Raw genomic sequence first — 57,671 nt, 5'->3', positions numbered from 1 at the left:
GCTGCGCGGGCTCGGCCTGCTCGCCGCCGCCTGGTTCTGCCTCGGTCTGCTGGGCGGGCCGGACACCGCGGACAACCCGACCGCCGGCGCGCTCTACGTGCTGCTCTGGGTCGGGCTGGCCCCGCTGTCGCTGCTGCTGGGCCCGATCTGGCGGGTGGTCAACCCGCTGCGTACGGTGCACCTGCTCGCGGCGCTGGCGGTGCGGCGCGACCCGAACCGTGGGCTCCGTGAGCTGCCCGACAGCGTCGGTTGGTGGCCGGCCGCCGCCACCCTGTTCGGGTTCGTCTGGCTGGAACTGGTCGCCCCCGACCGGGCCACCCTGCCGGTCATCACCGCCTGGCTGGCCGGGTACGCGGTTGTCCTGCTGGCCGGCGCGGTGCTGTTCGGCGCCGGCTGGTTCGACCACGCCGACCCGTTCGAGGCGTACAGCACAGTGATCGGTCAGCTCGCCCCGCTCGGCCGGGCCGCCGACGGCGTGCTGGTCTGGCGCAACCCGCTCGACGGGATCGCCGGCCTGCGACCCCGCCCCGGGCTGGTCGCCGTGGTGATCGTGCTGCTCGGCTCGACCATGTACGACAGCCTCTCCAACGCGCCGGGCTGGTTGCGCTTCAGCCAGGAGAACGGCCTGCACCCGGCGGTCACCGGCAGCGCCGGTCTGAGCCTCGTCATCGCCGCCGTCGCGGTGGCGTACCTCGCCGCCACCGGTGCCGCGGCGCGCATCGGTCGCGCCGACGGGGCCGAAGCCCGTGGGCTGCCGGGCGAGATCGCCCACTCCATCGTGCCGATCGCGGTGGGGTACGTGGTCGCGCACTACTACTCGCTGCTGATCCTGGAGGGCCAGCGCACCGTCGCGTTGCTCTCCGACCCCCTGGGCACCGGCGCCAACTGGTTCGGCACCGCCGACTGGGAACCCCAGACCGCGCTGATCACGCCCTCCGGGGTGGCGACCCTCCAGATCACCGTCATCATCCTCGGGCACCTGCTCGGTACGCTGCTGGCCCACGACCGCGCCCTGTACCTGTTCCCCCGGGCCCGGGCGGTGGCCGGCCAACTACCCCTGCTGGCGCTGATGGTCGCCTACACCGTCGCCGGTCTGCTGCTGCTCTACGCGGGGTAGCCCCGCCCGGGTGCTGACCCGTGCGTCATGATGGCCCGTGGACTCCGATCTTCAGCGCTACCTCGATGACCTCGTCAGCACCGCCCGCGACGTGCTCGGCGCCGAACTGGTCGGCGCGTACGCGGCCGGCTCGGTGGGGCTCGGGGCGTACCAGCCCGGCCGCAGCGACGTGGACGTGGCGCTGCTCAGCGTCGGACCGCTCACCGACGCCGCCAAGCAGACGTTGGTCGCCCGGCTGCGGCACGAGGCGCTGCCCTGCCCCGCGCGCGGACTGGAGTTGGTCGTCTACGACCGGGCGGTGGCCGCCTCCGGCACCCCGGAGCCCGGCTTCGAGGTCGAACTGAACACCGGGGCCGGCATGCCGTTCCGGCGCACCCTCGACCCCGCCGACCGCCCGGCCGCCGACGGCCGATTCTGGTACGGCCTCGACCGCAGCATCCTGCACCAGGGTGGACTCCCGCTGCTCGGCCCACCGGCGGGGGAGGCCTTCGCCGACCTCGCCCCGGCCGACCTGCGCCGGTTGCTCATCGACGCGCTGTCCTGGTGGTTGGCCCTGCCCACACCGCCGGGCGACCAACCCGCGCCCGGCACCGAGGACGCCGTACTCGGCGCCTGCCGATCGCTGGTGCGCCACCGCGACGGCGTCTGGTTGGCAAAGGTGGCCGCCGGTCAGCGGCTGATCGACGCCGGCGACCGGGCCGAGGTGATCCGTCAGGCGGTCGCCGCACGAAACGGCGGGCCGCCGCCCACCGGGGCGCAGGCCCGCGCCTTCCAACAACGGGTACGCGACGAGATCGCCGGGTAGCCCCGTTGCGCGGTTGCCGGGTGGGCCTCGCGGCGCTCAGCCAACCGCTTTTGGGACAAGGTCCAGGACGAGAAGGTCCATGGGCGGACCCCACGGCAGGACTGATGTGCCGACCTGCCGCCACCCGTTGCGCGCGTAGACCTTCCGTGCCCGGGAGCGGGGATCCGAGGCGAGAGTCGCGTACCGCTCCGAGCGGTCGGCGAGCAGCCGGCGCATCAGCTCCGCGCCGACGCCCTCGCCGCGGCGGTGCGGGTGGACGATCCACTCCATCACAGCCAGTTTCGCCGCCGCACGAATCTCGGCGGGCGGGTCGGCGTCGGCCCGGGACCACCAGTCGCCGGCCGACATGGTCCACCCGTAGGCGGCACCGACCAGTGACGCGTCCACGGCGACGGTGACGAGGGTGAAACCCGGCCGGTCGGCCTCCCCGGGCAGGCGGTCGCGGAAACGGGCCACCTGGTCGGGGCCTTCCTCGTACGGCGGCTCGGCGTACACACACTCGTACAAGTCGACAAGCGGTCCGAAGAAGCGGGCCGCGTCCCGGCCGTGGCTGGTGGTGTAGATCAAGCCCATGCCCGGATGCTAGACGCGTACCCGCTCTACCAACTCGCCGTAAACCGGCCGGTGTCGCTCGGCGTCGGGAACGGCGGCGGCAACCTGCCGGGCTACCGCCCGTACGAGTTCGTTGTGCTGTTCGGCGGGTAGCTGGTCGAGCAGGTCCGCGGCGAGGCGTAACCCGTCGGGGATGTACCCGTTGCGGCACAATGCCGCCGCCTGGTGCAGCTGCACCTGCGTTCGTAGCCGCTGCTGCGACGGCGGGTACAGCTCCAGGGCGCGGTGCTGTGCGGCCTCGGCGGCGTGCTGGTCACCGGCGTGGGCATACACCCACGACTCGGTGTGCCGAAGCCGGTGCTCTGGCCATCCCCACAGCGACTCCACGTCGGCGGTCACCGTGGCGGGCAGCTCCTCCACCCGGTCGGCGAGGGCGCGCACGCAGGCCACCGCCTCGGCGTGCCGGCCGCCAAGCGATAGTGCCTGCGCCCGGCCCGCGAGCAGCCCGCACGTCGCCGCCGAAGGCGTACCGTCGGTCAGCGGCAGCACCTGGTCGGCCAGCGCTATCACCGTGGTCGGTGCCCGACCGTCGTAGCAGCCGTTCACTACGTCCCACGCCCGGGTGAGCACCCGCGTGTCCGCGTCGCCGGATTCGTCGGCGATACGCTTCGCGCTGGCCCGCCACCTGCCGGCCAGCACGGTCTGCCCGCACGCGTTCAGGCTGAGCGCCACGATGACCGACAGGTGGCCAGCGGCGCGTAGCAGCAATGGACGATGGTGCTCGTCGGCGGCGGCGATCTGGTGCTGCAACACGGCCAGGTCCCGCCCGAGTTGGGCCATGAGTTGGTCGTGCGGTTGGCGGTAGTAGCCGCGTCCGTAGTCCGCGACTATCTCGGTCCACTCATCGAAGTCGACATCGACGGCGGCGCCGATCCCATGCCGCAAGGCCTCCCATCCCACCAGACGGTCCACTGCAGGCACCGCGGCGAGCGCGCCCATTGCCTGGAGTACCGACCGTCTGCGCACGTCCTTGTCGCCTGCCTGCTTGCTTCCGTACGCCTTCTCCAATGCACCACCAGCCGACAACGCGCGGTCGTAGGCGGCCACCACCGCCGGGTTGGTGGGGCGGTCGCCGCGTTCGATCTGTCCGAGATAGCCGAAGTCGTACGCCGTCAGCTCGGCGAACTTCCGCAGCGACCAGCCGGCGGCTTTGCGGTGCTGTCTGAGTGTGTCCCCGAAACCGTCCATCTCACCCCCGGCGTGTGGGCTCCCGTGTGGGCCCACTGCTCACGGCTGCCACACCCCGCAGCGTAGCGGCCACGCTACCCATGTCGGTCGATCTCGGGCGGCGTGAATAGGCGCGGCGGATCGCTGCCGGACGGCGTGGTCTGTCGTAGCCGCTGGATGTGGTGGCCGACCGCTATCTCGCTCTAGTCGGCCACCACACACAAGCCCTGGGGGCGGACATCATGAACTGGATTGGGAGAGCGGCGGCAAGGGATGCCGACGTGGAGGTGCCCGCCGGAACCAAGCTGTTCCTCCTGGCCGGGGAGTGGCTGTGCGAGCCCACCGTGCCAGCCCGACGAGACGAGGTGGTGATCGTCGTGGCCATCCGTCCGGGGCCGACCAGCGGCTGGGTCTGGGTGAGAGGGCACGTGTGCCGCCGCCATGACCCTCCGGACTGCGGCACCGGGTCCTGCTTCGAGCACCAGGTGCTCGCCTCGGCGATCCGCCTGAACCTGGCCGGCCAGCGGTGAGCGCGGATCAGCCCCTGGAGGTTGACACGGAGCGGCACGGACTCACGGCCCACCCGGTGCGCGACGGCGAGACACACACCCCGCTACGCCCGGTGTGGCGTTGCCGAGTGGACGACCAGCAGTGGCCCTGCCACGACGCAAAGCTGCTGCTCAGGGCGGAGTTCGATGACAACCCGTCGGGACTGACGATCTACCTGGCAGGCATGTTCTATGAGGCCACCCAGGATCTTCACCACCTCAACCCCTACGACGGACCCAGCCCGCGCGAGTTGTACGACCGCTTCGTGGCCTGGGGTCGGCGGGCCTCGCGGCGCTCAACGGACCGGGCTGGACTCCAGCGAGGCGAAGAGCAGGTTGAGACCCTCGGTCATGGTCGGGTGGGTGATGACCGCGTCCCGCAGTGCGGTCCACGGCATCCCGGCGAGCATGGCCAGCTGCACCGAGGTGATCACCTCACCGGCCTCGGCGCCGAGCAACGCCGCACCGAGGATCCGGTCGGTGCTGGTGTCGATGACCGCCTTCCACATGCCCTGGGTCTGGCGCAGGGTGCGCGCCCGGGGGATGGCGGCGACCGGCAGGTGGGCGACCTGGATGTCGTACCCGGCGCGGCGCGCCTCGGTCTCGGTCAGCCCGACCCGCGCCAGTTCCGGAGTGGTGAAGACCGTGTACGGGATCAGCCGGTCGGCGGTGCTGCGCTGGCCTCCGGCGAGGTTCGCCCGGATGATCCGGTAGTCGTCCAGCGAGACGTGGGTGAACTGTGGGCTGCCGGCGACGTCCCCGGCCGCCCAGGTGCGCTCGGCGCTGGTGCGCAGGTGTTCGTCGACCTCCACGAAGCCCCGCTCGCTGAGCCGTACGCCGGCCACGTCCAGGCCGAGCCCGTCGGTGACCGGTTCCCGGCCGGCCGCCACCAGCACGTCGTCCCCGATCACCACGCTGCCGTCGTCCAGCGTCACCCGCAGCGAGCCGTCGGCCTCCCGGTCGACCCGCGCGACCGCGACACCCACCCGTACGTCGATGCCATCATCGAGGAAGACGCGCATCACCGCGTCGCTGATGTCCGGGTCCTCGCGGGTGAGCAGCCGTGGACCACCCTCGACCAGTGTCACCGCGCTGCCGAACAGCGCGAACATCTGCGCGAACTCCACCCCGACGGTGCCGCCGCCGAGCACCACCAGGCGGGCCGGCAGCCGGTCCAGGTGCAGCAACTCGTCGCTGGTGAGCACCCCGGCCTCGGCCATCCCGGGCACCGACGGCAGATGGGGGCGGGTGCCCGTGTTGATCACCACGTCGCTGCCGCGCAGCAGTCGCGCGCCGCCGTCGGCGAGTGCCACCCGTACGGTTCGTGGGCCGACGAACTGGGCCTCGCCGATCACCAGGTGCAGGCCGGAGTCGAGGAACTGCTGCCGGTTGGCGGCGACCATCCCCTCGACCACGTCCTGCTTGTGCGCGCGCAACAGGTCGATGTCGACCCGGCCGCCCTCCACCGTCAGGCCGAGCGCCGACGCGTCCCGCAGCTGACGGGCGGCCCGGGCGCTGGTCACCAGCGCCTTCGTCGGGATGCACGCGACGTTGATGCAGCTGCCGCCGATCATGCCGCGCTCGACCATGGCGACCCGCTGACCGGAACGGGCGACGTCCATGCTCAACGTCTTGCCGGCCTTGCCGCCACCGACGACGAGCAGGTCGAACTCCTCCGGTTGGTCGGTCACCGGGCGCTCCTCTCGGTCACCGGCCAAGCCGGCGGCCACCGCTGGTGCGCGGCGGCCAACCCAGCCTGCCAGCCCAACCGGCTACGGCAACCCGGTTCCACGCAGAATCGCCCGCACCTTGATCGGTTCATGAGAAGTAGATCGCCGTGCCGCCGTGGCGAGCCCGGTGAGGGATCATTGCTGGATGCCTGAACTCCCGCTGCGGTTCCGTGCACGGGTCCGCCATGAGCCTGATCGCTCGTACGCAGTGCTGGTGGAAGGACCCGAGGGGGAGGTGCTGGTCGGCGTCACCGGCAGCCTGAGGGAGGTGAGCACTGTGGCACGCGAGGGTGCCGCCCGCCTGTTCGGTGTGCCGACGGAACGAATCGCCGAGGATCACCTGGACGTGGCGATCCCTCAGCCGCCGTATGGGCGCGACGGGCAGTGGGTGCGAATCGTCTCGGCAGGTGAGTCCGCCGCGCCGGACGACGCCGTCGACGTCGGTATGGCCGGACAGGCGCACTGGTTCGGCCACGAGGGCGCCTGGTTCGTCACGGTGGCCGGCTCCGGCACAGCCGTCCATCCCAGCGAGCACCTGGACTTCGCGCCCGTCCTCACCGACGAGGAGATCGCCGAGCTGCGGAAGTACCTCGATCAGTCAGCCCAGTCGCCCTCTTGAGTGGCCTGGTCATCGACCGACGACCGGCCGCCCGGCCCGGGCCCGTGCGGATCCGCTCCGGGCCCGGGTGCAACCGCGGCTGGGGTCAGTGCCGGGCGGCGCCGTTCTCGCTGACCGGCTGCCCGAAGGCCAGGAACGGTACGGGCGTCGGTGCGTCCGTGCCGATGTGCCGAGGGAAGGTCCGCTCGGCGTCGTCGGCGCCAACCTCCCGGGCCGCCGTACGTTCGGACGTTGTCGGCTCGTCCGCCACCGCCGGTGCGTCCGCACGCTCGTCGTTCGCCTGCTCCGCCGGGGACCGGTCACCATTGGCCTGTTCCACCGGGGTCAGGTCGGCGTAGCCGTTCTCGACCGGGCTCCGGTCGGCAGGTGCGGCGTTGAGCGGGGCGCGGTCGGTGGTGGCGCGATCGGCGTCCGCGTCGTCCACGATGGGTCGCTCCGCGGGGTGCCGGTCGACGCCGGCGCGGTCGACGTTGAGCCGCTCGACCCCTACCCGCTCCGGGGCGGGCCGGTCGGCGCTGGAGCGGGAACCCACCATCGGGTACTCAGCGGTCTCCGTACCGCCGGCTGCCGCGGCCATGACCGCGGCGGCGGCTAGGTCGGCCACCCGCTTTGCCTCCCGCTGTACGCGGGCGCGGACCTCCTTGGCGTGCCGCTCGGCGGAGTCGCCGGCCCGCCGGGCCTCGTCCAACCGGGCACTTTCGGCGGTCAGGTCCCGACGGACCTCACTGAGTCGCTGTTGCATCCGGGACAGCTCGTTCTCCAGCGTCTCGCCCTCCTGGCGAATCTCGGCGAGCTGCTGGCGGCCGGTGTCCAGCTCGGCGTTCAGCTCGGCGGCCTCCTGCCGGCGCTCCTCAAGCTCCTTCTGCAGGACGGCGAGCTGCTGCTGGTGGCTGGCGGCCTGCTCGTCGGCGCGGTTGCGCAGCTCGGTCACGTGCTGCTGCGCCTCGGCCAGCAGCGCGGCGATCTGCTGCTCGGTCGCGCTGCGCTCCTCGGCCAGTTCCTGCTCGGCGGCGGCCTGCTGTTCGGCGATGTCCTGCTCGGCGGCGGTACGCCGTTCGTTGACCTCTCGCTCCACGTTGGCCTGCCACTGGGCCATCTCCTGCTGGTGCTTGGAGCGGGCCGACTGGAGTTCCTGCTGGATCTGGGTACGGGCCGACTTCATCAGCGCGTCGGCGGCGACCCGGGTCTGGTTGAGCTGCTGCGCGCTCTGCTCGGTGATCCGCTTGGCCTCGTGCTGGGCGCGCTCGTGCGCGGCCTCACCGTCGGCCCGCAGCTGTTCGGCGTGCTCGCGGATCGCTGTCAATTCGGCCTCGGCCAGGGTGCGCCGTTCCTCGTGCGCCTGCTCCTGCTCGGCCCGCCGGGCGGCCAGCTCCTCGGCCAGATCCTGACGTGCCTGCGCGGCCCGCTCACGGGTGTCGGCGAGGATCCGCTCGGACTCGCTGCGCAGCTCGTTGGCCCGGTCGGTGGCCGACTCGGTGATGATGCCGGCCTGCTTCTCGGCGAGCGCCATGATCTCGCCGACCATCGGGCCCAGATCATGGAACGAAGCGCGGTCCACCTGCACGGGTTGCTCCTGAAGCTCGGCCAGCTCGGCACGCAGCCGCTGCACTTCGGCGGTCAGTTCACGGACGCGGACGGCGGAGCGCCCGTGCTCCCCGCTCAGCATCGCGATCTGGCCGTCCAGCTGCTCCAGGTGCCGGTCCACCTGGCGTTTGTCGTATCCGCGCAGGGCGAGCTCGAAGCTCGGCCGGGAGGCCGCATCGTCGCGTGCTGCGTGCGGCTCAGCGCCGATGGACATGCACCATCCTCCGTACGATCGGGGCGTCAGGGTCGGCGGTCGCCTGCCCCACGGGCCGTCAGTGTGGCGCAACGCTACCGCCGAGCGGACCTCATGCGAAGTCCTGCCCCACCACCTCTCACGTTGCCGTCCCGCGTTGCCCCGATCCCGCGCCGATCATGGACTCCTGGTGCCGGAAAGGTGGTGCTCCACCACCTTTGTCATCCACCACCACTCCATGATCGACGCAGGCCAACGTGGGATCCGTAGGGCGACGTGGTCGCGCGAGGTCAGCGTCGGCGGGCGACCAGGACCGCGTCGTGGTGGGTGATGTCCTCGCCGTTGGGGTTGGTGGCGAGACGGGAGCGTTCCTCCGCCGTCAGCACCTCCCAGTGGGCCGGCTCCAGATCGGCGGCCACGTCCTGCGCGGTGTACATCGCGTCCGGCATGTGCATCCGGTGCGCCGACCCCCACAGATCGGATGGGTGGTGCCCGACGATCAGCAGGACGCCGCCGGGTGCCACCGCCGCGGCCAGCCGGCCGAACAACTCCCGCCGCGCCGCCGGTGGCAGGTGCATGAACTGCGCGGACACCAGGTCGTACGCCTCCTCGGTGGGTGGCTTGTCCCGTAGGTCGGCGTGGGTGAACTCGATCCGGTCGCCCACGCCGGCGGCCTCGGCGTGCGCGGCGGCCCGGCTCAACGCCGTGGTGGAGATGTCCACCGCCGTCACCTGCCAGCCGCGCTCGGCCAACCACACCGCGTCGGCGCCCTCGCCGCTGCCCACGTCCAGGGCGCGCCCCGGGGCCAGGTCGGTGACCTCGGCGACCAGCTGCGGGTTCGGCCGGCCACTCCAGACCGAGGGGCGGGACTGGTAACGCTCCTCCCACGCCGGTTCCTCGAACGTCGTGGCCACCATCTGCCGGTACGCGGACACCGCGCCGCGGGTCTCCTCGGCGATGAGATCGGCGTTGATCGCCGCCGCCGCGTTCAGGCCGGCCGCGGCGGACGTGATCACCTGACCGCGGATGTCGGCCACGTTGCCCGCCACCCAGACACCACTGACGGTCGTCGCGCCGGTGGCGTCGGTCGGGATCTGGGCACCGATGACGTGCTCACCCATCGTCACCTCCTCCGGGGCCAGACCCAACCCCACCAGCATGTCGGCGCGGGGAGTCAGCCGCGTCGCCACCACGATCGCGTCGAGCGCCACCACCCGGCCGTCGGCGAGCCGTACGCCGGTCAGCGCGTCGTCGGTCACCTCCACCGAGGCGACCGGGCCGGGCACCACAGCGATGCTGCGGGCGGCGAGCCGCTCGGCGGTCTCCGCGTCCGGCGCCGGGGAGTCGTGCAGCAGGAGCAGCACGCTGGGGCTCCACTGTCGCCACATCTCGGCCTGGTGCACGCTCAGCGGGCTGGTCGCCAGGACGCCGATCCGGCGGTCCCGAACCTCCCACCCGTGGCAGTACGGGCAGTGCAGCACGTCGCGACCCCACCGCTGGGCCAGGCCGGGCACGTCGGGCAGCTCGTCGGTCAGACCGGTGGTCACCAGCAGCCGGCGGGCCCGCACCGATTCCCCGCCGTCGAGGCTCAGCCGGAACCCGTCGTCGTCCCGGGTCGCGGCCTGCACCCGCCCGGTGCGGAACTGCCCGCCGTACCCGGCGACCTCCGCCCGGCCGATCGCGAGCAACTCGCCCGGCGGCGTCCCCTCCCGGCCCAGGTAGTTGTGGATCCGGTCAGCCGGCGCATTGCGCGGCTCACCGGAGTCGATCACCAGCACCGACCGTCGGGCCCGGCTCAGCGCCAGGGCTCCGCTGAGTCCTGCGGCACCGCCACCCACCACCACCACGTCATATGTCTCGTCCACCGCTATATCTCCCTCTTGCTCTGTCGGCTGCGCCCACCATCCGTCGCCGTCGGCAAGGTGGCAACTATCCTTGCCGTTATGGCAAACGAGGACAGCGCCGCGCTGGCGGCCGTCGGCCCCCGGCTGCGTGCCCTGCGTCACCAACGCGGGACCACGCTGACCCAGCTCGCCGACCTGACCGGCATCTCGGTGAGCACCCTGTCCCGGCTGGAGTCCGGTAGCCGCCGGCCCACCCTGGAGCTGCTACTTCCGCTGGCGAGGGCCTACCAGGTGGCGCTGGACGAACTGGTCGACGCCCCCGCCACCGGCGACCCCCGGGTACGCCCCAAACCGATCATCATCCACGGCGTGACGTACCTGCCGCTGACCCGCCGACCGGGCGGTGTCCAGGCGTTCAAGCAGATCTTCCCGCCGGACCCGTCCGCCGGGGGCCGAATCCCGCAGGCCCACGAGGGGTACGAGTGGCTCTACGTGCTCTCCGGCCGGCTACGCCTGCTGCTCGGTGACCGTGATCTGACGCTGACCCCGGGGGAGGTGGCCGAGTTCGACACCCGCATTCCGCACCTCTTCTTCAACCCCGGCCCCGGCACCGCCGAAGCCATCAGTCTCTTCGGGCCGCAGGGGGAGCGGTTGCACGTCCGCGCCCGCCCCGCCACGCCAGACAAGCAGCAGTGATCATCTCGGCTTCCGTGACGGGTACGGCGGGGTCGTCGGTGCGAAGATGGCCTGATGATCGATGCGGCATCCCGAGGTTGGACCGACCGGGTCGAGCACCGCGACATCGTCGTCAGCGAGGTCCCGGGCTTCCGCCCGCTGACGTTGGACCTTGCCGTGCCGGCCGGGGCCGCCACACCAGCCCCGGTCCTGGTGTGGATCCACGGTGGCGCGTGGTTGTTCGGCTCGCCCAAGCACCCGGCGGACTGGCTCATGGAAGTCGATCCCTTCACCGCCGCCATCCGCGCCGGATTCGCTGTCGCCTCCGCGCAGTACCGACTCAGCGGCGAGGCGCACTTCCCCGCTCAACTCGACGACGTCACGGCGGCGGTGCGCTGGCTGCGCCGACACGGCGACACGGTGGGCGTGGACCGCGAGCGGATCGGGGTGTGGGGTGAGTCGGCCGGTGGGCACCTGGCCTCGATGCTCGCGCTGACCGGGGACGACCAGGACGACAGCGGCGTCCGGGCGGCGGTCTGCTGGTACGCGCCGTCGAACCTGTTGACCATGCAGTCGCAGGCACACCCGTCCGGAACGATCGACCACGACGCGGCAGACTCGCCCGAGTCACTGCTGATCGGCGCCCCGTTGGCCGAGAACCCGGGGCTGGGCCGGGCGGCCAGTCCGATCACCTACGTCACCGACCAGGCCCCACCCATGCTGCTGATCCACGGCGACCAGGACCTGGTCGTACCGGTGGGGCAGAGCGAAGAACTCGCCGCAGCGTTGACCGCGGCGGGTGCCGAGGTCGAGCTGTCGGTGGTGCAGGGCGCCGACCACTGTTTCGCCGGAGTGCCGCTGGAACCGCTGATCCGCGACACCCTGGCGTTCTTCACCCGGGTCCTCGCCCCCGGGACCGGGGTGCTGCCGCCTCACTAGGGTGACCCGGTGACCGCCTACGACGTCGCCGCCAAACTTCCCGACATCGACCTGCTGCGGCAGCGCTGCAAGGCGCTGGCCGTGCTCGAACGCATCATCGACGGTGGGGATCCCTACTACGGCTACACCTCGAACTGGGGCACGGACGAGGCGGCGCTGATGAGCAACGGCAGCGGCGATGAGTGGACCGTCGTGTTCACCGCCGACGGCGCCTTCATCCGACTCTTCGATCATGAGTCGGCGATGTCGCCGTACTGTCATCCGGACCACGAGCTGTGGCCGGGCCTGATCGACGGTGTACCGGAGGTGCTGCGTCCACAGGTGACGGAACCCGCCTTCTGCGACGAGGACGGGCAACTCGTCGCGACGACAGTGCTGTGGCGACTGGCGGGGGACGATCGCTGGCACGCCGGGAACGGCATCGCCTTCCCACCCCCGAGCGGGCCCTACGACGACAACGGCCCGGACGGGTCCGGGCTGCTCGACATCCTGTTCGACGACATCGTCGACCGCTTCGTCGAGTTCGCCGGCGACTACTACGAGATGACTGTGGACCGGGCGGCAGTCGAGCACGTCGTCGCCCATCGACCGCTCACCGACACCGTGACAAGGGCCCTGAATCCGCAGCTCACCGTCGCCGACCTGCGGGTGGACCTCACCGAGATCGGCTACCCGATCGCCGGGGACGGCGCCGCGACGGTAGAGGTCGGACCCCATGGCGCGTTCTCCGCGAACAGCGTGGGACTGGACCGCGCGCCCTTCCCGTTGAGCTTCAGCGTTCGCGAGACAGGCGGCTCCTGGATGGTGACCGCGACCGCGGCGCAGGCCGCCGAGCTGGCCGACGTGCTCATGCTCGCCGGGAACGACACCATCATGGTTGTCGGCCTGGAGACCAACAGCTTCCTGGATGAGGAGTATCAGCAGTGGCGGCCGTCGCGGATCGCGGCGGAGCAGGGCGTCAGCTTCGAGGTGCACCAGGTCGCTGCGCTGGCGGCCGGGGTCGTCGGCCTGAGCGAAGAGGCAGTGCTGATCCGCCGGGAGCAGCTGCCCCGGTTCCTGGCCGGCTGGTACCCCTACAACCTGACACTCGTCGACGTGCCGGCCACGCCTTCCGCCGCCCAGGTCGACGAGATGATCGTCGTCATCGGAACGGCCACGTACGACGAGCCGGTCCTACCCGCGCTGGCAGGCTCACGCGTGTTGTTCTCCGGGCACGACGACTGCTACGTGGCTGTCGAGACGACGGACCGCGCGGTGCCTGCGGCGGTCCTCGGCCGGCTCCTGGCCCTGCTTGTCGGCTCGGCGCTTGTCGATACCACGATGGTGGAGGTGACGGCGCCCGACGTCGAGACCGTGCAGAGGCTGATCGAGGAGAGCCGGCATTGGATCGGCGAGTTGGGCACCGCGACGCCGGGCTCGGTGACTGTCGATCTGCACGCCACATCCGAATCGTGGCGGCTCGGCCAGTCGGTCCCGAAGAAGGTCGACCGCAGGATGGTCTACGACGTCGCGAGCAGGGCCTGGCGGCTGACCGAGGTGGTTGCGCCACTGCCGAATCAGTGACGTCGACCGTCGTGACGTGGTCGTGACGTGCCGCGAGGGCCGGACCGGTTCCCCTCCGGTCCGACCCCCGCGCTAGGCGCGGATCCTGCGCTGCCGGACGACCAGCAGCAGCGCCGCGCCCAGGAGCACCGCCAGCACGCCGGCACCCATCCAGAGCCCGGCCGGGAACGACGAACCGGTCACCGGGAGCTTGCCCTTCACCGGGATGGTGATGGTGGACTCGGGTGAGACCGGCGCCGGGCCGTCCGGCGGAGTGCCGGTCGCCGTCGCGGTGTTGCGCAGCGACCCGTGGTGGTAGTCGGCCTTGCTGACCGTGTACGTCGCCGTGCAGGTCACGGTGGCGCCGGCCGCGAGGGTGACGGCGCCGTTCGGGGTCCGCTCCGGACCGCAGGTGATCGGGCCGAGGTTGGCCGCCGAGGCCGGCGCGGTCAGGGCGTCGGTGATCGTCACGCCGGTCAGCGGCACCTGACCGGTGTTGGTGACCACGAACTGGAACGGCACGTGCTGCCCCGGTCGGACGATCTTGTCGGTGCTGCTCGACTTCACCACAGTGATCGCCGCGCCCCGGGTGGCCGTGACCTCGGCCGAGGCCGGCGCGGAGCGTACCGGTGCGGGTGGGTCCTGCCCGGGGATGGTCGGTGGCGTGCCGGCCGCGATGGCCGAGTTGGTGATCCGACCGGCCTCGATGTCCGCAGCGGTGACCGCGTAGGTCGATGTGCAGGTGGTGCTCGTCCCGGCGGCCAGGGTGACCGCGCCGCTGGCGACCGGCGGGGTGCCGCAGGTGATCGTCCCGGGCGTTCCGGTGCCGGAGAAGTCGGTCTCGTCGACAGTCACCGCGCTGAGCGCTGTGGTGCCGGTGTTGCTCACCACGAACCGGTACGTGACCACGTCACCGGCGGCGGACACCACTGTGGGCGTCACCGACTTGGTGATGGTGATCGCCGGGTGCGGGATCGGGATGTCCACCGGCGACGGTGGTGAGACCGGCGGCGGCCCGAACGGGGGCGTACCGGTGGCCGTGGCGACGTTGCGCAGCGACGAGCCGGTGAAGTCCTCCGCGGTCACCGTGTAGGTCGCCCGACACTGGATGGACGCGCCTGGCGACAGCGTCACCTCACCGTTCGGGGTGTCCTGCGGACCGCAGGTGATTTCGCCGAGTTCGCCGCGCGGGGACGGCGGCAGCACGGTGTCGTTGACGGTCACGTTCGTGAGGGTGAAGCCGCCGGTGTTGACGACCAGGAAGGTGTAGGGCACCTGCTGGCCGGGTGCGGTGATCGTGACAGTGGTCGACGACTTGATCACGTCGATGCCAGCGACGAGCCCGCCCTCCGGAATGGTCAGCGTCGAGGGCGGCGAACTCACCGGCGTCTGGCTACCCGGCGGTGTGCCGTGTGCGGTGGCCGTGTCGGTGACCCCGTCGTTGTCCAGGTCCGCCTGGGTGACGGTGTAGGTGGCGGTGCACGCCGTGGACTCACCCGGTGCGAGTGTGGCGGTGGCGCAGGTGATCGGGCCGAGGTTCGCGTTCGACGAGGGCGGTGCCTGCACGTCGGTGACGTTGACGTTGGTCAGGGTGAGTCCCCCGGTGTTGACCACGTGGAACCGGTAGGGCACCTGCTGCCCGACCGCACCGATCGAGGTGACCTCGGAGACCTTGACCACTGAGATCGCGGCGACCAGCCCAGACTCCGGGATCGTCAGCGTGGACGGCGGTGAGTCGACCGGCGTCTCACTGTCCGGAGGTGTGCCGTGTGCGGTGGCGACGTCGGTAACCGCGTTGTTGTCGAGGTCGGCCTGAGTGACGGTGTAGGTGGCGGTGCAGGCTGTCGCCTGGCCGGGCGCGAGGGTGGTCTGTGGGCAGGTGATCGGGCCGAGGTTCGCGTTCGACGAGGGCGGGGTCTGTGCGTCGGTGACGTTGACGTTGACGTTGGTCAGCGTCACGCCGCCGTTGTTGACGACGAGGAACTGGTAGGGCACCGGCTGCCCGGCCGAGGTGATGGATGTGGTGGTGGACGATTTCACCACCGAGATCGACGGTGTGACGTCGGCCGCCGGAATGGTCAGCACGACCTGGTCCGAGTCCACCGGCTCCTCGGTCCCCGTCGGGGTGCCGTGCGCGGTGGCGATGTCGGTCAGCTCGTCATGGTCCAGGTCGGCCTGGGTGACGGTGTACGTCGCGGCGCAGACGGTGGTCGCACCGGGCGCGAGGGTGGTCTGTGGGCAGGTGATCGGGCCGAGGTTCGCGTTCGACGACGGCGGGTCCTGTACGTCGGTGATGTTGACGTTGTTCAGGGTGACGCCGCCGGTGTTGGCGACCAGGAAGCTGTAGGGCACCTGTTGGCCCACCGAGCTGATGGCCGCGGTGGTGGACGACTTGATCAGTGAGATGGCCGGGAAGACGTCACCGCTCGGGATCGTCAACGTCGACGGCCCCGATTGGACGGGCGTTCCGCCACCGGGCGGGGTGCCCTGCGCGGTCGCGGTGTCGCGTACGAAGCCGATGTCCAGGTCGGCCTGGCTGACCGTGTAGGTGGCGGTGCACGCCGTCTGCGCGCCGGGCGCGAGGGTGGTGGCGGCGCAGGTGATCGGGCCGAGGTTCGCGTTCGACGAGGGCGGTGCCTGCACGTCGGTGACGCCGACGTTGGTCAGGGTCAGCCCGCCGTTGTTGACGACGTGGAACGAGTACGGCACCTGCTGCCCGACGGTGCTGATCACATTGGTCGTGGAGGTCTTCACGACCGCGATCGAGGCGACCAGGCCGGTTTCCGGCAGCATCAGGGTCGAGGGCGGCGAGTTCACCGGGGCGCCACCGCCGGGCGGGGTGCCGTGTGCGGTGGCGGTGTTGGTGACCCCGTCGTTGTCGAGGTCGGCCTGGGTGACGGTGTAGGTGGCGGTGCACGCGGTGCGTGCGCCGGGCGCGAGGGTGGTGGCGGCGCAGGTGATCGGGCCGAGGTTCGCGTTCGACGAGGGCGGTGCCTGCACGTCGGTGACGTTGATGGCGGTCAGGGTGAGCCCGCCGTTGTTGACGACGTGGAACGAGTACGGCACCTGCTGCCCAACTGCGGTGATGGACGCGGTGGTGGAGGTCTTCGTCACCGCGATCGATGGGGTCAGCCCGGCTGCGGGGACGGTAAGCGTCGACGGCGGCGAGGTGACCGGCGTACCGCCGCCGGGCGGGGTGCCCCGCGCGGTGGCGACGTTGGTGACGCCGTCGTTGTCCAGGTCGGCCTGGGTGACCGTGTAGGTGGCGGTGCAGATGGTGGTCGCGCCTGGCGCGAGGGTGGTGGCCGCGCAGGTGATCGGGCCGAGGTTGGCGTTCGACGACGGCGGGGTCTGCACGTCGGTGACGGCCACGTTGCTCAGGGTCAAACCGCCGGTGTTGGCGAGCAGGAACCGGTACGGCACCTGCTGCCCGACCGACGTGATCGACGTGGTGGTGGACGACTTCACCACCGTGACGGCGGCGGCGAGCCCCTGGGCCGGGATGGTCAGGGTGCTCGGTTCGGAGACGACAGGTGGACCCGTGGGTGGGTTGCCCTGTGCGGTGGCGACGTTGGTGACGCCGTTGTTGTCGAGGTCGGCCTGGGTGACGGTGTAGGTGGCCGTGCAGGCGGTCTGTGCCCCGGGAGCGAGGGTGGTGGCGGCGCAGGTGATCGGGCCGAGGTTGGCGTTCGACGACGGCGGGGTCTGCACGTCGGTGACCGAGATGGTGGTCAGTGGGACGCCCCCGGTGTTGACCACGTGGAACGAGTACGGCACCTGCTGACCGACGCTGGTGATCAGCGTGGTGGTGGACGACTTGACCAGGGCGATGTCGGCCGGGGTGGCGCCCGCGCAGGACAGGGTGGTGCTGAACGGGAAGTAGTGGATCTCGCCGCCGCGGTGGTCCAGCGTACGGGTGATGACGCTGCCCTCGGTGTTGCTGGAGGAGAGGTCGGTGAGGCTGGCGTTGGGGGCGTAGATGGTGCCCTCGACGGTGGCGGCGTTCGGGGTGAGGGTGAGCGCGGTGGCGGTCGGGAAGTTGAACAGGATGTAGCGCGCCTGCGGTCCGCCGATCCCGGCGAAGTTCGGGGCGGTCCAGGCGAAGGTGTTGCCCACGCCGCTGGTGTCCACGTTGACCAGCAGCGGGGTGTCGGCGGTCGGCTGGCCGGCGAAGGTCAGGATCTGGATGTTGGCCAGGTCGGCGGCGGTCAGGTTGAGCACGTTCGTCACGCCCGGGGTCAACGTGACGACGGCGTTGCTGCCCGGTGGGATCGGTCGGGGCAGCACGTCACCGTTCGGCGTCCGCAGCACCACCGTGTTGTCGCAGGTGGCCAGGCCGGCGGTGGTATCCCGGAAGGCGGCGAACGCACCGGCGAAGTTGATCGGCGAGGTCGGCCCGACGCTGGGTACCGGCTGCCGGGTGACCAGCTCCACCCGGGGTGAAGCGTCGTAGTCGTTCGTCGGCAGGATCCGGGTGTTGACCTGGGCGCCGTTGTTGTCGGTGTTACGGACGAAGGTGCCGGTCAGGTTGCCGACCTTGGCGTAGCCGTTGGAGAGCACTTGGAGGCGGGTGCCGCCGACGCTGCCGGCGAAGTTGACCCGTCCACCCACGACCAGGGCGCTGGGGTTGGCGTCGCCGGGCACCACGAACGATCCGGCGGTCGCCCCGGCGAGCTGGTAGTTGCCGAAGGTGAGATCACCGCCGACGGCGAGGGTTCCCTCGTTCTCGTCGTTGTTCACCGTGGCGTTGCCCTCGGTCATCACGCCGAAGCTCAGCGCCTCGGCGACCGGGTCGACCGGTCCGATGGCCTCGTCGACGGCGACAAGCGTCGGCCTGATCGGGGCGGGCGCGGTAGGCGCCGGCACCAGCAGACCGTTTACCGCCAGCACGCCCGCGACGGCGGACAGCGCCGCCGCCCGTGACCTGCGGCTACCCCACCACGAAATCCTCATCACGCCCCCGTTGGTTCGAATGTGCCAGGGGAGCGTACCGAGCCATTTGTTAGGTTCTGACGCTTTTGTCCGTTTGCCCGATGGTCCACCGGCGACGCCGCTGACTCGCACCTCGACGGTGCGCCGACCCGCAGCCGGAACGGTAGGAGCCGTCCGTGCCGACCGTCAGCGGCTCTGCCCCGAGTGGAGCGGGACGCCGCTGCCGGGCGAGGGGTCGGCGGCCAGGCCACCGGTGATGGGGGAGGGCCGGAAGCCCCTGACGACCAGCCAGATGCCCAGCGACAACTCCCACAGGGCGATCGGCATGGTCAGCAGGGCCGACGCAGGCGACACCTGTGCCCAGAAACCGAACATCGTGGCGACGAAGGTGACGGTGAGCAGGAGGGCTCCGACGAACCCGAGCACGGGAAGGACCCGCGGCACGAGGCGGGACTGGTACAGCAGTGGGCCCAGGAGGAGAGCGTTCACCGCCGGCAGGAAACCCTGCCCGGTCAGGAACGTCCAGTCGTGCAGGGCGATCAGGGCCTCACCGGTGGCCTGCGCCTCCGGGTCAGGTCCGGCCTGCCGCACGGTCACGAGCGACATCATGAGGACGATGCCGCCGATGATGGTGGCCGCCTCCAGGACCCGGACGCCGGCGAAGCCCAACGCCAGTGCCTCGTTCTGCCGTTTGACGACCGGGTACAGCACGACCGCGGTCCCGATGCAGGCGAGGGCCACCACCATCTCCAGGACACCGCCCCAGGCCACACCCGTCTCGGATCCCGGGCCGACGACGGACTCGGGATCGAGCACTGTCGCGTACAGACCGAGGATCGGGATCGAGACAAAGGTGAGGAGGTGCAGCAGGCCTGCTGTGAGCGCGGTCTTGCGTAGCGGGCTCATCACGAGCCCCCGCGTCCCGCCCCGGGGTGTGCGAGCGCCGAAGGCGTCTGCCGGCCGACAATCGCCGGTGCCTCGTGAACGAGCTCGTCGTCGCTGAGAGCGTCGACCATGAACAGGGCGAAGTCCACTCGACGGGTGCGGTTGCTCTCAAGGATGGGGTCGCCCACGTGCCTACTCCAGACCGGGAGACCCTGGCTGTCGCCCTCTTCCAGGTCGCTGCCTCGGACGACGGTCCATCGGGTGTCGCTGTCGAACACGCGACGGCAGGCATCCACCTGATCGTCGAGGTCCGCGAAACGAGCGAGTTTCGCCAGTGGCCCGGCCACCTTCACGAGCGCCCTCAGCTTCCAGGAGTACACGTCTCGGCCGTCCTGGGTGATGTGCCATCCGCAGGAGAACACGAGGCGTGCTCCGGGACGTGCGTGGTCGAGCACGGCCTGGGCTGTGCCAGCCGAATAGTGGTTGACCCCGCGCGGCACCAGCACGGTCAACACCCCGTCGCACCCGGCAACCGCGCGGCCGATGACGTCGCGGTCGTTTGTCGCTCCCGGAATGACGGTGATGCGGCCCTTGAACGCGTCGAGCTTTCCCACGCTGCCCTCTCGGCATACGCCGACGACCTCGTAGTCGCGGTCAAGCGCGTGCCGCACCATGTACCGCCCGAGCTTTCCAGAGGCACCGACAATGCAGATCTTCGGCTTGGTGGGTTGTCCGGCGCCATTGCCTACCTGTGCGGTTTCCATGGCTCTTCTCTTCTTCTTGCCTACTGGATCGGCGAATGACGAAAAGGCACAAACTGGAGCCGCGTGAAGGGATTCTGGCCAGGTCAAGCGGATTAGCGGTACGGCTGGCCACTCGATCTGGACCGTACGCGCAAAGCGGTGGAACAGCAACGGCGGAATGGTCGGTGCTAACTGGATGCAGACAAGAAAACGCCGATTCCGTCCTGATTTCCGAACGTCGGCCGCCGGGCTGCGGAGCAGTGTCGAGGACCGGCCCAGCATCCCGCACCGCCCAGCCCGGCCAGTCGGTCCCCGCCCGAGCACCAGATTACTTCGAACTGTGCGCACCGAACTTCCGTGTTTATGATCGACAACCCCCTGACCGGGGACCGACACGGCCGATCGATTCGGCCCGGAGCAGAGCTGAGGTGCGCGACGGTGATCCGCGAGGCGTACGCCTGCTGGGTGCGCGAACCCGGCGTGGCCGAGATCCAGCCGGTGTCGCTGACCGCCCCGGGCCCCGACGAGGTGCTGGTCCGGGCCCGCTACTCCGGGGTCAGCCGGGGCACCGAGACGCTGGTGTTCGCCGGCCGGGTGCCCGCCGACCAGTACGCCTCGATGCGCGCGCCGTTTCAGGAGGGCGAGTTCCCCGGCCCGGTGAAGTACGGCTACCTCAGCGTCGGCGTGGTCGAGCAGGGCCCGCCGGAACTGCTCGGGCGGACGGTGTTCTGCCTGCACCCGCACCAGAGCGCGTACATCGTGCCGGTGAGTGCGGTGGTACCGGTGCCGGAGGGGGTGCCGGCCGCTCGAGCGGTGCTCGCCGGCACTGTGGAGACCGCCGTCAACGCGCTGTGGGACGCGGCTCCGCTGGTCGGTGACCGGGTCACCGTGATCGGCGCGGGCATGGTGGGCTGCTGCGTCGCGGCGCTGCTGGCCCGGTTCCCCGGCGTGCACGTCGAGTTGGTCGACACCGACTCGCGCAGGGCTGGCGTGGCCGGGGCCCTCGGCGTCGACTTCGCCAACCCGGCCGACGCCCGCGGTGACCGGGACCTGGTCGTGCACGCCAGCGCCACCGCCGCCGGCCTGCAACAGTCGCTGGACCTGCTCGCCCCGGAGGGCACAGTCATCGAGCTGAGCTGGTACGGCGACCGCCCGGTGCAGGTGTCACTGGGCGGCGCGTTCCACTCCGGTCGACTCAGCGTGCGCAGCAGCCAGGTCGGCATGGTGGCACCCGCCCGACGGGGACGGCGCAGTTACGCCGACCGGCTGGCGCTCGCCCTGGACCTGCTCGACGACCCGGCCTTCGACGCGTTGATCACTGGCGCGTCGCGCTTCGCGGAGCTGCCCGACGTGCTCGCCAGACTGACCTCGGGCGACCTGCCCGCGCTCTGCCACCTCATCACCTACGAAGACGGAGAGTGACCGTGTTCAGCGTGACCGTTCGGGACCACATGATGATCGCCCACAGTTTCCGAGGCGAGGTGTTCGGGCCCGCCCAACGGCTGCACGGCGCGACGTTCGTGGTGGACGCGACGTTCCGCCGGCCCGACCTGGACGCCGACGGGATCGTGGTGGACATCGGCCTGGCCACCGAGCAGCTGCGGGCCGTGCTGAGCGAGCTGACCTACCGCAACCTCGACGACGAGGCGGCCTTCGCCGGGGTGAACACCACCACGGAGGTGCTGGCCCGTACGGTCGCGGACCGGCTGGTCGAGCGGGTGCACGTCGGTGAGCTGGGCGCGGGGGCGCGCGACCTGGCCGGCATCACCGTCACCCTGCACGAGTCGCACATCGCCTGGGCGAGCTACGAGCGGTCGTTGTGACCGATGCGGGCCGGGCGGTGCACGTCGTCCTGCCCGGTGACATCGACGATCCGGCCACGCCCAGCGGCGGCAACTCCTACGACCGGCGGATCTGCGCGGGGCTGGGCGAGCGCGGCTGGTCGGTGCACGAGCATCCGGTGCCCGGCGCGTGGCCGCACCCCGACCCGGCCGACCGGGCGGCGCTGGGTGGGGTGCTCGCCGCCGCGCCCGACGGCGCCGTGGTGCTGGTCGACGGCCTGATCGCCTCGACCGTGCCGGACCTGCTCGTCCCGCACGCCCGTCGGCTGCGCCTGGTAGTCCTGGTGCACATGCCGCTGGACGACGAGGCGGAAGGCCGGGCGTTGGCCGCCGCTCGGGCCGTCGTCACCACCAGCGAGTGGACCCGTCGCCGCCTGCTGCTGCGCCACCCGCTGCGTCCCGACCGCGTCCGGGTCGCGCAACCGGGGGTGACGCCCGCGCCGCCGATACCCCCCGGATCGGCCACCGGCGGCCGGCTGCTCTGCGTGGCCGCGGTCACCCGCCACAAGGGTCATGACGTGCTGGTCGACGCGTTGACGGTGCTGCCCGAGGCGCCGTGGACGCTGGTCTGCGTCGGCACGCTGGCTCGGGAGCCCGAGCTGGTGCACCGGCTGCGCGACCGGCTCGCCGGCGCGGGCCTCGCCGACCGGGTCCGGCTGGCCGGGCCGCTGACCGGTGCGGCGCTCGACGCCGCGTACGCCGACGCCGACCTGCTCGTGCTGCCGTCCAGAGGCGAGACGTACGGCATGGTCGTCACCGAGGCGCTGGCGCGCGGCCTGCCGGTGCTGGCCACCAGGGTGGGCGGCGTGCCGGAGGCGCTCGGGCGTACCCCCGATGGTGACCTGCCAGGGTTGCTCGTTCCACCGGACGACCCGGCCGCCCTGGCCGGCGCGCTGAGCTGGTGGTTGGGCGACGACCACCTGCGGGACCAACTGCGGCGTGCCGCTCTCGCCCGGCGCGACACCCTGACCGACTGGCCGGTGACCACCGCGTTGCTGGCCGGCGTGCTGAAGGAGGTGGCGGAATGACCGCCGAGGAGACCCTGCCGTTCGCCGACTGGCTGCGGTTGCGTGAGCCGGCCGACGCGGCGGCGCGCGCCGAGGACCTGCTGGATGCCGTCCGGGCCCGGCTGACCGGGGACGCCCCGACGGTGATCCACGACCTGGGTAGCGGCACCGGCTCGATGAGTCGTTGGCTGGCCGCCCGGCTAGCCGGACCACAGCACTGGGTGCTGCACGATCGGGACGCCGACCTGCTGGCCCGGGCCGCCGACGGCATGAGGGGTGTGACCGCCGCCGACGGCGCCCCGGTCACCGTCCACACCCGCTGCGGCGACCTCACCCGGCTGACCGCCGCCGACCTCGCCGACGGTTCCCTGGTCACCGCGTCCGCGCTGCTGGACATGCTCACCGTGGAGGAGGTCGAACGGGTGGCGGCCGCCTGCGTCGGCCGACCAGCCCTGTTCGCCATCTCGGTGACCGGGCGGGTCCGGTTCAGCCCGGCCGACCCGCTCGACGAGGCGGTCGAGGCCGCGTTCAACGACCACCAGCGGCGTACCGTCGAGGGTCGGCGGCTGCTCGGCCCGGATGCCGTCGCCGCCACCGCCGCCGCGTTCGCCCGGCGCGGCGTCGACGTGCGGGAACGGCCCAGCCCGTGGCGTCTCGGCCCGGAGCAGGCCGAGCTGACCGCCGAATGGTTCCGAGGATGGCTCGGGGCCGCCTGCGAGCAGCGCCCGGACCTGGCCGGGCCCACCCAGGCGTACGCCCGCCGCCGGTTGGCCGACGCGGCGGCCGGCCGACTCACCGTGCTGGTCGAACACACTGACCTCCTCGCCGGTGGATGAACCGTTCACGCCCTGGGTACGTGCACTAGGGCAAGTGGACGATCTTCAAAGGGGAGGCCGGCGCCGATGTTCTGGGCCTGGGCACGAGTGGTCGGCGGGGTGGGTCTGCTCGCCGTCCTGCTGTGGCAGGTGGGCAGCGGCCCGTTCCTCGCCGGAGTACGACTGATCGACGCGTCAGCGTTGGCTGCGGCGCTGGCCATCGGGGTGCTCACCACGGTCTGCGCGGCGTGGCGGTGGAGCCTGGTGGCCGGCGGACTCGGCGTACGCCTGCCGCTGGCGACCGCGGTGGCGCACTGCTACCGGGCCGTGTTCCTCAACGCCACACTGCCCGGCGGGGTGCTCGGCGACGTGCACCGGGCGGTACGTCACGGCCGCGACGCCGGTGACGTGAGCCGGGGCATCCGCGCGGTGGTCTGGGAGCGTGCCGCCGGCCAGGTGGTCCTGGTCGGGGTTGCGCTGGTGGTGCTCGCCGCCTTCCCGTCCCCGGTACGGCCGTACCTGCCGGTCGCCGCCGCGATCCTCGTCGCCGGCGGGCTGGTCATCGTGTTGTTGGCCCGGGTCCTCCCGAACGGTGGCGGGTCGCGCTGGGCGACGGCACTGCGTACGGCCGTGGCGGACGTACGGTCGGGGCTGCTGGCGCGGCGCACCTGGTTCGGTGTGCTGGTCGCCTCGGCCGTGATGGTCGCCGGCCACCTGGCCACCTTCCTGGTGGCGGCGCGCACCGCCGGATCGGACGCCCCGCTGTCCCGACTGCTGCCGTTGACGCTGCTCGCCCTGCTCGCCATGGGCCTACCGTTGAACGTGGCCGGCTTCGGGCCGCGTGAGGGGGTGGCGGCGTGGGTGTTCGGCGCGGCCGGTCTCAGCGCGGCCGAGGGTGTCGCCACCGCCACCGTCTACGGTGCACTGGTGTTGGTGGCCAGCCTGCCCGGCGCCGCCGTGTTGCTGGCCCGTCGGCGTCGAATTCCGGTCGCCGCCCGGGAAGCGACCTCCGGCGGCGGCTGTTGAAGTCGGTTGTGAGACGGTACGCGTCGCCGGAGGGCGGTGGCGCCGGACAAAGGAGTCCCATGCCCGAAGCATTGCCGGTTGCCACGATCCGCACGCAGGTCACGGTGCCGCTGGCGTTCCCAGACGGCTACACCACGACCGCCCGGGTGTTCACCTTCAAGGGCCTGGTGGACGGTCGGGAGCACCTGGCCCTCGGCCTCGGCGACTGGGCCGGCGCCCTGGACCGGCTCGCCGTCGGGGGAGAAGCCCCGCTGGTTCGTCCGCACAGCGAGTGCCTGACCGGCGACGTGTTCGGCAGCGAACGCTGCGACTGCGGCCCGCAACTGCGCGAGGCGGTGCAGCGGATCGCCGAGACCGGTGGTTTCCTGCTCTACCTGCGGCAGGAGGGCCGTGGCATCGGCCTGTACGCCAAGCTGGACGCGTACGCGTTGCAGGACGCCGGGTTGGACACCTACCAGGCCAACGTCGCGTTGGGCCGCGGCGAGGACGAGCGGGACTACACCGCCGCCGCGCAGATGCTGGCCACGTTGGGCGTGCCGCGGGTCCGACTGCTGAGCAGCAACCCGGACAAGGCCGAGCAGTTGACCCGGCTGGGTGTGGACGTGGCCGAACGGGTGCTCACCAGCGTCTTCCTTTCGCCGGCCAACGCCGACTACCTGGCGGCGAAGGCGGCCAAGGCGGCGGAGGTCGAGGCGGCCGAGGCGGCGGATGCGCTCGCGGGCCGTGCTCCTGAGCGGCCCGTCTCCCGATGAGCTGGCGGCCGGGGCCGACGCGGCCGTACGTGCTGCTGAGTTGTGCCGCCTCCATCGACGGGTACATCGACGACGCCTCCGAGCAGCGGTTACTGCTGTCCAACGAGGAGGACCTGGACCGCGTGGACGCGGTCCGGGCCAGCTGCGATGCCATTCTGGTCGGCGCCGGCACCGTCCGACGGGACGACCCTCGGCTGCTGGTGCGCTCCCCGAGCCGCCGGGCCGAGCGGGTGGCGGCCGGTCGGGCGGCGTCGCCCACCAAGGTCACCCTGACCGCCCAGGGCGACCTCGACCCGACCGCCCGCTTCTTCACCGCCGGTGATTCGGCCCGGCTCGTCTACTGCGCCACCGGCGCGCTGGAGAAGACCGAGGAGCGGGTCGGCCGACTGGCCACCGTGATCGACGCGGGTGAGCCCGTCGACCCGGGGTGGCTGCTGACCGACCTGGCCGCCCGGGGCGTACAGCGGCTGATGGTGGAGGGCGGCGGGAGGGTGCACGCCCAGTTCCTCGCCGCCGGTCTCGCCGACGAACTGCACCTGGTGGTCGCCCCGTTCTTCGTCGGTGACGGCCGGGCGCCCCGCTTCGTCGGCGAGGGTCGCTTCCCCTGGCACCCGGGTCGCCGAGCCCGCCTGGCCGAGGCCCGCCAGATCGGCGACGTGGTCCTGCTCCGCTACGCCCTCTCCGACCTCTGCCCCACCGACCCCGCCCGCAGCTAACGGTTGATCATGAGGTTGGCGGGTGATTCGATCTCCGCAGAACCCGCCAACCTCATGATCACCCCGACCGGGTGGGTGGGTGGGGTTATTTCGTGGACGGCGGGGGTTGGGTCGGACAGGATTTCCGGATGTCCGTACCGAGCCTGGCTTTGCTGCGCTGGCAGTTCGACCTGACGTGGTCGCTGTTCGAGTACCACCTTGAGCGACTCGAACCCGGGGATTTCCTCTGGGAGCCGGCCGACCACTGCTGGTCGGTGCGGCAGAGCACCGACGGCACCTGGATCCCGGACTGGGCCGACACCGAACCCGACCCGGTCCCGGTGCCGACGATCGGCTGGCTCACCTGGCACGTCGGCTGGTGGTGGACCGTGGCGATGGACCATCTCCGGGGTGGATCAGCGCGGCAGCGCACGGCCGTCGTCTGGCCGGGTGCGGGCGAGCCCAGCGTCGCCTGGCTGCGGGGCCTGCGCACCGAATGGCTGGGTCTGCTCGACCAGCTCGGCGACAGTGACCTCGACCGCATCGCGACGTTCCCCTGGCCGGACGGGACCGACCACACCGTCACGCACACGATCGGTTGGGTCAACTCGGAGCTGATGAAGAACGTCGCGGAGATCGGTCAGCTCCGGCTGCTCCGCGCCGCAGGGGCCGATCGATACGGCCCGGCCTGACGCCGGGGCGCCAGAGGAGGGATGGCGGGGTCTCGGGCGGAGCAGAAGCCAATGGCGCAAAAGTGGTAAGTCCTCGCTAGACACGAGACGTGGGACCTTCCCGATGACTGATTCCTTGCGTACATCTGACATCTTCGGTGCTGTCTTCCTCGATTTCAGCGCCGCTGGCTCTGCAAAACTACGCTGAGTCATTTCTTCCCGCTGCTTGGTCCTTGCTTAGATCGCCTCCGACATGATAGAAATTCGTGCATGGAGATGCGTAATGCATCGCCTGCTTTGTTGCACAGCCCGTTGTCCATTTCTAAATCGGGGAGACTGTCTTGCGAGTTCGAAGTGTCTTAACTGCTCTGGCCATGATGATTACTGTTTCAGTGATCGGCGCGGCGCCCGCTCATGCCGAGTCAAGCAGCAAATTAGATGGTAACTCATTCGCAAACCAGGCACGGGCTGGAAAACTCTCTGAACGGCAGGCGGAAACTCTCCAGGAGAAGGTTGACGCGTACCTTCAGAAGACTGGCGGGAAGCAAATCTCGCTCAACGAGATCGAGATCGATAATGGCGTGCTCAAGGTCGCTGTCCCCGGCGAGGCGCACCCGAGAGATTTTGTCAACGCCCCGACCAGTGTGGCCCTTGCCAGTCGGTGCTTAGATGGTCAGTACAATGGCTGGTTCTGCGCGTTCCGTTCCACTGGTTTCTCCGGCGACACGCTTGAATGGTACAACTGCGGAACCTACAATATGCCTTGGACTGGTTACGGCTCCTGGCGTAACAATCAAACCAGAGGCACGGTTGCCAAATTCATCAATGCTTCCGGTGGCGTGATTTACTCGACGCCTGGCGCCTACTCCAGCAGCACCAGTTACAACTGGACGCCCGTCTACAAGGTCAAGCCCTGCTGAACGGGTCGGCCTTGCTCTAGCTGATACAGCGCTGCTACCGCTTACCTTCCAAGGGTGAGCGGTAGTCGTGCTTGTCTGGATGAGCCTTTGCGCAACCTCAGTACGTCGTCCTTGACTGATGAGAAACGAAAGCTCGCCGTGTCTCTGTCAAACAGCACCGCTGTGCAGGTCCGTCGGCTCCCGGGTGGGCGGAGGCGACTGCGCCGACGCGGAGCAGATCTCTGCGGCTGGGCGGGATTCATGCCCCCGATCCTGTCGCCGCCGGTCGGGCACGTGCAGTACTTTCCACACGGAGTGCCGTGACGAAGCCGGAGGCGGCGTGCTCAGTGCCCGGTGTGTCGAGTGCGAGGCGGACCTGCCCGTCGGCGCCGGCCGGGGGCGCCCGCGCCGCTACTGCTCCCGACGCTGCCAGGCTCGCGCGTACCGCAGGCGTCGCGAGCACGGCCCCACCAGCACCCCGCGTCGGATTCGGGACCTGCCCGCGCCGACCGGCGGCGACCCGCGCCACCGGTTGGTCGCCCTCGCGGTCGACCTGGCGGACGCCGGGGGGCTGGACGCCGTCTCCCTGCGGGTCCTCGCCCAACGCGGCGGCCTGCCCGCCCACGCCGTGTACCGGCACGTCCGGAACCGGGCCGACCTCCTCGCCGCGATGGCCGAGCAGGTCACCGCCACCAGCCCGACCGCCACCAGCCCGACCGGCACCGCGCCACAACCGCGTGATCCGCGCCAACGGCTCGAACGGTTGGCCGGGGACGAGTGGGCGATGTACCGCCGCCATCCCTGGCTGCTGGCCATCCTCGCCACCGACCGGCCGCCGACCGGGCCGGCGGTACTCGCCATGGTCGACCGGGTGGTCGCGGCGTTCACCAGCGCCGGGTACGACCCGGCCGAGGCGTTCCGCGCCTATCTGGCGCTCAGCGGCTACATCCAGGGGATGGCCCTGCTCATCCGGCGTGACCCCGGGGACACCACCTACCACGCCTGGTGGTCGGCGACCCGCACCCGGCTGGAGCGGACCGGCCGTACCCGGGACCGACAGTGGCTGGCCGCTGCCGGGCAGACCAGACCCGACACCGACCTGGACACCTGGTTCCAGTTCGGCCTGCGCGGGCTGCTCGACGGCCTGTTGCGCAGACCCGCTCGGTAGGGTGTTCGGCGTGCCGCGACTGGTGAAAGTCACTCAGGACAATGTGGAGGCCGCGTGCCGGGTGAGCGTGCGGCCCGACCAGGAGAAGTTCTCGTCTCCGGTCGCCTGGTCCCTCGCCGAGGCGTACGCGCAGCCCGAGATCGCGTGGCCGCGTCTGCTCGTCGAGGATGACGAGATCGTCGGCTTCCTGATGGGCTTCTTCGACATCGTGTGGGATCCGGCCCAACCGGACGACAGGCGCTCGGGGCTGTGGCGGCTGAACATCGCCGCCGAGCACCAGGGCCGGGGGTACGGCCGCTTCGCGGTACAGGCCGTCCGCGACGAGGCCCGCCGACGGGGGCACGACCGCGTCTACACGACGTGGAAGCCGGGGCCGGACGGCCCGGAGCAGTTCTACCTGAAACTCGGGTTCCAGCTGACCGGGGAGACCAGCGAGGACGAGGTGGTGGGCGTCCACTCCACCCACTGACCGGACGCCACCGACCACCCCGGACCGAGTGATCAGCAGTGCGGCGGGGCCTGCGTACGATGCGGGGTCGAGTTCCCCTCGTCGCGGCGGAGGTACCGAACAATGGCAGGCCAGCACGAGGGTTTCGCTCTCGGCATCGACCTCGGTACGTCCAACACGGTCGCGGTGCTGCGCTGGCCGGACGGGCGGACCCGTCCGCTGCTGATGGACGGTCAACCGCTCAGTCCGTCCGCCGTCTACGCCGACCCGGACGGCACCCTGCACACCGGCTGGGACGCCCGCCGGTTGGCGCAGGCCGACCCCGCCCGGTTCGAGGCGAACCCGAAGCGTCGGGTGGACGAGCCGACCGTGCAGCTCGGTGACCGTGCGTACCCGCCGGCCGACCTGCTCGCCGCGGTACTGGCGGCGGTAGGCCGGGCGGCGGTGGGCGCTGTGGGTTTCCTGCCGCCGGCCGTGGTCACCTGCCCGGCCGCCTGGGACGCGACGCGGCGGCAGGTCCTCGCCGACGCGCTGCTGAGGGCGGGCTGGCCGCAGGCGGTCGAGCACACTCTCGCCGGGCCGACGCCGCCAGGCACCCGGCTGCTGCGGGAGCCGGTGGCCGCCGCCCGCTACTACACGCAGGTGCTGCACCGTCCGGTGCCGGTCGGTGGGGCGATCGCGGTCTTCGACTTCGGTGGCGGGACGCTCGACGTCGCGGTGCTGCGCAACGAGGGTGCGGACCCCTGGGGTGACTCCGGCTTCAGCGTGGTCGCCGACGGTGGCCTGCCCGACCTGGGCGGTCTGGACCTCGACGCCGCGCTGGTGCGGCGGGTCGGCGAGTTGGTCGGTGAGCGGCACGCCGCGCAGTGGGCCCGGCTCACCCGACCGGCGGATCCGGCCCAGCGCCGCGACCAGGTCCGGCTCTGGGACGAGGTACGAGGTGCGAAGGAGACCCTGTCCCGGTCTGCGGTCGCCCCGGTCGCGGTGCCGGGAGTGGCCGAGACGATCCAGCTGACCCGGGCGGACGTCGAGCGGGTGGCCACGCCGCTGCTGCGACGGGCGGTGCAGCGGGCCCGGGAGGTCATCGCCGCCGCCGGGCTGCGCCCCGACCAGCTCGACGGGCTGTTCCTGGTGGGCGGGTCGTCACGAATCCCGCTGGTGGCCCGCATGCTGCACGCCGAGCTGGGGATCGCGCCGACGGTGCTGGATCAGCCGGAGTTGCCGGTGGCCGAGGGTGCCCTGACCGACCTGCCGCTGCGCAAGCCGCTGCCCGCCCCGGCGTACGCGGGAGCGCCGCTCGCACCACCCGCGCCGGCTCCGGTGAGCCCACCCGCCCCAGCCGGAGCCCCCGCGCCGGTCGTACCGTCGCAGCCCTGGCCGGGATCCACCCCGCCGGCGGGCCCGCCCCCCGGGCCGGGCCTGGCCGGCGTCAGCCCGACCCCGCCGGACGGCGCGACAGGCTGGCGGCGGGCGCGCTGGGTGGTGCTCGGCGCGGTGCTGGCCCTGGCCGGGGTGGCCACCGCGGCGACGCTCTACCTGACCCGGGACCGCTACCCGGATCTGAAGTTCGACTCGCTGCGCGAGCTGTCCCGGCCGTCGGCCGGCGCCGAACGGCCGGTCGACATGTGGACGGCGGTGCTCGACGACCGGGCCTACCTCGCGTTCCCGCTGCCGGACGACCGCCTGGAGGTGGTGGCCGTCGACGCCAGCACCGGCGACACGCTGTGGCGCAAACAGACCGACGTGCGGGCCGACGACTGGGAAGCGATCATCGCCATCCCCGGTGGGGTCGCGGTCCTCGCCGACGCACCGGGCGACAGCACCCCCCGACCGCTTGCCGTCCTCGACGGCCGTAACGGCGAGCAGCGCTGGCAGCGTGTTCTCCGTGGTAACGACGACGTCTACTTCGCCGACGACACAGCGGTGCTGGTGGACCGGGCCGCTGACGAACTGGTCGGCCTGCGCCTGACCAACGGCTCGGCGAAGTGGAGGCAGCCCAACCCCCGCGGCCAGTACGCCGGTGGCCGTACCGTGGTCCGGCCGGTCGGCACCGACGCGGCGGCGGGCGGACCGGCCTTCCTCGACGGCACGCCCCGCAACCCGTGGACGAGCAAGGGGCGGCGACTCGTCCAGGTGGGTGCGGACCGGTCGGTGCGGCTGATCGACATGGCATCCGGCGCGGTGCTGCGCCAGTGGGGGAGCGTCGCCGACCTCGACGACCTGGTGGTCGCCCACGAGGACCGCCTGTACGTGGCCGCCAACGAGGGTGGCTACCAGCTGCTCGCGTACGACCTGGGTTCCGACGCCGAGCCGGTGGTGCTGCACCGGTCCGGGAACGACGAGTACCGCCCGAAGGAGCTCATCGCCTGCGGTGAGCGGCGGGCCTGCCTGTTGCAGGTGCCGAACAATGACGTCGCGCGCACCGAGGTGGTGGCGGCCACCGAGGGTGAGCGCATGATCAGCTGGTCGGCGCCGGGCGTGACCGGCCTGGTTGCGTTGGGTGAGCAGGTGCTCGCCCAGCGGGAGTTCCCGGAGCCGATCGTCACCGTCTTCGACGCCGCCGGCAAGCCGGTGCTGCGCGACCGGGGCGGGGTGGCGGTCCGTCTCGACGCGGGCAACCTGCTGGTCTTCGCCAAGGCACCCAGCGTGGTCGCGGACAACCGGGTGGTGGCCGGGGTGTGGGCCGAGTCCGGGGAGGTCGACGAGTTGGGTGAGCTGAAGGACGTGCGCAGCTCGTCCTGCTCGTGGAACACCCACGTGATCGCCTGTGGCGCGGACAAGGACTTCGTGCTGTACCGCTTCACCGACGACTGACGTCAACGGTCCACCGGTCGGCTCGTACGATGCTCCGGTGAATCTTCGAGGCACGGTCCGCGCCGATCGTCCGTTGGTGGTCCTTGCCGTGGGGGAGGAGGCCCGCTACCTGCCGCCCGAGCTGCCGGTCCTGCTCACCGGCATGGGCAAGGTGAACGCCGCCAGCGCGGTGGCCGCGGTGCTGGCCGCCGGGCCGCGCCCCGCCCTGCTGCTCAACCTGGGTACGGCGGGCGCGTTGCGCCCCGGGTGGGCCGGCATCCACGAGGTCGCCACAGTTCTCCAGCACGACCTGGACACCGACCTGCTGCGCACGCTCACCGGCGAGACCTACGGTGCGCCGCTGTCGCTGGCCGCCGAGGGCGCGGTGCTGGCCACCGGTGACACCTTCGTGGCCGACGACGTGGAGCGGGACCGGTTGGCGCAGCGCGCCGACCTGGTCGACATGGAGGGGTACGCGGTGGCCTGGGCCGCCGCGCAGGCCGGCGTGCCGTGCCGGCTGGTCAAGCAGGTCAGCGACGAGGCGGGGGAGGGCGCGGCCCGGACCTGGCAGGAGTCGGTGGACGCGTGCGCCCGCGACCTCGCCGAGTGGGCCGCTCGACACTTCGCCTGAACAGGCAGGGGTCAGTCGTCTGGTTGCCGCAGCCGCAGGCCCGGTGTGGTCTCCCGGGCCGCTCCGGGAATCAGGATGTGCGCCGCCAGCGTGAGCGCCACGACCGTGGTGACCAGCAGCGGCGGCCAGCGGCCGGCCCACGGCAGCGTCAGCAGCGGCAGGGGGAGGCAGAGCATTCGCCGCCACGGCACGAGCATGGACACCAGCAGGGTGAACAGGGCGCGGCCGATCACGAACAGCGCGGGACCGCCCAGGATCAGTAACAGCCACCCCACCGGCGTGGTGCCGGTCGGCCGGCTGACGACCCTGTCGAACGAGGCCGCCGTGGCGACCACCCCGACCAGCATCACCAGGTGGGTGTATGGAGCCACCCGCGCCGGCCGGCCCGACTTCGGCCCGGCCGCAGCCTCCAGCAGCTCGCCGGCCCGGAAGACGTAGGCCTGCCAGAGCAGCAGCATGATGGCGAACGCGCAGAACAGCGCGGCGACCCGGAGCCCGGCCAGCGGGCCCCGGCTGACCTGCAGCGTGGGCACCAGGATGATGTCGCCGAGAGCCAGAATGACGAACTGCTGGTACCGCTCGCCCAGATGCGCGGTGGTCCGCTCGTACTGGTCGAAGGGCACCCGGCCCAGCCAGGGCGTGGGGTAGCGGGCCGCGGCGGAAAGCAGGTCGATCGTGATGGCGATGGTCCAGAGGGCCCAGTTCACCGTGCCGGACACCGCGCCGGTGATCCAGAAGACGCCGGACACCACGAACCAGAAGAAGAACCGGGCGGCCCGGACCATGGCCGCCCGATGTCGCTGCCGGTACAACGTCGTGACCAGGATGATGCCGCGGATCACGTGCGTGGCGACGTAGGAGATCGCGAAAACCATCGCGTGCCCGTCGGAGACCATCGGCAACGACGCCGCCATCCCCACCGAACCGACCATGGCGACCATCAGGATGGTCTGGATGGGGCGCTGCTGCGGGTCGTAGAACTCGGTGGTGGTGGAGGTGACCGACCAGGTCCACCAGATCGCCGTCAGCATCAGCAGGACCATCGCGGCGCCGGACCAGTTGTGGACTTCCGCGAGCAGGGTCGAGGTCAGCGCGAGCGAGGCCACGAAGACCACGTCGAAGAGCAACTCCAGCAGTGTGGCTCGCGTCGAACCGTCCGGCCGGCGTACCAGTGCCGCGGTGCCTCCGGTGGTCATGCGCGGCCTCCCGCCGTGTCTCCGAGGATTATCGGCGGTGCCGGCGCGGCCCGTCCCCGGATCGGCGATTCCCGCCGATCGGGGAAGCGCGGCGGCCGGAGGTTGCCACGGCGAGCGCGGGTCAGTCGTCGGGTTGGCGCAGCCGCAGGCCCGGCGTGGTCTCCCGGGCCGCTCCGGGAAACAGGATGTGACCGGCCAACCCGAGCGCCACGATCGTGGCTACCAGCACCGGCGGCCAACCGCCGGCCCACGGCAGCACCAGCAGCGGCAAGAGCTGCCAGGCAATTCGCCGCCACGGCACGACCCACGACACCGCCATGGTGAAGAGGACGCGGCCGAGCACGAACAGCGTCGGGCCGGTGATGATCAGCACGAGCCACGGCACCGGCGTCGTTCCGGTCGGCCTGGTGACGATCAGGTCGAAGGCGGCGGCGGTGCTGGCCACGCCGGCCAGCATGACCAGATGGGTGAACGGGGCCAGTCGCGTTGCCCGGCTCCCCTTGGACCCGGCCGCCACCAACAACTCGCCGGCGCGGAAGACGTAGATCTGCCAGAGCAGCAGCATGGTGGCAAAGGCGCAGAGCAGGGAGGCGAGCCGGAGGTGATCGAGATGTCCCCGGCTGACCTGCAGCGTCGGCAACAGGATGATGTCGCCGAGGGCCAGGATGATGAACTGTTGGTACCGCTCGCCCAGGTGCTCGGTGGTCCGTCCGTACTGGGGGAGCGGTACCCGGCCCAGCCAGGGTGTGGGATAGCGGGCCGCCCCGGCGACCAGGTCGATCGTTATGGCGATCGTCCAGAGCCCCCAGTTCGGAGTCTCTGACAGCGCGCCGAGGACCCAGAAGACGCCGGACACCGTGAACCAGAAGAGAAACCGGGTGGCCCGCTCCCTGGCCGTCCGGTGCCCCTGCCGGTGCAGGGCGGTGACCAGGATGATGCAGCGAATCACGTGCGTGCCGACGTACGAGATCACGAAGAGCATCAGGTGCGCGATGCTGACCATCGGCAGCGATGCCGCCATCCCCACCGAACCGACCATGGTGATCATCAGGATGGCCTGGATCGGTCGTTGCTGCGGATCGTAGAACTCGGTCGTTGTCGTGGTGACCGACCACGTCCACCAGACGGCGGTCAGCATCAGCAGCAGCTTGGCGCCGCCGGACCAGGAGAGCTCTTCGGACAGCAGTTTCGATGTCAGTGCGAGGGCGGCCACGAAGACCACGTCGAAGAGCAACTCCAGCAGTGTTGCCCGGGTCGACTGGTCCAGCCGGCGTACCAGCGCCGCATTCCCTTTGGTGGTCATGCCTGGCCTCCCGCCGCGTCTCCCGAGGAATTATCGGCGGCCCCGACACGGGCCGTCCCCGGATCGGCGATTCCCGCCGGCCGGGGAAGAGGGCGGCTGGAGGTTGCCACGGCGTCGGGCGCCGGGCGATGCTTTATCGCATCCATCAATCTCGATCTCTTCGGAGGTTCGGATGCGCCGCTCCCCGCTGGTCGCCCTCGTCCTGACCGCCCTGCTGCTCGTCGCGCCCGGCGCGGCGCAGGCCGCCGTCCCCGACCGGGCCGCCGCGCCCGCCGCCGACCCGGCGGCCACGCTGACCGGGGTACGCACCGCGGGCACCGCCTGGGGTCTCGACCCCGCCACCGGCCGGATGACCCTCACCGTCGACGACACAGTGGCCCCCAGCGAACTGGCCGCACTGCGGGCGGTGACCGACCGGGTCGGCGTGCTGCTGCGCCGCGAACCCGGAACGCTGCGCCCCCTGATCGCCGGCGGGCAGGGCATCTACGGCGGCGGTGGCGCGCGCTGCTCGCTCGGCGCGAACGCGCGCAGCGGCAGCACCTATTACGTGATCACCGCCGGGCACTGCACCACCGCCGCCGCCACCTGGTACGCCGACAGCGCCCGGACCACAGTGCTCGGCACCCGCACCGCCACCAGCTACCCCACCAACGACTACGGGCTGATCCGCTACACCGGCCGGATCGCCCACCCGAGCGCGGTCTACACCTACCCCGGCCTGCTGACCATCAACGGCCCCGGCAACGCGTACATCGGTCAGGCGGTGTGCCGCAGCGGCAGCACCACCGGCGTGCGCTGCGGCACCGTCACCGGTCTCAACCAGACCGTCAACTACGCCACCGGCGTGATCTACGGCCTGATCCGCACCAACATCTGCGCCGAGCCGGGGGACAGCGGCGGACCGCTCTACGTGGCCGCCACCGGCACCATCCTCGGCATCCTCTCCGGCGGCACCGGCAACTGCACCGCCGGCGGCACCACCTACTACCAGCCGATCGCGGAGGTGCTGGCCGCGTACGGGTTGACGTTGCCCTGAGCGTCGAGGTGTGACGCGCGACAGGTTGCCCGCCCCGCGCGGGACACCTAGGCTCGGCGACGCCCAGCACCCCCGCCGCGAGGACGTGTGCCCGATGCCGACCGCCCCCCGACCTGACCAGGCGAGTGTCCCGGCCGGCCTTCCGTCGATCGAGGTGGCCGCGGTGGGGGAGACGATGGTGGTGCTCTGCCCCGCCCCGGGTGAGCCGCTGGAGCGCGCCGAGCGGGTCGCCGTGTCGGTCGGTGGAGCCGAGTCCAACGTGGCCGGTTACCTGGCCCGCCTGGGACACCTGACGACCTGGGTGAGCCGGGTCGGCGACGATCCCTTCGGTCGGGCCGTCGTCCGGCACGTCGCCGCCGCCGGCGTCCGTGTCGATCAGGTGTGCGTGGACCCGGCCGCCCCCACCGGCCTGTACGTCAAGGATCCGGGCCCGGAGGGGACCGCCGTGCACTACTACCGGGCCGGGTCGGCGGCCGCCCGGATGGACCCCGCCACGCTGGCCGACCCGGCGCTGGCCGGTGCCCGGGTGCTGCACCTGTCCGGGATCACCCCGGCGCTCTCCGCGTCCTGCCGGGCGCTGGTCGAGCACGCGGTGACCGACCGGCCGCTGGCGCAGGCGTTGGTCAGTTTCGACGTCAACCACCGGGCCCGGCTGTGGTCCGCCGAGCAGGCCGCTCCGGTGCTGCGCGACCTCGCCAACCGCTGCGACCTCGTCTTCGTCGGGCAGGACGAGGCGGAAACCCTCTGGGGCACCACCGACCCGACGGCCGTACGCGAGTTGTTGCCCGATCCGGAGACGGTGGTGGTCAAGGACGGCTCGGTGGGCGCCACCGCACTGGTCCGCGACGCCGAACCGGTCTTCGTGCCCGCGCCCCGGGTGACGGTGGTGGAGCCGGTCGGCGCCGGAGACGCCTTCGCCGCCGGCTACCTGGCCGGGCTGCTACGCGGCCTCGACCCCGTGCGGCGGTTGCGCCTCGGTCACCTCGTCGCGGCGCAGGCGTTGACCAGCAGCGGCGACAACGCCCCGGTCCCGCCGTGGGCCTGGTTCGAGAAACTCATCGACGCCCCCGACGACGCCTGGTCGCCGCTCGACCTGACCGACCCGGGGGCGACGACCTGAGTCGGGCCGGCGGGTTACGACACGACCAGCAGCAACAGTCCCACCGCGACCTCGGATGGAGTGCACCATGACCACACCGGACTTCGACCACATCTTCGGCGGCGCCCGGGTGATGGCGATCCTTCGCGGCCTGCCGGTCGCCGAGACCGTTCGGCTCGCCGAGCGTGCCTGGGATCTCGGCATCGACGTGGTGGAGGTTCCGGTGGCCACCGCCGACGCGGTGCCGGCTCTGCGGGCCGCCGTCGAGGCGGGGGCCGAGCGCGACCGGATCGTCGGCGCCGGCACCGTGCTCGACGTCGAACAGGTCGCCGCGGCGGCCGACGCGGGCGCCCGGTTCACCGTCGCGCCCGGCCTGGACCTCGCGGTCGCCGACGCCGCCGCCGCGCGTGGCCTGCCGCACCTGCCCGGTGTGGCCACCCCGACCGAGGCCCAGCAGGCACTGCGGCACGGCCTCACCTGGCTCAAGGCGTTCCCCGCTATCTCCCTCGGCCCGGCCTGGTTCAAGGCCGTCGCCGGCCCGCTGCCGCAGTTGCGCTTCGTCGCCACCGGCGGCCTCGACGCCGGCAACGCCGGCGCGTTCCTGCAAGCGGGCGTACGCGTGGTGGCCGTCGGCTCCGCCCTCTCCGACCCCACCCAACTGGACGCCCTCGCCACCCTGACCCGCCCCACCCCCTAGCCGCCCTCCCGCCCAGCCCCGCCCCGCCCCCGCCCCCGCCCCCGCCGATCTTGCACTTGCGGTTGTCGATGCGTCCTGATTCGCGGCTTTGGTCGCGACAGAAAGTGCAAGATCGACGGGGGCGGGGCGGGACGGGGGCGGGGCGGGACGGGGGCGGGGCGGGACGGGGGCGGGGCAAGTGCGGGGGAGGGTGGCGGGGTTGCGCCATGGCGTAAGTGCGTCGGGGTGCGGTGCGCGGTTGGTGTGGGCTCTGCGTCGATGCTGTGGTGCGTACCACTTCTCGACACAAAGAGGTCATCGTGGCTCTGTCTCACCGGCGCCGCCGATCCGGGCTGATCGCCCTCGGCGCCGCCCTCACCCTGGCGGCCGGGTTCACCCCACCCGGCGCGGGAGCGGCCGCCGCCCCGCCGAACAACCCCGACCGCCCGGCGGGTCAACCCCCGGCCGCCGCCGGACGCGCGTCCACCGTCACTCTGATCACCGGTGACACGGTCACCGTCACCACCGCGGCGGACGGCAGCACGGTGTCGACAGTGCGCCGGCCGGACGGCAGCACCCCAAGCTTCCACCGCACCGTGCGCGACGGCGACACCTACGTCTACCCGGACGCCGCCCTGTCCTATGTGACCAGTGGTGTGCTGGACCGGCAACTGTTCAACGTCACCGACCTCATCGCCGACGGCTACGACGACGCGCACACCGACGCGCTTCCGCTGATCGTCACGATGACCGACGCGGCGGCCCGCAACCGCACCCGCCCCACCGTCGACGGCGCGGAACTGGTCCGACAGTTGGACAGCGTGCAGGGCGCGGCGCTGACCCGCCAGCGCGCCGCCGCCGACCGGTTCTGGACCGCGCTGACCGCCGGTTCGACCCGGCGTACGGGTGACGCCCCGACCCTGGCCAACGGCATCGCCAAGGTCTGGTTGGACGGTCGGGTGCACGCGGACCTGGCCGAGTCCACCGCGCAGATCGGCGCGCCGAAGCTGTGGGCCGAGGGCAACACCGCCACCGGTGTCGACGTCGCGGTGCTCGACTCGGGTGCGGACGCCGAACACCCGGATCTCGTCGGCCAGATCGCCGAGTCCAGCAGCTTCGTGCCCGAGGAGCCCGACATCCTCGACTACAAGGGCCACGGCACGCACGTCGCCTCGACGATCGCCGGTACCGGCGCCGCGTCCGGTGGCGCCGAGCGGGGTGTCGCCCCGGGTGCCCGCCTGCACATCGGCAAGGTGCTCAACAGCGAGGGCAGCGGACAGAACTCGTGGATCATCGCCGGCATGGAGTGGGCGGCCCGCGAGCAGAAGGCCCGGGTGGTCAGCATGAGCCTGGGCGGTGAGGCCACCGACGGCAGCGACCCGATGAGCCAGGCGGTCGAGCGACTCAGCGCCGAGACCGGCGCCCTCTTCGTGATCGCCGCCGGCAACAGCGGCCCGGCCAGCATCGGCAGCCCGGGCGCCGCCAACTCCGCGCTCACCGTCGGCGCGGTCGACAACACCGACCACCTCGCCGACTTCTCCAGCCAGGGGCCACGCGCCGGCGACGGCGGGCTCAAGCCCGAGATCACCGCCCCCGGCGTGGACATCCTCGCGGCCCGCTCGCATCTCGTGCGGGGCTCCGGCGACTACACGCTGATGAGCGGCACGTCGATGGCCACCCCGCACGTGGCCGGCACGGCTGCGCTGGTCGCCGCCGCGCACCCGGACTGGACCGGTCAGCGAATCAAGGAAGCGCTGGTCAGCACGGTCAAGGCCACCCCCGGGTACACCCCGTACCAGGCGGGTGCCGGCCGGGTCGACGCGGTCGCCGCCGCGCACGCCACCGTCTTCGCCACCCCGAGCGCCTACTCCGGCTTCCAGGCGTGGCCGCAGCAGCCGGGCACGACAGTCGACCGTACGGTCACCTACACCAACCTCGGCAGCGCGCCGGTCGACCTGAAGCTGGCCCTCGACGCGGCCACCGCGCCGGCCGGACTGTTCGCGCTCTCCGCCGACCGGGTCACAGTGCCCGCGGGCGGCACCGCCACCGTGACGGTGACCGCCGCGTACGACAAGCTGCCGGTGGAGAAGCAGGTCAGCGGCATGATCGTCGCCACCGACGACACCGGTGCGGTGCGCGGGCGCACCCTGATCGGCGCCGGCAAGGAGGGCCAGCGGCAGAACCTGACGCTGGTCGCCAAGGACCGCGACGGCAAGCCGCTCGTCGGCAAGGTCATCCTCACCGCCGACACCCTCTTCACCGCCGTGGACCTTCCCGAGAGCGGCACCGCCACGCTGCGGCTGCCCGTGGCGAGCTGGAACGGCTGGATCTCCGCGGACGTACGCGGCGCGCATGGGCCGCACTCCAAGGGCATGGCGATGCTCAGCTTCACCGACGTGAACCTGGACCGCGACCGCACCGTCATCCTGGACGCGCGCGCCGCCCGACAGGTGCAGGCCCGGGTGCCGCAGGAGGCCGCCGCGAGCGCGCTGCGGATGGACATCCACCGGTCCACGAAGAACGGTCTCACCGAGAGTCAGGTGCTGCCCGACGACTCGTACGACAGCATGTGGGCGTTGCCGACGAGCCGTCCGGTGACCGACGGCGAGTTCGAGTTCGGTGCCCGGTGGCGGCTGGAGCAGCCGGCCCTGACCGTTTCGGCGGGCGGTCGTTCGTACGACGATCTGTTGGTGAAGCGGGCCACCCCGGCGCTGCCGGCCGGTCGTCGCCAACTGGACGCGGTCTACGTCGCCGACGCGTCGGCGGCGGGGCTGGCCAAGCGTCCGGTGCGGGACCGGGCCGTGGTGGTGCGCCGCAGTGACAGTGTGGACATCGCCACCCAGGCGCAGGCCGCCGCGGCGGCCGGAGCGAAGCTGCTGCTCGTGGTGAACGACGGCGTCGGTCGGCTCCAGCCGTGGGACGAGGCGCCGTGGAGCCCGGAGAGCCCGGCCCCGGTGACCGTGGCGACCCTCGGCGCCGACGAGGGTGGGCAGCTCATCGCCGCGCTGGAGCGCGGCGCGGTGCGGCTCACCGTCGAGTCGCACCCGGAGACCAGCTACCTGTACGACGTGGCGCACCACTGGACCGGCACGGTGCCGGCCGACCCCACCTACCGGCCCACGAAGCGGGAGTTGGCCCGGGTCGACGTGGAGTTCCGCAACTACCGGCAGGGCAAGGCGCTGGAGTTCCGCACCGACGTGTGGCGCGGCTGGGCGTCGAGCAACCAGGAGCCGGCCCCGGCGCAGGGCCGACGCACCGACTGGGTGAGCGCCGACCAGCGGTGGATCGACGACGCGTTCATCGCCGGCGAGACCGGTCAGCACCTGATGGCGGTGACCACGTACCCGGCCGGCAAGCCGAGTGCGGTCACCTGGTTCGGGCCGATCCAGCGACCCCGGATGGGCGGCAGTTACGTGCCGGTCCGGTACCTGGACACCGTCTACCTGCCCGCGCCCGGGTGGGGCGACGGGGGCGGCCACATCGGTGAGGCGTACGCGAACTACGACATGGTCAACCGGACCACCCTCTACCAGGGTGACAAGGAGCTGGACTGGGGTAACGCCGAGTACCTCCAGGTCTCCGGGCTGGCGTCTGAGCGACTGCCGTACCGGCTGGTGGTGGAGAACGACCGGGCCGCGTGGACCAACCCGTACTCCCGGCAGACCCGCACCGAGTGGGGCTTCCACTCTGCGGTCACCGGGGAGGAGTCGACCGAGGTCCTGCCGATGATCCAGCTGGACTACCAGGTGGCCATCGACTCCGCCGGCACTGCGTCGCGGCGGGCACCGCTGACCGTTGTCGCCTCCCACCTGCCCGACGTCACCGGCACGATCGGGGCGGTGACCGTCGAGGTGTCCTACGACGACGGGGCGACCTGGCAGAAGCAGCGTCTGACCCGGCACGGCGACGGCTGGCGTACCTCGCTGGCCGCGCCGGCGAAGGCCGGCTTCGTGAGCCTGCGCACCACGGCGCGTGACAGCGCCGGCAACACCGTGAGCCAGAGCATCAGCCGGGCGTTCGGCCTGCGCTGACAGCACTGCGGCCTGCCGCCGCTCGGGGTGCGCGAAACACCCCGAGCGGCGGCCGGTGCCGTCAGTGGAGTTCCTCGGCGAGCTGGTCCCAGTCCGTGACGACCGGCAGCAGGTCCCCGGCCAGCCAGGCGGCGCTCTGGTCGTCGTGGTGCGGGTCGCCGGGCACCCCGCAGGTGCCCAGGGGGACCACCCAGCGGCTGTCCGAGCGGCGGGCCAGGTCCCAGACGAAGCGCGCCGCCGGCCCCCGGAAGCACCAGTGGGTGACTCCGGGGACGCTGGAGGTGGCCAACACACAGTCGTGGTCACCGTCGAGCCGGGGGCCGGGCCCGGTGTCCGGGCCGGGCAGGGCCCGCCACGGCGCCAGCCGGTGCAGGTCCCCCCAGGGCACCTGCCCGGCCGCCGCGTCGGCGACCTCCTCGGCCGCCGCGCGTACCAGCGCGGTGACATCCACACCGGGCAGCGGGGTCGTGCCGAGCAGGTGCTCCAGCGCGTGACCGACGCGCGGCGTCAGCGCCAGCCAGGGCGCGAACACCTCGGGGTACGCGGGCAGCTCGGCCAGCTCGGCCAGCGCCGGGTGGGCGGCGATGCGGCGTACGACAGCCGCCCGCAGGAGGGCGTACGCCGCCGCGTCAGTGCTGTCGGCGGCCATCCGGCGGTCCCAGCGCAGCAGTCGTTCACGCAGCGCGGCGGCGGCCGGACCGAGCCCCGTCGAGTCGGCGAGGACCGTCAGCAGCGGCCCGGCCGCGCCCAGGTACGTGTCGGTGTGCACCGACGCCATCTCGTCGGCCGTCCAGGCCGGACGGGCGTCGAGCAGCTCGGCGATGCGACGCGCCCGGTGCGCTGCGGCGAATTCCACCCCGAGTGGCGCCGCCAGCCCGCGCTCGTTGGCCATCACCGACCGGCCGACCACCTCGGCGCGGGGCATCGGCGCGTGCCAGCCCTGCCAGGCGTAGGCGGCGTCCCATCCGGGGACCACCCGCCGGCCGTTTCCCGGGTGCCGCACCGGCACCGCCCCGGCGACCCGGTGCAACAGCCCTCCGGCGGTGTCCGCCGCCTGCACCACGTTGACCGGCTCCACCCAGTGCCGCAGCGCGTGGTCCACGTCGGCCACGGTGCGGGCGCGCAGCAGCTCCGGCAGCGTCGCGAAACCGAGGTCGCCCCGGACCCGGGGTGGGTAGCGCAGGCTGACGGCGCTCTCGTCGTCCGGCCCACCGACGATCACCGGACCACGGTCGGTCTCCACCACCTCGACCTCGACCGGCTCGGCCCCGGCCACCTCGATCGTCTCGACGTGGCGGTGCGCCGGTCGCCAGCCGTCCGGGCCGAGCGCCTGCACCCGGGGGCCGTCGCGGCGCAGCCGCTCCGCGTACACGTCCTGGTAGTCGGCCATCGCGTTGGTGATCGCCCAGGCCACCGGACCGGTGTGCCCGAAGTGCGCGATGCCCGGCACACCCGGCACCGCCAACCCGACCACGTCGTACTCCGGGCAGGCCAGCCGGATCTGCTGGTAGACGCCGGGATCCTCGATGAACCGGTGCGGATCGCCGGCGAGCAGCGCGGCCCCGGTGCCGGTGCGCTCGGCGGCGAGCAGCCACCCGTTGCTGCCGGCCACTGCCGGCCCGTCGGTGGCGAACAGGTCGACCGCGTCCGGCCCGAGCCGCTGCGCCACGTGCTCGCGCCAGAGCTTGCCGGGGAACCCGGCGAACAGGATGTGGTGGCCCAGCCAGACCGCGAGCGGCGTCCATGGCTCCCACCGGCCCGGGCGCAGCCCGGTGGCGGCGAACTCCGGTGACCGGGCCGCCCCGGCGGCGAGACCGGCGTTGACGCCGTCCACGTAGGCGCCCACCCACTCGGCGGTCGCCGGGTCCAGTGCCGCGTGGCAGCGGCGTGCGGTGTCGTCGAGCCGGACCTGCCGGACGAACCGGTCCCAGCCGAGCGCGTCGGGGCCGAGGAACGCCGCGCTGGTGCCTTGGGCGCGGTGCCGTTCCACCTCGATCTGCCAGGCCCGGTCGTACGCGGTCACCCGGCCCTGCGCCGCCGCCAGCGCGAGCGGGTCGTCGGCCCGCAGGTGTGGCACCCCCCACGGGTCGCGGAACCGCCGCGCGTTGCTGTGCTCGCTGGTTCGCTCGCTGCGCTCGCTCACGCCGGCTCCGGGGCCAGGGTGGTGGCGCGGCGTCGGGCCGCGGGGACGACCAGCGGGGTGCCCGTCTCCGGGTCGTCGATCACCCGGCAGGGCAGCCCGAACACCTCCGCCACCAGGTCGGCGGTGACCACCGACGCCGGCTCCCCGGCGGCCACCACGCGCCCGTCGCGCATGGCGATCAGGTGGGTGGCGTAGCGGGCCGCGTGGTTCAGGTCGTGCAGCACCGCGACAAGGGTGCGGCCCTGCTCCTCGTGCAACCGGGCGCAGAGGTCCAGGATCTCGATCTGGTGGGCGATGTCGAGGTACGTCGTCGGCTCGTCGAGCAGCAGCAGGGGCGTCTGCTGGGCCAGCGCCATGGCGATCCAGACCCGCTGCCGCTGCCCGCCGGACAACTCGTCCACCGCCCGGTCGGCGAGATCGTCGACCCCGGTCGCGGCCATCGACTCCTCGACCACCCGCTCGTCCTCGCGGGACCACTGCCGCAGCAGCCCCTGATGGGGGTAGCGACCCCGGGCGACCAGCTCGGCGACGCTGATGCCGTCCGGTGCGATCGACGACTGCGGCAGCAGGCCGAGCGTACGGGCCACCTTGCGGGCCGGCAGATCGTGAATGTCCCGTCCGTCCAGCAGCACCGCACCGGCGCTGGGGCGCAGCATCCGGGACAGGGCGCGCAGCAGCGTCGACTTGCCGCACGCGTTCGGGCCGATGATCACCGTGAAGGACCTGTCGGGCACCGCCACGGTCAGGTTCTCGGCGATGGTGCGCTGGTCGTAGGCGAGGGTCAGCGCGGTGCCGCCGAGTCGGGAATCGCCGGGTCGCATGGGTGCTCCTTCGAGGGCGTCACGGGTGTTCACAGCCGGCCCACCCGACGTTCCATCGCCAGCAGCCAGACCAGGTAGCCGCCGCCGATCACGCCGGTCACCACGCCGACCGGGAGTTGGTGCCCGGCGAACGCGCGCTGCGCCACCAGGTCGGCGCCGACCAGCAGCGCCGCGCCGACGGCCATCGACGGCAACAGGTTGGGCCCCGGGGACCGGGTCAGTCGTTTCGCCACGTGCGGGGCGACGAGCGCCACGAAGGACACCGGCCCGGCGGCGGCAGCCGCGAACGAGACCAGCAGCACGGCGGCAGCGAGCAGCACCAGGCGCAGCCGGCGTACCGGCACGCCCAGGGCGCTGGCCGCGTCGTCGCCCAACTCCATCATCCGCAGCGCCGGGGCGCAGCCGACGAGCACCAGCGGCGCCAACACGACCAGGACGGCGAGCAGCGGCCCGGCGTTGGCCCAGCCCCGCCCGTCCAGGCTGCCGGTGAGCCAGAGAACCGCGCGGGCGGCTTCCATCAGGGGCGCCCGGGTCAGCAGGTAGCCGTTGACGCCGGTCAGGATCGCGGCCACCCCGATGCCGACCAGGATGAGCCGGTAGCCGTGCACTCCGCGCCGCCAGGCGAGCGCGTAGATCACCAGACCGGTGCCGAGGCCACCGACGACCGCCGCCCCGGCCAACGCCAGGCTGCTGCCACCGAGGACGACCACCACCAGCGCCCCGGTCGACGCGCCCTGGGTGAAGCCCAGGATGTCCGGGCTGCCCAACGGGTTGCGCACCAGCGACTGGAACACCGTGCCGGCGAGAGCCAGGGCCGCACCGACCAACAGGGCGGTGACCAGCCGGGGCAGGCGCAGCTCGAGCACGATGAACTGCTCCGCCACGGTGCCACCGCCGGTCAGCGTGCGTAGCACGTCCGCCGGCCCCATCGGGTAGTCACCACTGCCCAGGGCCACCAGACCGAACCCGGCGGCAAGCACCGCAGCGCCGGCTCCGACACCCAACGCGCGGGGCCGGAACCGCAGCGACAACCCCCATGACGTACGCAGAACTGTCACGGTTGCGCCACCGGTCGGCGGGTGACCAGCCACAGGAAGAGCGGGCCGCCCAGCACGGCGGTCACCATGCCGACCTGGAGCTCTCCGGGGCGGCCCAGCACCCGGCCGAGCACGTCGGCGCCGAGCAGCAACGCCGGTGCGAGCACCGCGCAGTACGGCAGCAGCCAGCGCAGGTCCGGGCCGGTCAGGGCGCGGACCAGGTGCGGCACCAGCAGCCCGACGAAGACGATCGGCCCGCACGCGGCGGTCGCCGCGCCACAGAGCAGGGTGACGGCGACGATCACGGCGGCGCGGATCAGCGCGGGTCGAGCGCCGAGGGCGCGCGCCGCGTCATCGCCGAGCGCCAGCGCGTTCAGCGGACGAGCGGCACCGAGCGCGACCAGCAGCCCGATGAGGATGAACGGCAGTACCCGGGTGACGGTCGCGGAGTCCGCGCTGGCCAGTGAGCCGACCGTCCAGAAACGCAGCCGCTCCAGCGACGCGGTGTCCAGCAGCATCACCGCGCTCACGTAGGAGTAGAGGGTGGCGTTGAGCGCCGCTCCGGCCAGCGCGAGTCGGGCCGGGGTGGCGCCGCGTCCGCCGCCGACGGCGTAGACGAGCGCGGTCACCGCCGCCGCGCCGAGCAGCGCGAACCAGACGTACCCGCCGACGGCGGTGACGCCCAGGAACGCGGCGGCGGTGGCGACGGCCGCGGACGCGCCGGCGTTGATGCCGAGCAGCCCGGGGTCGGCGAGTGGGTTGCGGGTGAGGGCCTGCATGACCGCGCCCGCCACACCGAGGGCGGTGCCGGCGAGCAGCCCGAGCAGGGTGCGGGGCAGACGCATCCGGTGCACGACGGCGTACTCGGTGGCGTCGCGGTGCAGCAACCCGGACCAGACGTCGGCGAGCGGCATGGCCTTCGCGCCGACCGCGATGCTGAGCACCACGATCGCCGCGAGCAGTGCCACGGCGGTGACCAGGCCGGCGGCGCGGGCCGCCCGACGGCCACGCCGGCTCGGGGGTGCGGCCGTTTCCCTGGCCGGCACGGGCGGTGCCGGTCGGGTGACGGTGGGTGTGGCGTCCAGTGTGGGCTCCGGGGTGGTGGCGACACGGCGAACCGCTGTTGACAATGACCGAGGTTAGGCTAACCTAACCCCGCTGCCCTGGTCGACACCGGCCAACCCTTGATCGAAAGACAACACCATGCCCGATGCTCTGTCCGCCCGCCGCCTCTCCCGCCGTGGCCTGCTGGCCGCCGGTGGCGCTGCCACGCTGGCCACCCTGCTCGCTGCCTGTGGCAAGGACGACGCCGCGAAACCCGCCGCCAGCACCGGAAGTGGTCCCTGGTCGTTCACCGACGACCGCGGCACGAAGGTCGAGGCGGCGGCCCGTCCGACCCGCGTGGTGGCCTTCACCGGCGTGGCGGCGGCCCTGATCGATTTCGGTCTCGACAAGCAGCTCGTTGGCGTGTTCGGTGAGACCAAGCGCGCCGACGGCACTGCCGAGCCGCAGGCCGGCGACCTGAACGTCGAGGGCGTCGAGATCCTCGGCAACGTGTGGGGCGAGTTCAGCCTGGAAAAGTACGCGGCGCTGCGCCCCGAACTGCTGGTCACCCACATGTACGACCCGGACGCGCTCTGGTACGTGCCGGACGAGAGCAAGGCCAAGATCCTCCCGCTGGCGCCCAGTGTGGCGATCACCACCGCCCGGGTGCCGATGACCAAGCCCATCGAGCGGTACGCGGCGCTGGCCGAGTCGCTCGGCGCGGACCTGTCCGCGAAGAAGGTCACCGACGGAAAGGCCCGCTTCGACGCCGCCTCCGAGGCGGTCCGGCAGGCGGTCAAGGCCAACCCCGGGATCAAGGTGATGGCCTGCTCCGGCAGCCCCGACCTCTTCTACGTCTCCAACCCGAAGGTCAGCACCGACCTGATGTACTTCGCCGAGTTGGGCGTCGACATCGTGGTCCCCACCAAGCTCGAAGCCGGCGACTACTTCGAGGCGCTGAGCTGGGAGAGCGCCGGTAAGTTCCCGGCCGACCTGATCCTGCTGGACAACCGCAGCACCGCCTTGCAGGCCAAGGACCTCACTGCCAAGCCGACCTGGCAGCAACTGCCGGCGGTCAAGGCCAACCAGGTGAGCCCGTGGGACGCGGTACCCCGCTTCTCGTACGCCGGCTCCGCGCCGCTGCTGGAGAACCTCGCCACCGCCATCCGGAACGCGAAGAAGGTCAGCTGACGCCATGAGTACGAGCGCCGCCGCACCGATCGCCTCGCAGTACCGCTTCTACGCCGCGCACGTCGTCCGGGCCCACCGGGTCGGCGCCTCGCTGATCCGGGTCACCTTCGGTGGCGCGGAGCTGGCCGACTTCGCCGGCGGCGGCCGGGACCAGAGCGTCTCACTGTTCCTGCCGCACCCCGGGCAGCACGCCCCGGTGGTCCCGGTCGAGCAGGGCGAGGACTGGTTCGGCGGCTGGCGGGCACTGCCGGCGGACGTCCGCGCGGTGCTGCGCTCGTACACCATCAGGGAGCACCGCCCGGCCGACACCGCTGTTGACATCGACTTCGTCAGCCACGGCGACACCGGCCCCGCCTCCCGCTGGGCGGCCCTGGCCGGCCCCGGCGACCGGGTGCTGCTGCTCGGCCCGGCGGTGCCCGACAACCGCAGCGTCTGCTTCCGCCCGCCGGACGGCACGGACCTCGTGCTGCTCGCCGCCGACGAGACCGCGCTACCGGCCGTCGAGGGCATCCTGGCCTGGCTGCCCGCCGGCACCCGGGTGCGCGCCTGGATCGAGGTGCCCGACGCCGCGGACATCACCGATCTGCCTACCGAGGCCGACGCCGAGATCAAGTGGATCGTGCGGGGCAGCACACCGCCGGGCAGTGACCTGCTGGTCAGCTCCGTTCGCGCCGCCAGGCTCCCCACCGGCGGCACCCCGTACGCCTGGGTCGCGGGTGAGTCCGGCGTGGTGCGGGCGCTGCGCCGGCACCTCGTCGACGAGCGCGGCTTCGACCGCCGGAGGGTGACCTTCGCCGGCTACTGGCGACGCGGATTGTCCGAAGAGGACCTGCGTGCCGAGGCGCTGGCCGGCGCCACCGCCTGACTGACGACCCCAATCGATCGGCAGCACTGCCCCGAGGCGCACCGCCGCGCCGGGGACGGTTCCGGCTGCCCCTCGTCGAGAACGTGGAAGGACATCCCGTGACCGTGCCGACGTACCCCGTCGAGACCACCACGCCGCCACCGGCGTCAACCGCCGCGCGGGCCCAGCTGCTGCATGGCGGCTCGGTCGAGCAGTACCGCCGGACGATCGCCGACGGCGTCGACCGGGTCGCCCGCCGAGTGGCCACCGTGGACCGTCCCGGCACTGGGATCACGCCGGCCGAGTTGGCCCCCCTGGTCGACCGGGTGGACCTGGACCGTCCGCTGGGCGACGCCGGCGCCGCCCTGGACGAGCTGGAGAACGTCTACCTGCGCGACGCCGTCTGGTTCCACCACCCCCGCTACCTGGCACACCTCAACTGCCCGGTGGCCATCCCGGCGCTGCTCGGTGAGGCGGTGCTCACCGCAGTGAACTCCTCACTGGACACCTGGGACCAGAGCGCCGGGGCCACCCTCATCGAGCGCCGGCTGATCGACTGGACGGCCGAACGGATCGGCCTCGGTCCGCACGCGGACGGCATCTTCACCAGCGGCGGCAGCCAGTCCAACCTCCAGGCGCTGCTGCTGGCCCGGGAGGAGGCGTGCGCTGCCGCCATCGACCCGTCGGCGCGCGCCGAGCTGCTGCCCCGGCTGCGGGTGATCACCTCCGCCGCCGGTCACTTCAGCGTGCAGAAGTCGGCCAAGCTGCTCGGCCTCGCCCCGGACGCGGTGATCGCGGTGGCCACCGACACCCGCCGGCGGATCAGCGCGGCGGCCGTCCGCGAGGAAATCGTGCGGTGCCGCCAGGCCGGGCTGGTGGTGATGGCCGTCGTCGGCACCGCCGGCACCACCGACTTCGGCTCGATCGACCCGCTCACCGAACTGGCCGGGATCTGCGTGGCGGCCGGTGTCTGGCTGCACGTGGACGCCGCGTACGGCTGCGGTCTGCTCGTCTCGCCGACGCGCCGGCACCTGCTCGACGGCATCGAGCGGGCCGACTCGGTCACCGTCGACTTCCACAAGTCGTTCTTCCAGCCGGTCAGCTCCAGCGCGCTGCTGGTCCGCGACCGGCGGACGCTGCGGCACGTCACCTACCACGCCGACTACCTCAACCCTGCCCGGATGGTGGAGCAGCGCATCCCCAACCAGGTCGACAAGAGCTTGCAGACCACCCGCCGTTTCGACGCGCTGAAGCTCTGGCTCACCCTGCGGGTGATGGGCCCGGACGCGCTCGGCGGGCTCTTCGACGAGGTCGTCGACCGGGCCGCCGACGCCTGGCAACTGGTCAGCGAGGACCCGCGCTTCGAGGTGGTGACGCGCTCGGAGCTGAGCACCGTGGTGTTCCGCTACCTGCCCACCGGCCCCGGCCGGGAGCTGGCCGACGCCGCCAACCTGCACGCCCGGGAGGCCCTCGCGGCATCCGGCCTCGCCGTGGTCGCCGGGACCCGGGTGGACGGCCGGCACTTCCTGAAGTTCACACTGCTCAACCCGGAAACCACAGTCGACGACGTCGGGTACGTGCTCGACCTGATCGCCACCCACGCCGGCCAGTACGTGCACGACCACGTCGACGCCGACCTGACCTGCCCCGTCGGCTGACGCCGGTGACCACGAACCCGCGCCTGGAGACCCCGATGTCCACCCACGACTTCATCGCCATCGGGTTGGGCCCGTACAACCTGGGCCTGGCCTGCCTCACCGCGCCGATCGACGAGCTCGACGGGGTGTTCCTGGAGGCCCGGCCGAGCCTCGCCTGGCACCCCGGCATGCTGCTGGAGTCGGCCCGGTTGCAGACCCCGTTCATCGCCGACCTGGTCAGCCTCGCCGACCCGACGTCGCCGTACTCCTTCCTCAACTACCTCAAGGAGATCGGCCGGCTCTACCCGTTCTACATCCGGGAGAGCTTCTACCCGCTGCGCAGTGAGTACGACGCGTACTGCCGGTGGGCGGCGGCGAAACTGCCGAACCTGCGCTTCGGTCAGAGCGTGACCACTGTGGAGTACGACAGCGCCGACGAGCGGTACGTGGTGCGGGCAAGCACCGGCACGGGGGAGACCGTGGAGTACCGGGCCCGGCATCTGGTGCTCGGCACCGGCACCCCGCCGCACCTGCCTCCGGCCGTTGCCGACCTGCCGGGCGACGCCGTGCACAACTCCCACTACCTGGAGCACCGCACGGCGCTGCGCACCAAGCGCAGCATCACAGTGGTGGGCAGCGGGCAGAGCGCCGCCGAGATCTACCACGACCTGCTCGGCGACATCGACCGGTACGGCTACCAGCTCAACTGGGTGACCCGGTCGCCGCGGTTCTTCCCGCTCGAATACACCAAGCTGACGCTGGAGATGACCTCACCGGACTACGTGGACTACTTCCACGCGCTGCCCGAGGCGACCCGCTACCGGCTGGAGTCCGAGCAGAAGGGCCTGTTCAAGGGGATCAACGCCGACCTGATCAACGACATCTTCGACCTGCTCTACGCGCACAGCGTGGACGGGCCGGTGAACACCCGCCTGCTCACCAACACCGAGCTGGTCAGCGCCGAGCACCAGGACGGGCAGTACACGCTGGGGTTGCGTCAGGTGGAGCAGGAGCGCGACTTCGTGCTGCGTACCGAGGGGCTGGTGCTGGCCACCGGCTACCACTATCGGGTGCCGGAGTTCCTCACGCCGGTGTCAGACCGCATCCGCTGGGACGCGCACGGCCGCTTCGACGTGGCCCGCAACTACAGCATCGACCACAGTGGGCGGGGCATCTTCCTGCAGAACGCGGGCACCCACACGCACAGCATCACCTCACCGGACCTGGGCATGGGCGCCTACCGCAACTCCTGGATCATCAGGGAGCTGCTCGGCCGCGAGTACTACCCGATCGAGAAGAGCATCACCTTCCAGGAGTTCGGGGTGTCGTCGTGACGACCGTCTTCACCCGGGTCGACGAGGGGCTCGGTGAGTTCGCGCTGCGGCAGCTCGATCCGCACGCCGACGCGGCGCTGCTGCACGCCTGGGTGACCCACCCGAAGGCGGCGTTCTGGATGATGCAGGACGCCGACCTGGCCCAGGTCACCGAGGAGTACCGGCGCATCGCCGAGCACCCGCACCATGACGCGTACCTCGGCCTGTGGCGGGGGAGTCCCGCCTTCCTGGCGGAGCGCTACGACCCGGCCCACGTCGAGCTGGTCGGCCTGTACGACCATCAGCCCGGTGACGTGGGCATGCACTTCCTCTGCGCGCCGGTCGACGCCCCCGTGCACGGCTTCACCCGGGCGGTGATCGGCACCGTCATGGCGTGGCTCTTCGACGACCCGACGACCCGGCGGGTGGTGGTCGAACCGGACGTGCGCAACACCGCCGTGCACGCGCTGAACGCCGCCGTCGGCTTCACCGTCGTCGGCCCGATCGCCAAGCCCGAGAAGGACGCGCTGCTCAGCGTCTGCACCCGAGCCCAGTTCCAGGCCGCTGCCGACCGCGCCGCTGCCGACCGCGCCGCTGTCACCCGAACCGAAGGAGCCCCGGCGTGACCACCACCGCCGTCCCCACCCACCCGCCCGTCGCCACCGCGCACAACGCCTCCGGCGACCCGGTCGGGCACCTCACCCCGCAGCGTTGGGCCCGGGCCAACCGGCTGCTGGTCCGCAAGGCGTTCGCCGAGTTCACCCACGAGCGGCTGCTCACCCCGGAGGCCGTGGCCGGCCCCGACGACCGGCAGTGGTACGAGGTCCGCAGCGACGACGGCACTGTCACCTACCGGTTCGCGGCGCGGGTGCTCGCCCTGGCGCACTGGCAGATCGACGCGGACAGCATCACCCGACACCGCGACGGCATCGCCCTGGCCCCGGACGCGGTGGACCTCATCGTCGAACTGCGCGACACCCTCGGGCTCTCCGCGCGGGTGCTCCCGGTCTACCTGGAGGAGATCACCTCGACGTTGGCGGGTACGGCGTACAAGCTGGCCCAGGCCGCGCCGAGCGCCGCCGAGCTGGCCGAGGCGGACTTCCAGACCATCGAGACCTCGATGACCGAGGGCCACCCCTGCTTCGTGGCGAACAACGGCCGGCTCGGGTTCGGCGTCGACGAATACCACCTGTACGCCCCGGAGGCCGCCGCGCCGGTGCGGCTGGAGTGGCTGGCCGCGCACCGGGACCACTCGACGTTCAGCAGCGCCGCCGACCTGGACTACGACACGCTCATCGAGAGCGAGCTGGACGCCGAGACCCGGGCCCGGTTCGCGGCCACGATGGCCGATCTCGGGCTGGACCTCGCCGACTACCACCTGATCCCGGCGCACCCGTGGCAATGGTGGAACAAGCTGGCGGTCACCTTCGCCGGTGAGCTGGCCGAGCGGCGGCTGGTGCACCTCGGCCCCGGGCCGGACGTGTACCTCGCCCAGCAGTCCATCCGCACCTTCTTCAACGTCAGTGAGCCGGGTCGGCACTACGTCAAGACCGCGCTGTCGGTGCTGAACATGGGCTTCATGCGGGGGCTGTCGGCCGCGTACATGGAGGCCACCCCGGCGATCAACGACTGGCTGGCCGACCTGATCGCCGCCGACGAGGTGCTGACCGGCACCGGCCTGACCGTCATCCGGGAGCGGGCCGCGGTGGGCTACCGGCACCGGCAGTACGAGGCGGCGACCGAGCGCACCTCCCCGTACCGCAAGATGCTGGCCGCCCTGTGGCGGGAGAGCCCGGTGCCCGAGCTGACGCCGGGGCAGCGACTGTCCACCATGGCCGCACTGCTGCACGTCGACGACGAGGGCGGCTCACTGGCGGCGGCGCTGATCGCCCGGTCCGGCCTGGCGCCCGAGGTGTGGCTGCGTCGCTACCTGGACGCCTACCTGACCCCGCTGCTGCACAGCTTCTACGCCCACGATCTGGCCTTCATGCCGCACGGCGAGAACGTCATCCTGGTCCTCGACGAGCAGGACACCGTCCAGCGGGTGATCTTCAAGGACATCGCCGAGGAGATCGCGGTGATGAGCGACAAGGTCGAGCTGCCGGCGGCGGTGGAGCGGATCCGCGTCGAGGTGCCCGACGACACCAAGCTGCTGACCATCTTCACCGACGTGGTGGACTGCTTCCTGCGGCACCTCAACGCGGTCCTGGTCGAGGCCGGCGTGCTCGCCGAGGACGATTTCTGGCGCACTGTCGCGGCCTGCGCCGCCGACTACTTCGACCGGGTGCCGCACCTGGCCGAGCGGGTCCGCCACTACGACCTGTTCGCCCCGGAGTTCACGCTGTCCTGCCTCAACCGGCTGCAACTGCGCAACAACCAGCAGATGATCGACCTGGCCGACCCGTCGGCGGCGCTCCAGTTCGTCGGCACCCTCACCAACCCGCTGGCCGCCCACGCTCCGGCCCGGTGACCGCTATCGCGTTTGGTCAGCGGGCACGCCAACGGGTGCAATAGGCGGATGGGAGTTCTGAGTACCGCGAGCCTGTTCGCCGCCACAGTGACCACCGGCCTGACCGCCGGGCTGTTCGCCGCCTTCGCGTACGCGGTCATGCCGGGTCTGGCCCGCACCGACGACCGGACCCTGGTGCTCGCCATGCGGCGGATCAACGAGTCGATCCTCAACGGATGGTTCGCGGTGTGCTTCGGCGGCGCGCTGCTGTTCACGTTGCTGGCGGCGGCGCTGCACCTGGGGGCCGAGCGTCGGGCGGTGCTGCCGTGGATCGTCGCCGGGCTGGTGCTGTACCTGGTGGTGCTCGGCGTCACCGCCGTGGTCAACGTGCCGCTCAACAACGTGCTGGCCCGCGCCGACGACGTCGACGACGTCACCGACCTCGCGGCGCTGCGGGCGCGCTTCGAGGTCACCTGGGTACGCGGCAACGTGGTCCGCGCCGTCGCGTCGACCGGCGCCTTCGGGTTGCTGGCGTGGGCGCTGGTGGCCGAGGGACGGCTGCTCGGCTGAGGCCGGATGGGAGGGCGACCGACCGGGCCGCGTCGGCTCAGTCGGTCGGCTCCGCCGTGCCGGCCCGCTGGAACGCGCGGGCCAGCTGGGTGAGGTCGAAGCCCTCGAAGTGCTGGAGGAACCGGCGGCGTACGGCGGCCAGGTGGCTGGGCCAGGACTCCTGCAGGCGGGCGTAGCCCGCGTCGGTGAGGACGGCGTTCCAGCCGCGCGCATCCTCCTCGCACCGTTCCCGCCGGACCAGGCCCTGCGTCTCCAGCCGGATGATCGTGCGGGTCATGCCGCTGAGGGAGAGGTGGCAGAGCGCGGCGAGCTCGTTCATGCGCATCCGCCGGTCCGGTGTCTCGGAGAGGTTCATGAGCGCGGTGTACTCGGTGAGCGGTAGCTGACGGTCACCGACCATGTCCGCGTCGATCGCGCGGGGCAGGACGTGCATCACCTGGCCCAGGGCGCGGACCAGGGATTCCTCGTCTGGAGTGAGGGGCTGCGGGCTCGCTGCGGAGGGGTTGGGCATCCTCCTATCATACTTGTTTGACTGAGCAAATGCTCACCCTCCGTGTGACCACGCCCATAGGCCACATATTTGCTTGACCAATCAAGCGCCGGTTAGCGTTCCCGTCGTCAGGCAAGGACCTCTGAAAGGCGCCACACATGACCAGGATCGGGATCATCCTCGGAAGCACCCGCCCGGGGCGTAACGGCGAGGCCGTCGCCCGCTGGGTGCTCGAGATCGCCAAGCAGCGCTCCGACGCGGAGTACGAGCTGATCGACCTGCTCGACTACCAGCTGCCGCACCTCGACGAGGCGTACCCGCCCTCGATGGGCCAGTACACCCAGCCGCACACCAAGCGGTGGGCCGAGACGATCGCGTCGTTCGACGGGTTCATCATGGTCACCCCCGAGTACAACCACTCGACCTCGGGTGCCCTGAAGAACGCGATCGACTTCCTCTACGGCGAGTGGAACAACAAGGCCGTCGGCTTCGTCAGCTACGGCTCGGTCGGCGGGACGCGCGCCGTGGAGCACCTGCGTCTGATCTCCGGTGAGCTCCAGATGGCCGACGTGCGCTCGCAGGTCGCGCTGTCGCTCTTCACCGACTTCGAGAACTTCAGCGTCTTCAAGCCCAACCAGTTCCACCAGGACTCGCTGACCGCCACGCTCGACCAGGTGGTCGCCTGGAGCACGGCGCTCGCTCCGCTGCGCAAGGGCTGAGCGTTTCGCGCCTTCCGGAAACGGCCGTGGGGGATCCCACGGCCGTTTCCGGACGTTCAGGCACGCTCTGCACCGGCGAGCAGGTCCAGCGAGAGCTGCCACAGTCGCGCCGCCGCCGCGGGGTCGATCGCGTGGTCGGCCACGCCGCGCAGCGGGTCCGCCGGGTCGTGGCGCACCGCCTGCTGACAGTCCTCGAAGTACCGGCCGCCGATGCCCTCCAACTGCGGCCCCGAGGCGAGCAGCACGGATGTCGCGGCTCCCTGCTGCGGGGTCTTGAAGTCGAACGCCGGAAGCTGGGCGTAGTCCTCCTCGGTGAGGTGCCGTCCCAGGTTGGTGGCGACCGCGCCCGGGTTGGCCACGTTGACGGTGATGCCGTCGCCGGCCCAGCGCCGGTTCGCCTCGACCGCGAACAGCGCGGTGGCGGTCTTCGACTCGCCGTAGGCGAGCAGACGGTCATAGGGGCGTGCCCGGAAGTTGACGTCCTCGAAGACCATCGGGGCCTGAACGTGGGCGATGGAACTCAGCGACACCACGCGGGCCCGACCGGCCCCGGCGAGCGCCCGGTGCAGCCCGTTGGCGAGTGCGAAGTGGCCGAGGTGGTTCGTGGCCAACTGCAACTCCCAACCCTCCGCCGTGCGCATCTCGGGGGTCGCCGACACCCCGGCGTTGTTGACCAGGATGTGCAGGGGCCCGTCCCAGGCGGCCACGAACGCGGCGACCGACCGCTGGTCGGACAGGTCCAACGGTGCGACCCGGAGCAGCCGGTTCCCGGTCCCGGCGCCGATCTCCCGCGCGGTCCGTTCTCCGGCCCGCACGTCCCGTACCGCCACTGTCACCTCGGCGCCCGCCATGGCGAGCGCCCGGGCGGTCTCCACTCCGATGCCCGACGAGGCACCGGTGACGATGGCGCGTCGCCCGGTCAGGTCGACACCGGCCACGACGTCGGTGGCGGTGGATCGGGCGTCGAACGGCGTGCTGACGCGTGTTTCCGACATGAACGTCTTCCTTCGGTGGTGTCCTCACGTGGCGGTGCCCGGCTCGCCGTACCGGCGTACGGTGTGCCGGCGCCGCCCTTCACACCGATCGTGCGCGGACGTCTGCGCGGACGGCCAACACGCTCTTCCTGGCGTGGCTACAGTCTGTTCCTGTGGCCACGCCTGAGCTGCGACAACTGCGGTACTTCCTGGTCCTCGCGGAGGAGCTGAGCTTCACCCGGGCCGCCGCCCGCCTGATGATCGCCCAGCAGTCGCTGTCGCAGCAGATCACCGCCCTGGAACGCGCCCTCGGGGCGAAACTGTTCGACCGTGACAGCCGCGGCACCACCCTCACCGACATCGGCGCCCTGTTCGTGCCCGAGGCGCGCGCCGTCACCGACCGCGCCGAACAGGCCG

49 protein-coding genes and 2 pseudogenes (2 of these 51 only partly in view) are annotated in these 57,671 nt (G+C 71.8%); 34 read left to right on the top strand and 17 right to left on the bottom strand.

Going from position 1 to position 57,671, the window contains the following annotated elements:
- Window positions 1–1,117, top strand: the 3' portion of a protein-coding gene (locus GA0070561_RS10295; RefSeq protein ID WP_091398867.1) for a hypothetical protein. It extends 224 nt beyond the left edge of the window; the window shows 1,117 of its 1,341 coding nt (coding positions 225–1,341); its start codon lies beyond the left edge, outside the window; it ends in the stop codon at window positions 1,115–1,117.
- Between the two features lie 37 nt (window positions 1,118–1,154).
- On the top strand, window positions 1,155–1,922 hold the full coding sequence (locus tag GA0070561_RS10290; RefSeq protein ID WP_091398864.1) for a nucleotidyltransferase: 768 nt from the start codon (window positions 1,155–1,157) through the stop codon (window positions 1,920–1,922).
- A 36-nt stretch (window positions 1,923–1,958) separates the two neighbouring features.
- Here GA0070561_RS10290 and GA0070561_RS10285 read toward each other — a convergent pair whose 3' ends face one another.
- Both GA0070561_RS10285 and GA0070561_RS10280 read right to left on the bottom strand, forming a co-directional pair.
- Window positions 1,959–2,495 (bottom strand): GNAT family N-acetyltransferase, encoded by a 537-nt coding sequence (locus tag GA0070561_RS10285; RefSeq protein ID WP_091398850.1) that lies wholly within the window; start codon window positions 2,493–2,495, stop codon window positions 1,959–1,961.
- A 9-nt stretch (window positions 2,496–2,504) separates the two neighbouring features.
- On the bottom strand, window positions 2,505–3,722 hold the full coding sequence (locus GA0070561_RS10280; protein WP_091398846.1) for a helix-turn-helix domain-containing protein: 1,218 nt from the start codon (window positions 3,720–3,722) through the stop codon (window positions 2,505–2,507).
- Between the two features lie 260 nt (window positions 3,723–3,982).
- On the opposite strand from GA0070561_RS10280, the gene GA0070561_RS10275 reads away from it, so the two are divergent.
- Both GA0070561_RS10275 and GA0070561_RS34165 read left to right on the top strand, forming a co-directional pair.
- Window positions 3,983–4,231, top strand: a complete 249-nt coding sequence (locus GA0070561_RS10275) for a hypothetical protein (RefSeq protein ID WP_091398843.1) — start codon at window positions 3,983–3,985, stop codon at window positions 4,229–4,231.
- A gap of 14 nt (window positions 4,232–4,245) precedes the next feature.
- Window positions 4,246–4,533, top strand: a pseudogene (locus tag GA0070561_RS34165) (hypothetical protein); the annotation flags it as partial.
- 12 nt (window positions 4,534–4,545) lie between these two features.
- Here the strand turns inward: GA0070561_RS34165 and GA0070561_RS10265 are convergent.
- A complete protein-coding gene (locus tag GA0070561_RS10265) occupies window positions 4,546–5,940 on the bottom strand; it encodes a dihydrolipoyl dehydrogenase family protein (RefSeq protein WP_091398841.1) in 1,395 nt (464 codons plus the stop codon).
- Window positions 5,941–6,124: 184 nt separating this feature from the next.
- Between GA0070561_RS10265 and GA0070561_RS10260 the strand changes: the two genes are divergently transcribed.
- Window positions 6,125–6,598: a hypothetical protein gene (locus GA0070561_RS10260; protein WP_141710347.1), complete on the top strand. Its 474-nt coding sequence runs from the start codon at window positions 6,125–6,127 to the stop codon at window positions 6,596–6,598.
- Window positions 6,599–6,683: 85 nt separating this feature from the next.
- Here GA0070561_RS10260 and GA0070561_RS10255 read toward each other — a convergent pair whose 3' ends face one another.
- The gene (locus GA0070561_RS10255; RefSeq protein WP_091398838.1) at window positions 6,684–8,396 is read right to left on the bottom strand and encodes a coiled-coil domain-containing protein; all 1,713 of its coding nucleotides are present in this window, start codon (window positions 8,394–8,396) and stop codon (window positions 6,684–6,686) included.
- A gap of 269 nt (window positions 8,397–8,665) precedes the next feature.
- Window positions 8,666–10,240 carry a bifunctional NAD(P)/FAD-dependent oxidoreductase/class I SAM-dependent methyltransferase gene (locus tag GA0070561_RS10250; protein WP_091398836.1) on the bottom strand — a complete coding sequence of 525 codons (1,575 nt, stop codon included), beginning with the start codon at window positions 10,238–10,240 and terminating at the stop codon, window positions 8,666–8,668.
- A gap of 78 nt (window positions 10,241–10,318) precedes the next feature.
- On the opposite strand from GA0070561_RS10250, the gene GA0070561_RS10245 reads away from it, so the two are divergent.
- From GA0070561_RS10245 to GA0070561_RS34160, 3 genes are read left to right on the top strand one after another with little or no spacing between them, the layout of a single operon-like run.
- Entirely contained in the window at window positions 10,319–10,915 is a 597-nt protein-coding gene (locus GA0070561_RS10245) for a helix-turn-helix domain-containing protein (RefSeq protein ID WP_091398834.1), read from the top strand.
- A 54-nt stretch (window positions 10,916–10,969) separates the two neighbouring features.
- Entirely contained in the window at window positions 10,970–11,833 is an 864-nt protein-coding gene (locus GA0070561_RS10240) for an alpha/beta hydrolase (protein ID WP_091398821.1), read from the top strand.
- 9 nt (window positions 11,834–11,842) lie between these two features.
- The gene (locus GA0070561_RS34160; RefSeq protein WP_244166140.1) at window positions 11,843–13,396 is read left to right on the top strand and encodes a hypothetical protein; all 1,554 of its coding nucleotides are present in this window, start codon (window positions 11,843–11,845) and stop codon (window positions 13,394–13,396) included.
- A 72-nt stretch (window positions 13,397–13,468) separates the two neighbouring features.
- Here GA0070561_RS34160 and GA0070561_RS34155 read toward each other — a convergent pair whose 3' ends face one another.
- From GA0070561_RS34155 to GA0070561_RS10220, 4 genes and pseudogenes are all read right to left on the bottom strand, one after another.
- On the bottom strand, window positions 13,469–16,846 hold the full coding sequence (locus tag GA0070561_RS34155; RefSeq protein ID WP_425255895.1) for a DUF7507 domain-containing protein: 3,378 nt from the start codon (window positions 16,844–16,846) through the stop codon (window positions 13,469–13,471).
- Window positions 16,847–16,957: 111 nt separating this feature from the next.
- Window positions 16,958–18,328: pseudogene (locus GA0070561_RS34150) on the bottom strand (choice-of-anchor A family protein); the annotation flags it as partial.
- 165 nt (window positions 18,329–18,493) lie between these two features.
- A complete protein-coding gene (locus tag GA0070561_RS10225; protein WP_091398816.1) occupies window positions 18,494–19,213 on the bottom strand; it encodes a DUF4386 domain-containing protein in 720 nt (239 codons plus the stop codon).
- Window positions 19,213–19,956: an NAD(P)-dependent oxidoreductase gene (locus tag GA0070561_RS10220; protein WP_091398814.1), complete on the bottom strand. Its 744-nt coding sequence runs from the start codon at window positions 19,954–19,956 to the stop codon at window positions 19,213–19,215. Before GA0070561_RS10220 ends, GA0070561_RS10225 begins: the two co-directional genes overlap by 1 nt.
- Window positions 19,957–20,373: 417 nt before the next feature.
- Here GA0070561_RS10220 and GA0070561_RS10215 point away from each other — a divergent pair, with 417 nt between their 5' ends.
- The 13 genes from GA0070561_RS10215 (at window position 20,374) to GA0070561_RS10160 (ending at window position 32,681) form a co-directional block, all read left to right on the top strand.
- Window positions 20,374–21,357, top strand: coding sequence for a zinc-dependent alcohol dehydrogenase (locus GA0070561_RS10215; protein ID WP_091398812.1), 984 nt, complete (start codon window positions 20,374–20,376; stop codon window positions 21,355–21,357).
- A 2-nt stretch (window positions 21,358–21,359) separates the two neighbouring features.
- Window positions 21,360–21,758, top strand: coding sequence for a 6-pyruvoyl trahydropterin synthase family protein (locus tag GA0070561_RS10210; protein ID WP_091400138.1), 399 nt, complete (start codon window positions 21,360–21,362; stop codon window positions 21,756–21,758).
- The gene (locus tag GA0070561_RS10205) at window positions 21,755–22,804 is read left to right on the top strand and encodes a glycosyltransferase family 4 protein (RefSeq protein ID WP_091398811.1); all 1,050 of its coding nucleotides are present in this window, start codon (window positions 21,755–21,757) and stop codon (window positions 22,802–22,804) included. Before GA0070561_RS10210 ends, GA0070561_RS10205 begins: the two co-directional genes overlap by 4 nt.
- Entirely contained in the window at window positions 22,801–23,619 is an 819-nt protein-coding gene (locus tag GA0070561_RS10200) for a class I SAM-dependent methyltransferase (protein WP_091398810.1), read from the top strand. Before GA0070561_RS10205 ends, GA0070561_RS10200 begins: the two co-directional genes overlap by 4 nt.
- A 66-nt stretch (window positions 23,620–23,685) precedes the next feature.
- Window positions 23,686–24,624 (top strand): lysylphosphatidylglycerol synthase transmembrane domain-containing protein, encoded by a 939-nt coding sequence (locus GA0070561_RS10195; protein ID WP_091398809.1) that lies wholly within the window; start codon window positions 23,686–23,688, stop codon window positions 24,622–24,624.
- Between the two features lie 59 nt (window positions 24,625–24,683).
- A complete protein-coding gene (locus GA0070561_RS10190) occupies window positions 24,684–25,376 on the top strand; it encodes a GTP cyclohydrolase II (RefSeq protein WP_091398808.1) in 693 nt (230 codons plus the stop codon).
- Entirely contained in the window at window positions 25,373–26,092 is a 720-nt protein-coding gene (locus tag GA0070561_RS10185) for a RibD family protein (RefSeq protein WP_091398806.1), read from the top strand. Before GA0070561_RS10190 ends, GA0070561_RS10185 begins: the two co-directional genes overlap by 4 nt.
- Before the next feature lie 128 nt (window positions 26,093–26,220).
- Window positions 26,221–26,763 (top strand): DinB family protein, encoded by a 543-nt coding sequence (locus GA0070561_RS10180; protein WP_091398804.1) that lies wholly within the window; start codon window positions 26,221–26,223, stop codon window positions 26,761–26,763.
- 320 nt (window positions 26,764–27,083) lie between these two features.
- Complete coding sequence (locus GA0070561_RS33005; protein WP_208603729.1) at window positions 27,084–27,662, top strand: hypothetical protein; 579 nt, start codon at window positions 27,084–27,086, stop codon at window positions 27,660–27,662.
- Between the two features lie 319 nt (window positions 27,663–27,981).
- Window positions 27,982–28,809 (top strand): TetR/AcrR family transcriptional regulator, encoded by an 828-nt coding sequence (locus GA0070561_RS10175; protein ID WP_091398802.1) that lies wholly within the window; start codon window positions 27,982–27,984, stop codon window positions 28,807–28,809.
- A gap of 10 nt (window positions 28,810–28,819) precedes the next feature.
- Window positions 28,820–29,278, top strand: coding sequence for a GNAT family N-acetyltransferase (locus GA0070561_RS10170; protein ID WP_208603728.1), 459 nt, complete (start codon window positions 28,820–28,822; stop codon window positions 29,276–29,278).
- A 102-nt stretch (window positions 29,279–29,380) separates the two neighbouring features.
- Complete coding sequence (locus GA0070561_RS10165; protein ID WP_091398798.1) at window positions 29,381–32,071, top strand: hsp70 family protein; 2,691 nt, start codon at window positions 29,381–29,383, stop codon at window positions 32,069–32,071.
- Between the two features lie 37 nt (window positions 32,072–32,108).
- Window positions 32,109–32,681, top strand: a complete 573-nt coding sequence (locus GA0070561_RS10160) for a nucleosidase (protein WP_091398796.1) — start codon at window positions 32,109–32,111, stop codon at window positions 32,679–32,681.
- Between the two features lie 11 nt (window positions 32,682–32,692).
- Here the strand turns inward: GA0070561_RS10160 and GA0070561_RS10155 are convergent, their stop codons facing one another.
- Both GA0070561_RS10155 and GA0070561_RS10150 read right to left on the bottom strand, forming a co-directional pair.
- On the bottom strand, window positions 32,693–33,877 hold the full coding sequence (locus tag GA0070561_RS10155; protein WP_091398794.1) for a low temperature requirement protein A: 1,185 nt from the start codon (window positions 33,875–33,877) through the stop codon (window positions 32,693–32,695).
- Window positions 33,878–33,998: 121 nt separating this feature from the next.
- On the bottom strand, window positions 33,999–35,180 hold the full coding sequence (locus GA0070561_RS10150; RefSeq protein WP_091398791.1) for a low temperature requirement protein A: 1,182 nt from the start codon (window positions 35,178–35,180) through the stop codon (window positions 33,999–34,001).
- Window positions 35,181–35,352: 172 nt separating this feature from the next.
- Between GA0070561_RS10150 and GA0070561_RS10145 the strand changes: the two genes are divergently transcribed.
- The 4 genes from GA0070561_RS10145 to GA0070561_RS10130 all read left to right on the top strand — a co-directional run bounded on the left by GA0070561_RS10145 (window position 35,353) and on the right by GA0070561_RS10130 (window position 42,022).
- On the top strand, window positions 35,353–36,216 hold the full coding sequence (locus GA0070561_RS10145) for a S1 family peptidase (protein ID WP_091398788.1): 864 nt from the start codon (window positions 35,353–35,355) through the stop codon (window positions 36,214–36,216).
- Window positions 36,217–36,310: 94 nt separating this feature from the next.
- A complete protein-coding gene (locus tag GA0070561_RS10140) occupies window positions 36,311–37,336 on the top strand; it encodes a sugar kinase (RefSeq protein ID WP_091398785.1) in 1,026 nt (341 codons plus the stop codon).
- 67 nt (window positions 37,337–37,403) lie between these two features.
- A complete protein-coding gene (locus tag GA0070561_RS10135; protein ID WP_091400136.1) occupies window positions 37,404–38,012 on the top strand; it encodes a bifunctional 4-hydroxy-2-oxoglutarate aldolase/2-dehydro-3-deoxy-phosphogluconate aldolase in 609 nt (202 codons plus the stop codon).
- Window positions 38,013–38,311: 299 nt separating this feature from the next.
- Window positions 38,312–42,022, top strand: a complete 3,711-nt coding sequence (locus GA0070561_RS10130) for a S8 family serine peptidase (protein ID WP_091398781.1) — start codon at window positions 38,312–38,314, stop codon at window positions 42,020–42,022.
- A gap of 61 nt (window positions 42,023–42,083) precedes the next feature.
- Here GA0070561_RS10130 and GA0070561_RS10125 read toward each other — a convergent pair whose 3' ends face one another.
- From GA0070561_RS10125 to GA0070561_RS10110, 4 genes are read right to left on the bottom strand one after another with little or no spacing between them, the layout of a single operon-like run.
- Entirely contained in the window at window positions 42,084–44,165 is a 2,082-nt protein-coding gene (locus tag GA0070561_RS10125; RefSeq protein ID WP_091398780.1) for a penicillin acylase family protein, read from the bottom strand.
- Entirely contained in the window at window positions 44,162–44,986 is an 825-nt protein-coding gene (locus tag GA0070561_RS10120) for an ABC transporter ATP-binding protein (RefSeq protein WP_091398778.1), read from the bottom strand. Before GA0070561_RS10120 ends, GA0070561_RS10125 begins: the two co-directional genes overlap by 4 nt.
- Window positions 44,987–45,015: 29 nt before the next feature.
- On the bottom strand, window positions 45,016–46,044 hold the full coding sequence (locus tag GA0070561_RS10115) for a FecCD family ABC transporter permease (protein WP_091400134.1): 1,029 nt from the start codon (window positions 46,042–46,044) through the stop codon (window positions 45,016–45,018).
- Entirely contained in the window at window positions 46,041–47,153 is a 1,113-nt protein-coding gene (locus GA0070561_RS10110; RefSeq protein ID WP_373861499.1) for a FecCD family ABC transporter permease, read from the bottom strand. The genes GA0070561_RS10115 and GA0070561_RS10110 overlap by 4 nt, the downstream gene beginning before the upstream one ends.
- A gap of 73 nt (window positions 47,154–47,226) precedes the next feature.
- Between GA0070561_RS10110 and GA0070561_RS10105 the strand changes: the two genes are divergently transcribed.
- From GA0070561_RS10105 to GA0070561_RS10075, 7 genes are all read left to right on the top strand, one after another.
- Complete coding sequence (locus GA0070561_RS10105; protein WP_091398771.1) at window positions 47,227–48,258, top strand: ABC transporter substrate-binding protein; 1,032 nt, start codon at window positions 47,227–47,229, stop codon at window positions 48,256–48,258.
- A gap of 4 nt (window positions 48,259–48,262) precedes the next feature.
- Window positions 48,263–49,123, top strand: coding sequence for a siderophore-interacting protein (locus GA0070561_RS10100; RefSeq protein ID WP_091398769.1), 861 nt, complete (start codon window positions 48,263–48,265; stop codon window positions 49,121–49,123).
- A 98-nt stretch (window positions 49,124–49,221) separates the two neighbouring features.
- Window positions 49,222–50,760: a pyridoxal phosphate-dependent decarboxylase family protein gene (locus GA0070561_RS10095; RefSeq protein ID WP_141710344.1), complete on the top strand. Its 1,539-nt coding sequence runs from the start codon at window positions 49,222–49,224 to the stop codon at window positions 50,758–50,760.
- 35 nt (window positions 50,761–50,795) lie between these two features.
- The gene (locus GA0070561_RS10090; protein WP_091400129.1) at window positions 50,796–52,073 is read left to right on the top strand and encodes a lysine N(6)-hydroxylase/L-ornithine N(5)-oxygenase family protein; all 1,278 of its coding nucleotides are present in this window, start codon (window positions 50,796–50,798) and stop codon (window positions 52,071–52,073) included.
- On the top strand, window positions 52,070–52,678 hold the full coding sequence (locus tag GA0070561_RS10085) for a GNAT family N-acetyltransferase (RefSeq protein ID WP_091398765.1): 609 nt from the start codon (window positions 52,070–52,072) through the stop codon (window positions 52,676–52,678). Before GA0070561_RS10090 ends, GA0070561_RS10085 begins: the two co-directional genes overlap by 4 nt.
- Window positions 52,675–54,522, top strand: a complete 1,848-nt coding sequence (locus tag GA0070561_RS10080) for an IucA/IucC family protein (RefSeq protein WP_091398764.1) — start codon at window positions 52,675–52,677, stop codon at window positions 54,520–54,522. The genes GA0070561_RS10085 and GA0070561_RS10080 overlap by 4 nt, the downstream gene beginning before the upstream one ends.
- Window positions 54,523–54,570: 48 nt before the next feature.
- Entirely contained in the window at window positions 54,571–55,071 is a 501-nt protein-coding gene (locus GA0070561_RS10075) for an anthrone oxygenase family protein (RefSeq protein WP_091398761.1), read from the top strand.
- 37 nt (window positions 55,072–55,108) lie between these two features.
- On the opposite strand, the gene GA0070561_RS10070 is transcribed toward GA0070561_RS10075, so the two are convergent.
- A complete protein-coding gene (locus GA0070561_RS10070; protein ID WP_091398759.1) occupies window positions 55,109–55,582 on the bottom strand; it encodes a MarR family winged helix-turn-helix transcriptional regulator in 474 nt (157 codons plus the stop codon).
- Between the two features lie 137 nt (window positions 55,583–55,719).
- Between GA0070561_RS10070 and GA0070561_RS10065 the strand changes: the two genes are divergently transcribed.
- On the top strand, window positions 55,720–56,280 hold the full coding sequence (locus tag GA0070561_RS10065) for an NADPH-dependent FMN reductase (RefSeq protein WP_091398756.1): 561 nt from the start codon (window positions 55,720–55,722) through the stop codon (window positions 56,278–56,280).
- 56 nt (window positions 56,281–56,336) lie between these two features.
- Here GA0070561_RS10065 and GA0070561_RS10060 read toward each other — a convergent pair whose 3' ends face one another.
- A complete protein-coding gene (locus tag GA0070561_RS10060) occupies window positions 56,337–57,275 on the bottom strand; it encodes an SDR family NAD(P)-dependent oxidoreductase (protein ID WP_091398754.1) in 939 nt (312 codons plus the stop codon).
- 152 nt (window positions 57,276–57,427) lie between these two features.
- On the opposite strand from GA0070561_RS10060, the gene GA0070561_RS10055 reads away from it, so the two are divergent.
- Window positions 57,428–57,671: the 5' portion of a LysR family transcriptional regulator gene (locus GA0070561_RS10055; RefSeq protein WP_091398753.1), read on the top strand. 662 nt of this gene lie beyond the right edge of the window; only the first 244 of its 906 coding nucleotides appear in the window; it begins with the start codon at window positions 57,428–57,430; the stop codon falls past the right edge of the window.

It is taken from the genome of Micromonospora saelicesensis, assembly GCF_900091575.1.
Classification (GTDB): Bacteria; Actinomycetota; Actinomycetes; order Mycobacteriales; family Micromonosporaceae; genus Micromonospora; species Micromonospora saelicesensis.
The sequence above is the reverse complement of the archived record's forward strand: the minus strand, read 5'-3'. Positions and strand labels throughout refer to the sequence as shown.

Bases quoted from the DNA above. Each gene is read 5' to 3' on its own strand.
- GA0070561_RS10285 (WP_091398850.1), bottom strand. From the start codon at position 2,495: ATGGGCTTGATCTACACCACCAGCCACGGCCGGGACGCGGCCCGCTTC.
- GA0070561_RS10280 (WP_091398846.1), bottom strand. From the start codon at position 3,722: ATGGACGGTTTCGGGGACACACTCAGACAGCACCGCAAAGCCGCCGGC.
- GA0070561_RS10260 (WP_141710347.1), top strand. From the start codon at position 6,125: ATGCCTGAACTCCCGCTGCGGTTCCGTGCACGGGTCCGCCATGAGCCT.
- GA0070561_RS10255 (WP_091398838.1), bottom strand. From the start codon at position 8,396: ATGTCCATCGGCGCTGAGCCGCACGCAGCACGCGACGATGCGGCCTCC.
- GA0070561_RS10245 (WP_091398834.1), top strand. From the start codon at position 10,319: ATGGCAAACGAGGACAGCGCCGCGCTGGCGGCCGTCGGCCCCCGGCTG.
- GA0070561_RS10240 (WP_091398821.1), top strand. From the start codon at position 10,970: ATGATCGATGCGGCATCCCGAGGTTGGACCGACCGGGTCGAGCACCGC.
- GA0070561_RS10225 (WP_091398816.1), bottom strand. From the start codon at position 19,213: ATGAGCCCGCTACGCAAGACCGCGCTCACAGCAGGCCTGCTGCACCTC.
- GA0070561_RS10220 (WP_091398814.1), bottom strand. From the start codon at position 19,956: ATGGAAACCGCACAGGTAGGCAATGGCGCCGGACAACCCACCAAGCCG.
- GA0070561_RS10200 (WP_091398810.1), top strand. From the start codon at position 22,801: ATGACCGCCGAGGAGACCCTGCCGTTCGCCGACTGGCTGCGGTTGCGT.
- GA0070561_RS10195 (WP_091398809.1), top strand. From the start codon at position 23,686: ATGTTCTGGGCCTGGGCACGAGTGGTCGGCGGGGTGGGTCTGCTCGCC.
- GA0070561_RS10190 (WP_091398808.1), top strand. From the start codon at position 24,684: ATGCCCGAAGCATTGCCGGTTGCCACGATCCGCACGCAGGTCACGGTG.
- GA0070561_RS10185 (WP_091398806.1), top strand. From the start codon at position 25,373: ATGAGCTGGCGGCCGGGGCCGACGCGGCCGTACGTGCTGCTGAGTTGT.
- GA0070561_RS10180 (WP_091398804.1), top strand. From the start codon at position 26,221: ATGTCCGTACCGAGCCTGGCTTTGCTGCGCTGGCAGTTCGACCTGACG.
- GA0070561_RS10165 (WP_091398798.1), top strand. From the start codon at position 29,381: ATGGCAGGCCAGCACGAGGGTTTCGCTCTCGGCATCGACCTCGGTACG.
- GA0070561_RS10155 (WP_091398794.1), bottom strand. From the start codon at position 33,877: ATGACCACCGGAGGCACCGCGGCACTGGTACGCCGGCCGGACGGTTCG.
- GA0070561_RS10150 (WP_091398791.1), bottom strand. From the start codon at position 35,180: ATGACCACCAAAGGGAATGCGGCGCTGGTACGCCGGCTGGACCAGTCG.
- GA0070561_RS10145 (WP_091398788.1), top strand. From the start codon at position 35,353: ATGCGCCGCTCCCCGCTGGTCGCCCTCGTCCTGACCGCCCTGCTGCTC.
- GA0070561_RS10140 (WP_091398785.1), top strand. From the start codon at position 36,311: ATGCCGACCGCCCCCCGACCTGACCAGGCGAGTGTCCCGGCCGGCCTT.
- GA0070561_RS10135 (WP_091400136.1), top strand. From the start codon at position 37,404: ATGACCACACCGGACTTCGACCACATCTTCGGCGGCGCCCGGGTGATG.
- GA0070561_RS10120 (WP_091398778.1), bottom strand. From the start codon at position 44,986: ATGCGACCCGGCGATTCCCGACTCGGCGGCACCGCGCTGACCCTCGCC.
- GA0070561_RS10105 (WP_091398771.1), top strand. From the start codon at position 47,227: ATGCCCGATGCTCTGTCCGCCCGCCGCCTCTCCCGCCGTGGCCTGCTG.
- GA0070561_RS10100 (WP_091398769.1), top strand. From the start codon at position 48,263: ATGAGTACGAGCGCCGCCGCACCGATCGCCTCGCAGTACCGCTTCTAC.
- GA0070561_RS10090 (WP_091400129.1), top strand. From the start codon at position 50,796: ATGTCCACCCACGACTTCATCGCCATCGGGTTGGGCCCGTACAACCTG.
- GA0070561_RS10075 (WP_091398761.1), top strand. From the start codon at position 54,571: ATGGGAGTTCTGAGTACCGCGAGCCTGTTCGCCGCCACAGTGACCACC.
- GA0070561_RS10070 (WP_091398759.1), bottom strand. From the start codon at position 55,582: ATGCCCAACCCCTCCGCAGCGAGCCCGCAGCCCCTCACTCCAGACGAG.
- GA0070561_RS10065 (WP_091398756.1), top strand. From the start codon at position 55,720: ATGACCAGGATCGGGATCATCCTCGGAAGCACCCGCCCGGGGCGTAAC.
- GA0070561_RS10060 (WP_091398754.1), bottom strand. From the start codon at position 57,275: ATGTCGGAAACACGCGTCAGCACGCCGTTCGACGCCCGATCCACCGCC.